The sequence below is a fragment of the Peptostreptococcus sp. genome, assembly GCF_036639115.1.
GTDB lineage: Bacteria > Bacillota > Clostridia > Peptostreptococcales > Peptostreptococcaceae > Peptostreptococcus.
The window spans coordinates 236,953-294,623 of record NZ_JAVWJH010000002.1; the positions used below are offsets into that span (position 1 = coordinate 236,953).

Sequence of the window (57,671 nt, forward strand, 5' to 3'; positions counted from 1 at the left end):
TTGACAATTTAAGCAATTAAGGGTATAATCTAATAGTTATTGAATACGAGCGTACCTCTGTTACGAAAATTGAGTTTTAAGTACGTCGACGATTTAGGAGGAAAAGATGAACGAATTAATTAGAGCAATTGAAGCAGAACAGTTAAGAAAAGATGTTCCTAATTTTGGAGCAGGAGACACAGTAAAGGTCCATGTTAAGATCGTAGAAGGTAAGAGAGAAAGAGTTCAGATCTTCGAAGGATTAGTAATCAAGAGACAAAATGGCGGATCAAGAGAAACTTTCACAGTTAGAAAGAACTCTTTTGGTGTTGGCGTTGAAAGAACTTTCCCAGTTAACTCACCAAAGATTGAAAAAATCGAAGTGACTAGACACGGTAAGGTAAGAAGAGCTAAGATTACTTACATAAGAGGTAGAGTTGGTAAGGCTGCTAAGATTAAGGAAGCTAGAAACAATAGATAATCTGGCGTAATATTGCTAAAGGAAAGGATGTCTCTTGAGACATCCTTTTTTATAATTTATAATATAGTTATATAGTAATGAGAGGAGCTACAATATGAGCTACAATGAAGAATACTTAAGAAATGATAATTTAAATATAAACTGGTATCCAGGGCATATGAAGAAAACAAGAGAACTGGTTCAGGATAATTTGAAGTTGGTAGATATAGTAATAGAACTTTTAGACGCAAGAATTCCTTATAGTAGCAAAAATCCAGATATAGATCAATTAGTAGGTGACAAACCAAGAATTGTGTTACTAAATAAGTCTGATTTATGTGAAAAGAAAGATCTTGATGGATGGATTGCATACTATGCAAATATAGGAATAAAGGCTATACCTATAAATGCAATGACTGGAGCAGGTGTAAATAAAATTGTGACAGAATGTAAAGATCTAGCTGGTGAAATAATGAAAAAATATGCTGAAAAGGGCAGAAAAGCTAGAGGTATAAGACTAATGATAGTGGGGGTTCCAAATGTTGGTAAATCTTCACTTATAAATAAACTTTCAGGAAGAAAAAGTACACAAACAGGTGACAGACCAGGTGTTACAAAAGGTAAGCAGTGGGTAAAGATAAGAGGAAATATGGAACTTTTGGATACCCCAGGTATACTTTGGCCAAAATTCGATGATCAAAAAGTTGCACTTAATTTGGCATTTACAAGAGCCATCAAGGATGAAATACTAGACGTTGAAACACTTGGACTAAGACTAATAGAAAAGCTAATAGTACTGGCTCCTGAGGACTTAAAAGCTAGATATAAGCTAGATGAGGTATATGACAATGGTGTTGATACAATGGAAGCTATTGGCAAAAAAAGAGGCTTCATATTAGGTAAAAATGAAATCGACTACACTAGAGTAGCAACAACTGTACTAAATGAATTTAGAGAAGGTAAGATAGGAAAGATAACATTAGAAAATCCTGATGAAGTAGCAGAGTAACTATTGTTTGGAGGTAAGAATATGGATGATGTATTAAGAGGGTCGGATTGGCTGGAAATAAATTTGGACAACATAGAATATAATCTTAGAGGTATAAAAAATAAATTACCAGAAGATGTAAATATATGTATGGTAATAAAAGCTAATGCATACGGTCATGGAGCTGTGGAGTTGGCTAGCTTATATCAGCAATTGGGAGTAAACTTTCTTGCTGTTGCCAGAACAAGAGAGGCAATTGAACTTAGATATAATGAAATTAATCTTCCCATATTGAATTTAGGGTATACAAATCCCGTATCCATAGAAGACAGTATAAAAAATGATATATCTATGACTATTTTTAGATATAACTTTGCTAAAGAAATTAATGAAACAGCAAAAAGATTAAAAAAGCGTGCCAAGGTCCATATTAAGCTTGACACTGGTATGTCTAGACTTGGATATGTTGTTTTGGCCGATAGAATAGATGAAATAAAGTTGGAAATACAGAAGATAAATGATCTTGAATATATAGAGATTGAAGGTATTTATACGCATTTTGCAACAGCTGATGCAGAAAATAAAGAATTTGAGAATCTTCAGATTCAAAGATTTTCTGAAATGATAGATGCTTTAGAAGAATTAGGAATAAAGCCTAAATATATACATTGTTCAAATAGTGCTGAAATTTTGGATACAGAAGAAAAGTATAACATGGTCAGAGTAGGCATCATACAGTATGGAGTTTATCCATCAGATGAGGTCTCTCATACTATAAAATTAAAACCAGCTATGAGTTTTAAAACAAAAGTATCAAACGTGAAAGTTTTAAATCCAGGAACATCAATTAGTTATGGAAGAACATACTTTACCACTGTTATTGAAAAAATCGTGAGTATTGCTGTTGGATACGCAGATGGATTCTTGAGAGGACGCAGAAATCCTTATGTATACATACATGGAGAAAAATGTCCGATAGTTGGTAAAATTTGTATGGACCAATGTATGGTAAGGGTTCCAATGAAAATGGATGTGAGAATTAATGATGATGTGTTAATTTTTGGAGAAGAATTAGTAACTGTTAGCGATGTGGCTAGAGATTGTGATACAATAGAGTATGAGGTTATGTGTAGAATCGATAGAAGAGTTCAAAGAGTTTATACAAGAAATGATGAAATAGTAAAAATTACCGACTATTTAATATAAATATACAATGAATTGGAGAAGTCAATGTTAAAAGAGTACAATATTGAAGAAACTTCAAAGCTTAAAACAAAAGAAATAAAAAAAATATCAGATGAAATATCAGATAATGAATATTTGGAGTTTGTTTCTATTTTTAGAGGTGACGAAAGAAAGTCTGTACAATCAATATGTGATAGGTTGATTAAAAAACTAGAAAAAATACGCCTTGAAGATGAAAGATTGGAAAGAATGAATAGCTATGAAGATAGTGCATACAATGAAGGGTTTATTTATGTGGGCGGTGTAGATGAGGCTGGTAGAGGTCCTTTAGCTGGACCAGTAGTAGCAGCAGTAGTAGTATTTGATAAGCACACTAAGATTTCTGGAGTGAATGACTCTAAGAAGCTTTCTGAAGCTAAAAGAAACGAACTTTATAAAGAAATCATAGAAAATGCAAAAGATTATGGAATAGGTATGGCAGATAATAAGGAAATTGATAAGTATAATATACTAAATGCTACCTATATGGCTATGAGAAGAGCCATATCTAATCTGAAAAATGCGCCGGATTGTCTTTTAAATGACGCCGTTAGAATACCAGGCGTCGATGTAAAGCAAGTATCTATAATTCAAGGTGATGCAAAATCTATTTCTATTGCCGCAGCGAGTATACTAGCCAAAGTTACAAGAGATCAGATGATGTATGAATATGATGAACTTTATCCTGGATATTCTTTTTCATCAAATAAGGGTTACGGTACAACTGACCACTATAATGGAATAAGAAATCAAGGTATAACACCGATACATAGACATAGTTTCCTTAAAAATTTTGAATATTAATAAAGCGAGGTTCTAAAATGAAGTACGAAGAAGTATTAAAAAATGCTAGAGAAAAATTTAATGGTTCATGTAGAGTTTGTAGAATTTGTGATGGAGTAGCCTGTAGAGGAGAAGTTCCAGGAATGGGTGGAAAAGGAACAGGTAATTCTTTTATAGAAAATGTTAAGGCACTTGATAGAGTCAAAATTAACATGAGAACTATACATAATGTTTCAGACCCAGATACTTCAATAGAATTATTTGGTCAAAATTTGTCTGTACCTGTAATGGCAGCTCCTATAACAGGAACTACTATAAATATGGGTGGACAGGTAACTGAAAGAGAGTACATAGAACCAGTAGTACTAGGCTGTAAAAACAAAGGCACTTATGCTATGGTTGGAGATACAGCTGTACCACAGTTTTTATTGGATAATCTAGATGTGATGAAGGAAAATAATGCACCTGGAATTGTTTTTATAAAGCCATGGGAAAATGAAAATGTAATAGGTAAAATAAAAGATGCTGAAAAAGCAGGGGCAATAGCAGTAGGTGTAGATATAGATGCATGTGGTCTTGTAACCCTAAATCTTCATGGAACACCAGTAAAGGCTAAAAGCGTTGAAGAAATCAAAGAGCTTGTAGCAAGTACAGAGCTTCCATTTATATTAAAGGGTATTATGACTCCAGATGAGGCGCAAAAGGCCATAGAAGCAGGAGTATATGCGATAGTTGTATCAAATCATGGAGGAAGAGTTCAGGATTATACACCAGGAACAGCAGATGTTTTAAGTGAAATATCAAAAGTAGTAGATGGACGTATAAAAGTATTTGTAGATGGCGGGATTAGAACAGGTGTAGATGTTTTAAAAATGTTGGCACTTGGTGCAGATGCATGTCTAATTGGTAGACCATTTGTTACAGCATCTTTTGGTGGAGAAACAGAAGGTGTTGAACTTTATATAGATAGACTAGAATCTGAACTAAAGGGTGCAATGACACTTACAGGATGTCAGGATTTAAAGTCAATAGACCCTAAAGTTTTGTATCAGAGTAAATAATAATATAAATCAATAGTGAAAATGTAAGTCGTTAATTTAATAGGAGGTAATCTATGAGATTTGAACATTTTAATTTCAATGTATTAGATTTAGAAAAAAGCTTAAAATTTTATGATGAGGCGCTAGGCCTAAAGCCAGTAAGAGAAAAAAATGCTGAGGATGATAGTTTTAAGCTTGTTTATTTGGGAGACGGAGTTACGGACTTTCAATTGGAACTTACCTGGTTAAGAGATAGAACAGAAGCCTATAATCTAGGTGAATGCGAATTTCATTTAGCTCTTAACACAGATAATTACGACGAGACTTTTAAAAAACATAGCGATATGGGTGTAGTAGCATTCGTTAATGAAAAAATGGGAATATATTTTATTACAGATCCAGATGGGTATTGGATAGAAATATTGCCAGCAAAAAGATCTTAATTAAGTCAATATTGATAAATAGCATATAGGTAGAAAAGTCAGTACAAATTTGTACTGGCTTTTTTAATAAATAAAAATAACAAACATTATGTGATTTATTTATAAAACTAATAGCAATATTTAGAGATAATACTTTGACAAGCTTAATATAATTTTAAACTATAAATTATAAAAAAATAAATAAATTGATTTCAAAAAATAAAAAAAGAAGAATAAAAAAAATATATAATAGGATGTAAAAATATTTAGTATAGCCTATATAAAAGAAATAGAATATATAAGGTACACTAAATATTATTAAGATGGTTAATTAGGAGTCATATAATGGAAAATATTCAAGAAAATTTAAAAAAATAATTAATATACAGAAAAAAATAAACTTCTGGAAACATTAGAAATAGAGGATTAAAATAAAAAATGAGTAAAAAATAACTGTAATTATAATTGTTTATATTTAGATAAACAAATAAAAGATGTTTCTGATTGTTTCTTGAGGGTATAATTGATACTAAGAACAAATATCGATAATAAAAATTAAATGATAATAAAAATATAGAAGTAAAAATTATTATTATTGAAACATAAAATCAGGAGGTAATTTATATGACAATTCTTACAGAAAATAGATACAAACTATACATCAATGGTGAGTGGAGAGAATCTTCTACTGGAGATGTAATAAAGTCAAACAATCCAGCAAATGGTGAATTTTTGGCAGAGATTGCTGATGCTTCAGAAAAAGATGTAGACGATGCAGTAGATGCTGCAAGAGAAGCCTTTAAAACTTGGAGCCAAACAACAGTATCACAAAGAGCTGATATTTTAGATAAGATAGCAGAAGTAATACTTGCAAATCAAGAATTTCTATCAAAGGTCGAAACAATGGATAACGGAAAGCCAATTCGTGAGACTAAGAATATTGATATACCTTATGCAGCAGAACATTTCAAGTATTTTGCAGGGGTTATTAGAAGTGAAGAAGGTTCAGCTAATATACTTGAAGGTAATAAGTTAAGTCTTGTACTAAGAGAACCAATAGGAGTGGTTGGGCAAATAGTTCCTTGGAATTTCCCATTCTTGATGGCATCTTGGAAGCTTGCACCAGTAATAGCTGCAGGTGACACAACTGTTTTAAAGCCTTCTAGCTCAACATCACTATCAATTTTGGAACTTATGAAATTAATAGGACACTTGCTACCAGCAGGAGTTGTAAATGTCATTACAGGAAAGGGATCAAAATCAGGAGATTACCTAGTTAAGCATGAAGGATTAGACAAGCTAGCATTTACTGGATCAACTGAAGTTGGTAGAGGAATAGGTATAGCAGCCGCAGAAAGAATAATTCCAGCAACTTTGGAACTTGGTGGAAAATCAGCTAATATATTCTTTGATGACTGTGATTTAGAACAGGCACTAGATGGTTTACAGCTAGGAATATTGTTCAATCAGGGACAGGTTTGCTGTGCAGGATCTAGAATCTTTGTTCAAGAAGGAATATATGATGAATTTATCGAAAAAGCAATTGAAAGATTTAAAAATGTAAAAGTTGGAGATCCAATGGATGAATCAACAGTTATGGGCTCACAGATAAGTGTAAGACAAGCGGAAAAGATTTTAAGCTATGTTGATATAGGTAAGAAAGAGGGAGCAAGAGTAGCTGTTGGTGGGAATAGAGCTTGTTCTGTAGGATTAAAAGAAGGAGCTTTTGTTGAACCGACATTGTTGGTTGATGTAACTAATGATATGGTAGTAGCACAAGAAGAAATATTTGGACCAGTTGGAGTTGTCATTAAGTTTAAGGATGCAGATGATGTAATAAAGATGGCGAATGACTCAGTATATGGTCTAGGTGGTGGTGTTTATACAAAAAATATTGATACAGCTCTTTATGTAGCAAGAAAAGTAAACACTGGTAGAATTTGGGTTAATACATACAATCAGATACCTGCAGGCGCACCATTTGGTGGAGTAAAGCAATCAGGTATAGGTAGAGAAACTCACAAGGTAATATTAGATCACTATACACAAGCAAAGAATATAATGATTGACCTTACTGGAAAGGGAAGTGGATTTTATTAGGATTTACTCTAAGTCCTCCTTAGATTAAAATAAATAACTGTATATAGTTTAAAGCTATATGAATAAAAAATGGAGCACAATGTGCTCCATTTTTGTTTTGCTTTTTATATTATTAATTTCTTATAAGAGAATCTATATTATAAGAGTTCTCCGTATTTCTTTATGAATTTTCTCTTGAATAAAGTTACAAGAGTCATATAGGCAATAATAGTTACTGCAAGCCATATAAAGTATATTCCGGGAAGTGGGAATAATCCTATAGACTTTCCAAATGGTGTAAAAGGAATGGCTGTAAGGACTGCAATTCCTGTAAAAGTCAGAATCATCACAGGAAGTGATGCTCTACTTTGGATAAACGGAATCTTTGGAGTACGAATCATATGTATTACAAGAGTCTGGCTCCACATTGATTCTACAAACCATCCTGCCTGGAAAATAGCTATATAAATAGCTTGTGTAGCAGGGTCGGTAATTTGACTAAACAATAATCCACCAGTCATTGCTGGGCAAATTATAAAATACATTAATAGATATGTTGTTATATCAAATATTGAGCTGGTAGGTCCAAACCACACCATAAACTTACCAATTGAACTAGCATTCCATTTTCGTGGGATCTTTAAAAACTCTTTATCTACATTGTCCCATGGGATTGCTGTACAAGAAAGGTCGTAAATAAGGTTTAAAAGTATTAAATGTATTGAAAGCATTGGCAAGAATGGTAAAAATGCACTTGCTATTAAAACAGAGAACACATTACCAAAATTGGAGCTTGCAGTCATTTTTATATACTTAATCATATTAGCATAAGTTTTACGTCCCTCGATTATACCTTCTTCAAGTACCATAAGATCTTTTTCAAGTAAGATTACATCTGCTGATTCTTTAGCAATATCCACAGCTGTATCAACTGAGATACCAACATCAGATGCCTTCATAGCTGCTGCATCATTAATTCCATCGCCCATATATCCGACACTATGACCTCTATCTCTTAGGACTGTAATAATTCTTGCCTTTTGCTGAGGAGAGAGTTTTGCAAATACACTAATTTTCTCTGCAACATCTCCTAGTTCATTGTCGGTCATTAGTTCAACTTCAGATCCAAGTAAGATTTTTTTTGATGGAATATTTACATGGCGACAAATAGATCTTGTGACCTTATCATTATCTCCTGTAAGAACTTTGACACCAACACCGTGTTCTTTAAGAGCCTTAATCGCTGAAGCAGTTGATTCTTTTGGAGGGTCTAAAAATGCTAAGTATCCCATAAGAACCATATCTTTTTCATCATCAACAGAAAACTCTCCTACAGGTGAAGGGTTAGTTTTTTGCGCGATTGCTATTACACGCATACCATCTTCATTTAATTTATCAACCTTGTTGAGTATGTAACTTCTTATTTCATCAGTTAATTCTCTTACATCACCTTCAAATTCAACATAGCTGCATATTGAAATCATTTCTTCAACAGCACCTTTAGTAATCATTTGAGTTTTTCCGTTTTCTACGACAACACTCATACGGCGACGTTCAAAATCAAAAGGAATTTCATCTATTTTATTATATTTTTCTGATAATCCTTGTAAATCAGGATGATTTTTCTTTTCTTTTTTTGTACGATCTATAATTGCGACATCCATAAGGTTTTTTAAACCTGTCTGATAATAACTGTTTAAAAATGCGTGGCGCAACACTCTATAGTCTTCCTTACCATGAACATTTAGATGATAAAGTAATACCACCTTATCCTGAGTTAGGGTACCTGTTTTATCAGTACATAATATATCCATGGAACCAAGATTTTGTATAGAGTTTAAATTTTTTATGATTGTTTTTTTCTTAGACATCGTTACAGCACCTTTTGCAAGTGAAGTAGTAACGATCATTGGCAACATCTCCGGAGTAAGCCCAACAGCTATAGAAATAGCGAATAGACCTGCTTCTAGCCAATCACCCTTTGTTATTCCGTTTATAAATAGTACGATTGGTACCATTATCAACATGAATTTAATAAGCAACCAAGATACTGAATTGACACCTTTTTCAAAGCTTGTTTGAACAGGTTCTTCACTGATACTTTTGGCCATATCGCCAAGTAGGGTATCATCTCCAGTAGCTATAATAATACCAGTTGCACTTCCACTGATAACATTAGAGCCCATAAATGCAATATTTGTTGAATCTGTCAAAGAATCGTGATTTTTAGAAGATGCTTCCGAAAATTTTTCGACAGCTACACTTTCTCCTGTTAGAGCTGATTGACTTATAAATAAGTCTTTTGATTTGAAAATTCTCATATCAGCTGGAATCATATCTCCTGCAGATAGATGTATTATATCACCTACAACAACCTCATCCATTGGTAATTCTTCTTCACCAGTAGAGGGTCTTTTGACACAAGTAGTAGTAGTAATCATTTTGAGTAAATTTTCAGCAGCATTACCACTTCTAGTTTCTTGAACAAATTTTAATATACCTGAAATCATAACCATTGTAACGATGATTATGACTGTCATTGGATCTTTTTCGCCTGGGCTAGCCCAAACAATATCTGTCATGGCAGATACAATAGCTAGAACTATTAGTATAACGGTAAATGGATTGATAAATGCCGCTACAATACGTTTGAAAAGAGAGTCACCTCTATCGTAAGTTACCTCATTTTTTCCATAGTTATCTCTTGAGCTTTCTATAAATGATTCATCAATACCATTGGAGCTACTGTTAAACTTTTCAAATAAGCTATCTATATCTCTTGAAGAAGCAAAGTTTAATCTATTTAAAACTTCTTGTCTTCTAGAGATATAAGTAGGATTTTTTCTTATATCATTTTTTTTCTTTAAGTTTTTCATTTCTGTACCTTCCTTTCAAAAAAATAATTTAATCAGAAAGTACAGCCTAAATTCACTTAGGTTATATAGTTATGGCAACGGAATGGAAACAAAATTCCTCAAAATAATTTCCAAATTTAGTTGCATTTGTAATTAGCCTACACGAATCGGGGCCGTATTTTTCTGACTTACTTCGCTCGGAATCCATTCCGTACACCTCCTTAAAATTCAAATTAGCATTATAAGTACGATAAAAATATTAAACATATAGAAGAAAAGACTTATATTTCATAAATAAAGTAATCTTAACCATAAAGTTAAATTTATCATACCTAAACTAATTTTAGTAAAGAAAAATTGTATTGTCAACCTATAAAAAAATAAGATCTATAAATTATCATGATTTTTAATTTAATTTATACGACACGAAGTAAAGTTAAATATTAAATATTTTTCAAATAAGATTAATGAAAACAATTATTACAACTAATAATAATGTTTTGTTAGTAAAATACTTAATAAAAAATTAAGGTTAATATGATTAAAATTATCAGAAAAAAATTTTTATTTATCAAATAAATTTATAAGAATAGATGCAAAAAAAGCCGATTTTTTTTAAAAATATACTTTTAAAAAGAGTTTGTAAAATAAAGATTTATAAAGAGAAACAAACAGCAAAAGAGATGTAAATAAGCTTAAAAAAAAATAATTTATATGCTTTTAAAAAGATAAAATTATAAAATTTTGTAAACTATGAATCTTTAAAAATAAAAATGCCTATAGAGTATTAAAGAGTTCAATAAAACTGAGGAGGTATTTTATGGATGATTATGAGATAGGTATGTTGGGTGAAGAAGCTGTAGCTTGCTATTTAGATAGAATAAATTGTCATATACTTGAAAGAAATTTTAGAACTAGAAGTGGAGAAATAGATATAATATTTGAAGAGTCGGGATGTATAGTGTTTGGAGAGGTTAAGACTAGAAGAAGCTTTAAATATGGTAGACCCTTAGAGTCCGTAAATCATAAAAAAAGATTGAAAATAATATCTCTTGCAAAAGAGTATATGTTTAAATATAGACTGGGAGAATCAAAGATAAGATTTGATGTTTTTGAAGTTTTTTATTATGAAAGAAAAATAAGGCACATTAGAAACGCATTTTTTAGCATTTAAAAATAAAATATGAATTAGAAAAAGAAATACTACTAATATTATAACATGAAAATAGTTTTAAAACAAAATATTAGTATTCATAAGTAAAAATAAAATTAGAATTTAAAGAGGTGATTGTAATTATAAATAAAATAAAATCAGGTATTTTAAATGGAGTGGGAGGTTATTTAATTGAAGTAGAAGTAGATATATCAAACGGCCTTCCATATTTTAGCGTTGTGGGTCTAGCGGGAACACAAGTAAAGGAATCAAAGGAAAGAGTCCGCTCTGCTATATCAAACAGTGGATATAAATTCCCATTGAGCAGAATTATTGTAAACTTATCGCCTGCAGATATGAAAAAAGATGGATCCTACCTAGACCTTGCGATATGCATGGGAATTTTAAGGGAAAAAATAAATGAAGAAGAGAACTTTTTTGATGAGACAGCTTTTTTGGGTGAACTTTCACTTGATGGTCAGATAAAATCAATGAAGGGAATTATTTCAATCGCAATTTCTTTTTCTGAAATAAATCTAAAAAATTTATTTATACCGTATGAGAATTATATGGAATGTAGTGAATTAAAAAATATAAATATAATTCCAGTAAAGTCCGTTAGAGATTGTATCAATATACTAAAAATGGATAAGTTTAAACGAAAGACTTATATAGAAGAAAGAGTCGAAGATATAAAAAAATATTATCGGAAAATTGAATTTAATGAGGGGAAAAATAGAATAGAAGATGAATTTTATGAAGAAGATTTTTACTTTATAAAGGGGAATCAAGTAGCTAAAAGATGTGCAGAAATATCTGTAGCAGGAGGACATAATATTTTAATGATAGGACCTCCTGGAACAGGAAAAACAATGATAGCAAAAGCTATGAAAAATATACTACCTAGTCCAAGTAAGGAAGAATCTTTGGATATAACTAGGATATATAGTACAGTTGGGAAGCTATATGATGGGTCAGGTCTTATAAAAGAAAGACCATTTAGAAGTCCTCATCATAGCTCAACTCTTGTGTCTATAGTGGGAGGTGGCGTTAATGCAACTTTAGGGGAAGTTACACTTGCTCACAATGGAATACTTTTTTTAGATGAATTTCCAGAATTTGGAAGACGAACAATAGATAGCCTTAGACAACCGATAGAAGATGGAAAAGTTAGCATCTCAAGACTAAATAGAAGTATTACTTATCCTGCACAATTTATTTTGTTGGCTACTATGAATGCCTGTCCATGTGGATACTTCAATAGTAGTAAAAGCTGTGTATGTAGAGCCTCTGATATAGATAGATATAGAAATAAAATATCAGGACCAATTTTAGATAGAATTGATATATTCTGTGAAATAAGTGAAATAAATTTTAATGAATTTAATGAGGACAAGAGAGTGAGATCTAGGGAAATAGGAAAACGTGTCGAATATGCGAAAGACATTCAAAACATCAGATTTAAAAATAAATGTATATCTAGTAATTCTCAAATGAGCCCAAAGGATGTATTCATCTATTGTAAATTATCAGGTCAGGCTGAAAAAATGGCAAAAGATATATATGATAAATATAAGTTGAGTAATAGAAGCTATGTGAGAATGTTAAAACTTTCAAGAACAATAGCGGATCTTGCTGGTGAAAAAAACATAAGTGAGAAGCATATTTTGGAAGCTTTTTCATACAAAAGAGCATATTATAAATATTTTAGATCTAAGGAGTAAAAACTATGTATGGAGAATTTTATATATGGGCAAATGCTGTACTTCACATGTCTGCGAGTGTAATGAATAGGGTTAGAAGCTCAATTGGAGATGAGATTAAAATTTTTGATGAAGATGTGTATAAAAATATAATAAAAAGTGATAAATTGGATAAATATGTGTTAGACAGGTTTAAAAAGCATCCTTATCTTGGTAGTTATATAGAAGAGATGAAGTTAGAATTAAAAAGTAATAATGTAGGTTATATAAGTATAGATGATGAAGATTATCCGGAATCTCTAAAAAATATATATGACCCTCCCTATATATTATATTATATGGGTAATATAAAATTAATAAATGAAAGATTCATAATAGCGGTAGTAGGATCTAGAAAGGCAACTGACTATGGTATAAATGTAAGTAAAAAAATAGTGACCGATCTATCAAATGAAGGTGTAGTAATAGTAAGTGGCATGGCGAGGGGGATAGATTCATTGGCACATAAAAGCTGTTTAGAATCAAATGGATTTACAATAGCTGTTATGGGGACCTCTATCGAAAAAACATATCCCAAAACATCTATTTCTTTAAAAAAAGAGATAATAAATAACAAAGGTTTGGTATTATCAGAATATTTTATAGGTTCTCACACAGAGCCTTCATTTTTTGCCATGAGAAATAGAATTATAAGTGGTTTGTCTAGAGGTGTACTTGTGGTGGAAGCAGAAAAAAAGAGTGGAGCATTGATTACTATGGATTGTGCTTTACAGCAAGGCAGAAACGCATATGCAGTTCCAGGAAGTATATTTTCCTCCACAAGTCAAGGCTGTAATAATATAATAAATCAAGGCGCAAAAGCAGTACAAAATTCGAGTGATATTTTGGAAGATTATTATGACTATTTAGATAATAAAAATCTAGCAAATAAAAATAATAATAAAAAAATTTGTAAAAATAGTGGAAAAATTAGTAGTAGTTGTGTTAATATAGGGTTTGACGATATTGATGGAGAGAATATTTCTAAAGAAGAATTATTTATTATTAAAATATTAATATCAAAGGGTGTATTAAATATAGATGATTTATCTGTTATTGCTGGATATGAAATTACAGATTTACTTTATATTGTGAACAAACTTCTCATGAAAAATCTCATAGTAGAGGAGGGGTTTAATAAATACGCACCCAATATATTAAGATAACTGGAGGTGTTGCCTGTGCCAAAGGCATTAGTAATAGTCGAGTCTCCTGCAAAAGCGAAAACAATTGAGAAATTTCTTGGAAAAAGTCACTATGTTGTAAAGGCTTCAGTAGGTCATATAAGAGATTTACCTAAAAGTAGGTTGGCTGTTGATATAGACAATAATTTTGAACCTGAATACATAAATATTCGAGGTAAGGGCGACATAATAAAAGATTTAAAAAAAGAAGCAAAAAAAGCCAAAAAAATATATCTTGCGACTGACCCCGACAGAGAGGGAGAGGCGATTTCGTGGCATCTTACTCATATATTAGGTATGGATGTAGACTCAGAATGTAGAATAGAGTTTAATGAGATAACTAAGGATACTATTAAAAAATCTATTAAAAATCCTAGAAAAATAAATAGAGACTTAGTTGATGCACAACAGGCTAGAAGAGTTCTTGATAGACTGTTAGGATATCAGATTAGTCCAATTTTATGGCAAAAAATTAGAAGGGGTTTAAGTGCTGGTAGAGTCCAGTCAGTAACAACTAAAATAATTTGCGATAGAGAAAAAGAAATAGAAAAGTTTATTCCAGTTGAATATTGGACTATAGATATAGTATCTAGTAAAGAAAAAGAAAAAGTTGACTTTTCTTTTTATGGAAAAAATGGCAAAAAAATTGATTTATCTGATGAAAAGCAGGTAAATGAAATTATAAAAAATCTAAAAGATCAAAGCTTGGACATAGTAAAAATAGATACAAAAACAAGAAAGAGATCTGCTGTGAAACCATTTACAACATCAGTTTTGCAACAGGAAGCTGTTAATAAATTAGGTTTTACTACTAAGAAAACAATGAAGATAGCTCAGGAACTGTATGAAGGTGTGGACATATCAGGTGAAGGTGCGGTCGGTCTTATATCTTACATAAGAACCGATTCTCAAAGAATTTCTGATGAGGCTAAAAACGCTGTGGATGAATTTATTACAGATTCATATGGAGATCAGTACTTGTTTAAGGGAAAAAAGAAAAAAACAAAATCAAATAAAAATTCTCAGGATGCTCATGAGGCAATTAGACCAACATCAGTATCTAGAATACCAGATAAAATAAAAGAATCACTTTCGAAAGATCAGTATAAGCTATACAATCTTATTTGGAGAAGATTTGTTGCGAGTCAAATGTCAGATTCTGTATATGAAACTTTAACTGTTGAATCAAAAGTTCAGGAATATACTTTTACTGCTACTGGATCACAACAAATATTTGATGGTTATACGAAAGTATATAATTTCACGAATAGAGAAGATAAAATATTACCAAAGATTGAAGTGGGTGATAAATTACCTATAGAAGAAATTAATCCATTACAGCATTTTACTCAGCCACCAGCAAGATACACTGAAGCAAGTTTGGTTAAAACTTTAGAAGAATTAGGTATAGGTAGACCTTCTACTTATGCTCCTACAATTGCAACTATTTTGAATAGAGAATATGTTGAAAAAGAGGGTGCATCTATAAGACCAACTGAGTTGGGTATTATAGTGACTGAAATTCTAGAAGAAAATTTTGAAATGCTTACAGACGTTGACTTTACAGCAAAGTTAGAGGATAGACTGGATGAAGTTGCCGAGGGAGATTTAGAATGGAAAAGTGTCGTAGCAGAGGCTTATAAACCTTTAGAATCTTCTATCAAAGAAGCAGTTGAAAAAATAGAAAAAATTAATATGGATATAGAAACGGATGAAATCTGTGAGGATTGTGGTGCAAATATGGTCATAAAACATGGTCGTTTTGGCAAATTTATGGCATGCAAAAACTATCCAGAATGTAAAAATACAAAACCTATCGTTGAAAAGATAGGAGTGAAATGTCCTAAGTGCAAGGACGGAGATGTAATCGTTAGAAAGACAAAAAAAGGAAGGCATTTCTATGGTTGTAGTAACTATCCGGAGTGTGATTTTATCGAGTGGAAGAAACCAACAGGTGAGTTTTGTAAGGAATGTGGTTCTTATATGATCGAGAAGGTTACCAAGAAGGAAAGTAAAGCAATCTGCTCTAATAGTGAGTGCCCAACAAATAAAAAATAAAACGGGGAGATACCTACCCGTTTTTTTTAAGGCGTTTAAAAATTAAATTTTTTAAAAAAGACCTAAAAAGGTATTTTCTTTGATATAAATTGGGTATATAGAACATATAAGTATTTTATTTCAAAATTACGAAAATTGAAAAAATTAAAAATATATATTGAAATTTTTTTTAAAGTATGATAATCTTTGTATTGTAGAATATTAATTGAAATATGTGTATATTGAAAATATTTAAAAAGTTTTTACTCATAAATCAAGAAAATCATAAACAATAAACGAACAAAGCAGGATAAATTAGGAGGAAAATTATGACAAACAAATTATTAACCAATACTAGAAGAATTAACAAGACTCTTCAGTCAACAGCAGGAACATCGGTATCTTTTGATCAACTAACAAGCGTTTTAGGTGACGTGTTAGAATCAAATGTATATGTAGTAAGAGTTAGAGGTAAGGTATTAGGATATTACTTATCTAACCCAGAAGATAGCTCAGTAGTTCTTGATGAAGAAAAGAACTTATCTATGTTCCCTGAAAAGTATACAGAAAGTTTACTTACAATTACTGAAACAAAAGAAAATATATCTGAAGAAGATACTCTTAAGATGTTTCCTTTTGAACACGATAGATTGGAAAAATATACAACAGTTGTTCCTATTTGGGGAAGTGGAGAAAGACTTGGAACATTAATACTATCTAGATACGATAGACCTTACACTGATGAAGATATTGTAGTAGCGGAATATTCAGCTACAGTAATCGGTCTTGAGATACTAAGAGCAATAAGCGAAGAGTTAGAAGAAGAAATGAGAAAGAAGGCTGTTGTACAGATGGCAATAGGAACTTTATCTTTCTCAGAATTAGAAGCAATAGAACATATTTTTAAAGAATTAGATGGAACTGAAGGTTTATTGGTTGCAAGTAAGATTGCTGATAAGGTAGGAATCACTCGTTCAGTAATAGTAAATGCATTAAGAAAGTTTGAAAGTGCAGGCGTTATAGAATCTAGATCTCTTGGTATGAAGGGAACACATATTAGAATCCTTAACGATAAATTATTAGAAGAATTAAATAAAAATAAATAATTTTAATTAAAATATATAATTTGGACTGCATAATATGCAGTCCTTGTTTTTTTGGAGGAATAACTATGCCATTAGCTGATAAATATAGACCGACAATAATTGACGATGTCGTGGGTCAGAGTCATATTGTAGGAGAAAATAAAGTAATCAATAATATGATAAAGAATAATTACTTCCCAAATATGATATTTTATGGACCACCAGGAGTAGGAAAAACTACTGTTGCAGAAATTATATCTAAAATATCAGATAAAAAATTTTTTAAAATAAATGCAACAAATTCATCTTTGGATGATATAAAGAGAATAATTAAAGAAATTGGAAGCTTTGGTACAGACAATGGAATTTTGTTATATATAGATGAGATTCAAAGTTTCAATAAAAGACAACAACAATCTATACTGGAGTTCATTGAAAGTGGAGCAATAACTTTAATAGCTAGTACTACCGAAAATCCATATCACTATGTATATAAGGCTATACTGAGTAGAAGTATAGTGATGGAATTCAAAGCTATTAAAAAAATTGATATCATAGAAGGAATTAAAAAAATTATAAGTAGATATAATATAGATAATTTGGCAAAAGTTTCAATCGACGAGGATGCAATAGATACAATAGCAAATGCATCTGGTGGTGACATGAGATCCGCTATAAATATTTTGGAACTAGGAATTAATGAGGCAGCTCTTGATAGAGATGGTAATTTAAATATTAACTCTGATACAATTGAAAGACTAAGTGTTGCAACAGCATATAACTTTGATAGTGACGGAGATATACATTATAATTTATTAAGTGCATTTCAAAAATCAATAAGAGGTAGTGATCCAGATGCAGCAGTTTATTATCTGGCAAGACTTTTAAAGGGTGGAGATTTAATAAGTATATGTAGGAGATTATTGGTGATAGCCTCAGAGGATGTCGGGATGGCCTATCCTAATGCAATAACAATAGTAAAGGCCTGTGTGGACTCAGCAATGCAGCTAGGGCTTCCTGAGGCAAGGATAGTTCTCTCGCAAGCCACTATTGTTCTTGCTAGTTCACCAAAATCTAACTCTTCTTATATGGCAATTAATAGGGCTATGGAGGATGTAGAAACTACCGTTCAAGATGATATACCAGAATTTTTGAAAGACTCCCACTATGCGGGTGCATCAAAACTTGGTAGTGGAATTGGATACAAGTATCCTCATGATTATCCAAATCACTATATAAAGCAGGAGTATCTGCCTGAAAATATGAGAACTAGAAAATATTATAAAGAACAAGATAACAAATTTGAGTCTAATATAAAAAAATATTTAGATACATTAAAGAAGTAGGAAAAATAAAATTTTAAGCTATTTTGTTAAATATTTCAAATCTGTTATATTTAATTATAAATACAACTTAAATATCAAAAAATTAAGAAAATAGTGAATATTATTGCTTATAAAATATAAATATAGATAATTATTAACATAAAGTTTATAATTTTAAATGCAAATATAAATATTTTCTAATCATCAATACTCAAGCAGTAAAAATAGTAAAGTTTCAATAATTTATTTTATCGAAAATCATATAAAATTTGTAAAAAACACACCGCCTTTATATAAAGGCAGTGTGTTTACTATATATATTGTTTATGTTGTTTTTAGTATAATTCTGCTACCTCTACATCTAAAACTCTTGCCAGCTCACCTATCAACATGGGATCAATATATTTATCTATATTATTTGAACTTATAGCTAGTTCCAAATCATAATCATCAATATTTAGTGCAGCTGCAAGAATATTGATTGTTAATTTCTTTTCTTCCATTAAAGCTTTAATTCTATTCATAAATTCACCTTTACTTTCTAATGTTCATTATATACTTTATATATTTTATATACTTTTTAAAATTTTTATAGATTCTTCTAATTCCTCAATGCTAAGAGTGGCAAATCCTAACAAAATAGAAGGATGCTTTCTTTTGGAACCATATGAATTTAATCCATATACTTTTAAACCCTTTTGGAGAGCAGAATCTACTATATTTTGCTCATCGTAACTGTTAGGGTATTCTAAAACTACATGCAAACCTGCATCCGCTCCACTTATCTTTATATCTTTTCTAGACTTCAATGATTCAACAATTGTCTGTCTTTTTTTAGAGTATATTTTTCTCATTCTATTTAAATGTTTTTCAAATTCTCCAGTTTCAATAAATTCAGTCAAAATTTTTTGAACTATTATTGGAACAGGACATACAAAGCAATTGTAGAGTTTATGGTATTTATTTAAAAGCTTTTTAGGTAAAACCATGTAACTAAGTCTAAATGCTGGGGATATAGACTTAGAAAAAGAACCTATATAAATCACCTTGTCATTGTAGTCTATGGACTTTAGAGCTGGAACAGGTCTATTTGAATACTTAAATTCACTATCATAGTCATCTTCTACAATATATTCGATAGTGGATTTATTTAATAAATCCACTCTTCTTTTCATGTTCATTATTACACCAGTTGGAAATTGATGGGCAGGTGTAATTGCACATATATTGGCTCTTGTATTGTCCAATAAATCGACCATTATTCCATGCTCATCAACAGAAATATATTCATAATCTATTTTGTTTGCATCCATTATATTATGTAGCATTGGGTAACTTGGATCTTCTATTGCATATCTTCCACCCACAAGCTTAAATATAATTTGGAATAGATACTCGGATCCACTTGAAATGACTATTTGATTGGGATCAACTGAAAAAGCTCTTGATTTTTCAAGATATTTTGATATTTCTACACGGAGAGGAAGGTAGCCCTGATAATCAACCTTGGACAAAAGATCCATATCATATATTATATTGTTGCTAATTTTTCTTATTATCTTATATGGAAATCCCTCTTTGGATACTCCACTATAGGAAAAATCATATTTAGCAGTAGCAACTTCCGCTTTGACAACGCTTTCTTTATTATCTTGTATATATAATTCTCCTACGTCTGAAACAAAATACCCACATCTCTCTTTGGAGTAAATAAAACCCTCCTCCAAAAGTTTTGAATAAGCATTTTCAACTGTGTTTATAGAAATATTATATTCATTTGCAAGTTGTCTTTTACTTGGTAGACGATATTCTGAAGGGAATATTCCTTTAATAATTTCTTCTTTAAAATAATCGTATATTTGCAAATATAATAATCCATCTTTTATTTGAAGCATTTTTATCCTCCTAATAATTCTCAGTATGTATATTATAACACTTATTTAAGGCTGCTATAGTATTCTGGTCCCATAAAATAATATCTAATTGAGCCTACTAAGAGTATCAGTTGCTCTATATACTTAGTTATAGAAGTTATAGAAAATAAATTAGGGGGTTTAGTATGAACACAGAAAAATTTTTAGGTGGAGTAATAATGGACGTCACAAGTCCAGAACAAGCAAAAATTGCGCAAGATGCAGGTGCTGTTGCTGTTATGGCACTTGAAAGGATACCCGCGGACATAAGAGCTGCAGGTGGGGTATCTAGGATGAGTGATCCAAAGATGATAAAAGAAATAATAAAAGCTGTAGATATTCCAGTGATGGCTAAAGTAAGAATAGGTCATTTTGTAGAAGCTCAGATACTTGAAGCAATCGATGTGGACTTTATAGATGAATCAGAAGTTTTATCCCCAGCTGACAATGTATATCACATTGATAAAAATAAATTCAAAACGCCATTTGTATGTGGAGCTAGAGATCTAGGTGAAGCCTTGAGAAGAGTGCAAGAAGGAGCCAACATGATAAGAACAAAGGGGGAAGCTGGAACTGGGGATGTAGTTCAGGCTGTAAAACATATGAGAACTATTCAAAATGAAATTAGATATGTAGCATCTCTTAGAGAAGATGAACTATATGATATATCAAAAGAGTATAAGGTATCATATGATTTAATAAAATATGTCCACAAGAAAAAGAAGTTGCCTGTAGCGAATTTCTCTGCTGGAGGAGTTGCAACACCAGCTGATGCAGCTTTAATGATTCAATTAGGAGCAGATGGAGTGTTTGTGGGTAGTGGCATATTTAAATCAGGAAATCCAGAGCAAAGGGCAAAGGCGATAGTAAAGGCTGTTAAAAACTATAATAATCCTAAAGTCTTATCAGAGGTAAGCGAAGATATTGGTGATGCTATGGTAGGTTTAAATGAAGATGAAGTGGATGTTATCATGAGTAATAGATAAATACTAAAGAATAAGAAATTTATTTCGTGTAGTTTAATTTATGAAATTTAAATATACACTATGATAAAAAAATAGTGATTTATAATAGTCGTTATTAATATATTACTGTATAAATGCAATAAAGAATAAAAATAATGTTATATATTGGAATTTATATTTGATAACAAAAGAAACCGGATATAAATCTAAATAAAGATAAGATAAAAAAACTACCATTAAAAGTTAGTTAATGGTCTTAATTTAGATATTTAGAAAAATACTTTAAAAAGTTTCAATTTAATCTTGACATTTCTAGTAGGATATAATAATATAAAGCTATAGTTAATTCATAGTCTTTTACTAGGAATTGATTTTAGGAGGGGTGATATAGTTGAAGCTTTCTACTAAAGGGAAATATGGACTAAAGGCAATGTTTGAGCTAGCTTTGAGCTCTAACGGTGAGCCTATATCTTTAAAGCATATAGCAAAAGAGCAAGGTATATCTGACCAATATCTTGAACAGATTTTTTCGTTACTTAAGAAGGCAGGTCTTGTAAAGAGTGTAAGAGGCGCTCAAGGAGGATACTACATTTCTAAGGATTTGAACGAAATAACGGTAGCAGATATATTAAGAGTACTAGAAGGAGACATGGCTTTTACAGAATGTCTACTTGATAAGGATGCATGTGAAAACTTTGATTCTTGTTCAACGAGATATGTTTGGGCGAAAATTAAAGAAAGTATAGAAGAGGTTACACAATCTATCTCATTACAAGATATGATAGATGATTATAAATCAAATTTCAATTATAGGGATGATGATTTAATAGGGGAAATGAAAAAAATCAAGTAGTTTCCAAATTAAGATTGTCAAAGAATGACTATAAGTTCGACATTTGTACACAAATATATTTTATCGATTAAAAAAAGAGCCTCAGGCTCTTTTTTTTATATCGAGTTATGTACTAAATTCAAAAATAATGAGTTATATATTGTTTTACCATGAAAAATAATATAAGAATTGGGAATAACTATAACGGTTGTTACTCATTGTATGAAAGTTACTAAATAAATTTGTATAAGAGAGGCTATTTTGATTGTGTTAATTTTTGAAATGTATATTAAAATCCTGTAAATATATAAAAAAAGCTTACTATAAATTGATATATGTATTATAATTGAAATAAATTTATAAAAAAGGAGAAGTTGCAATTGGAAAAGAAGAGAGTACTATTGGGCATGAGCGGTGGAGTAGATTCATCTGTTGCTGCATACCTACTAAGAGAGCAAGGATATGAAGTAGTTGGTGCTACAATGAAATTGTGGACACCTAAGAGTATAAATGGAAATTTGGCAATTACAGATGCACGTAAAATGGCCGATAAACTAGGTATTGAGCATCATGTATTGGATTTTGAAGAAAAATTTAAAAATACCGTGGTAAAACACTTTATAGATGGATACTATGAGGGAATCACGCCAAACCCATGTGTATTCTGTAATAAACATATAAAGTTTGATATCATGTTTGATAAAGCTGAAGAATTGAACTGTGAGTATATAGCTACGGGACATTATTCTCGTATTAAATATAATGAAGAAACAAAAATGTATGAACTTATAAAAGCAGTTACTGACAAAAAAGACCAATCTTATATGATGTATAATCTAAATCAAGAGAAGTTGGCAAAAATTTTATTTCCAGTCGGTGAATACGATAAAAGCGATATAAGAAAAATTGCTAAAGAAATTGGACTTGAGGTATATAATAAACCAGATAGTCAGGACATTTGCTTTATTCCAGACGGTAATTACGAAGAGTTTTTGAATGAATACTCAAACAGGGATTCAGAAGAAGGAAAGCTCGTAGATTCAGAAGGAAGCACACTTGGAGACCACAGTGGAGTAATAAATTATACGATAGGTCAAAGAAAGGGTCTGGGTATTACTTTTGGAAAGCCTATGTATGTAATAGATATAAATGGAGATAACAATACCGTTACTCTTGGAAGCAATGAAGAACTATTTAAAACAGAGCTTACTGCATCCGATGTTAATTTCTTAGAATTTGACTTTGAGGAACTAAAAGATCCATTAAAGGTTCAGGCAAAGATTCGATATTCATCAAATCCTTCAGAGGCTACAATAAGCAAAATAGGTGAAAATAGAGTAAAAGTAGAATTTGAAGATGCACAAAGAGCCATAACTAAAGGTCAAAGTGTAGTGTTTTATGATGGAAATAAGTTAGTAGGTGGCGGTGTTATTGAATAATATCGTGTAACATAAATTAATATATTGATTAATTTGATAAAGTGATGTATTATATATGATATAAGAATTTAGTATTTTAAATTTATATTTATACAACAATGACTTTGACGGAGAGTAGTAGGATATGATGGTTTTATAGAGAGAGGTTGTCGGTGGAAATACCTTAAATACAATATTTGAAGCAGTTCCTGAGTTTTTCGGTTGAAACTAAGTATTCCGAAACGTATAGCTGCGTTAAAGCAACTTGAGATATCATAATTATGATAATCAGGGTGGTACCGTGAAGATTATTCGCCCCTGTAGTATTTTATACTATAGGGGCTTTTTTATTGTTGTTTTACTTTTAAATTAGAAAACATTGGAGGCAAATTAAATGGAAAATTTAGGTTTAAATGAAATAAGAAAAAGGTTTACAGATTTTTTTGAGACAAAAGATCATTATATTGCACCATCTCATTCTTTGGTTCCTAGTAATGACAAGTCTTTATTACTTATTAACTCAGGTATGGCTCCACTAAAGAATTATTTCTCAGGTGTAGAGACTCCACCAAAAAATAGAATGTCAACTGTTCAGAAATGTATTAGAACAGGAGATATAGAAAATGTAGGTGTGACTGCAAGACATGCTACATTCTTTGAAATGATGGGTAACTTTTCTTTTGGAGACTATTTCAAAAAAGAAGCAATTGCTTGGGCTTGGGAATTTATTACTGAATGGCTAGAAATTCCAGAAGATAAAGTATGGGTAACAGTATATGAAAGCGATGATGAAGCTCATGACATATGGAGAGATATGATCGGTTTTCCTGAGGAAAGAATAGTAAGACTTGGTAAAGAAGATAACTTCTGGGAGATAGGTCTTGGACCTTGTGGACCTTGTTCAGAAATATACTTTGACAAGGGTGAAAAATACGGTTGTGGCTGTGAAGATTGCAAGCCGGGATGTGACTGTGATAGATTCCTAGAGTTTTGGAACTTGGTATTTACTCAGTTTGATAAGCAAGAAGATGGAAGCTATACAGATCTTGAACATAAAAATATAGATACTGGAATGGGTCTTGAAAGAATGGCTTGTATAATGCAGGACGTGGATACAATATTTGAAGTAGATACTATAGACAAAGTTCTTCAGAAGGTTACATCAATAGCTGGAATAAAGTACGGGGATGATCCTGTATCTGATAAATCTGTTAGAATAATTACTGACCATGTAAGATCAGTTGCTTTTATGGTAACTGATGGAATACTTCCATCAAATGAAGGAAGAGGATATGTTCTTAGAAGACTTCTAAGAAGAGCAGCTAGACATGGAAAGTTGTTAGGAATAGAAGGAGAGTTTTTAAATAGTTTACTTGATATAGTTATAGAAACATGTGCAGACGCTTATCCTGAACTTGCAGAAAAAGAAAGCTATATTAGAAAAGTTATTGGAATAGAAGAAGAAAAGTTTGCAGAGACACTTCAGCAAGGTTTGGATATATTAAAATCGTATACTGAAGAAAATATAAAGAATGGGTCAAAAGAAATCTCTGGAGAACAGGCATTTAAACTTTACGACACATATGGTTTCCCACTTGATCTTACAAAGGAAATATTAATGGATGAAGATCTCACTGTGGATGAAGAAGGCTTTACAAGAGAGATGCAGATACAAAAGGACAGAGCAAGAGCAGCGAGAGGAAATCGTGAGGGTGATGCTTGGAAGGAAGATCCACTTACATCTATTGAAGATGCAAGCTCAGAATTTGATGGATATAAAAACTTAGAGATGGGCTCAACTATAAAGGCATTAGTATCGGATAATAGTATTGTTCATGGTATAGAAGAAGGCGATGAAGCAATAATAGTATTAGATAAAACTACTTTCTATCCAAACGGTGGTGGTCAAATAGGCGATAGAGGTCAAATTGTATCTGATAGTGGTGTATTTGAAGTAGAAGATACTATAAAGGGTGCAGGATCAAGTATAAAGCATATCGGTAAGGTAACTAGTGGATCATTTAAAACTGGAGAGAGTGTGGCTACAAGCGTTGATAAATCAAAGAGAATGGATGCAGCTAGAAACCATACTGCAACACACCTTCTTCATTCAGCACTAAAAACTGTTTTAGGGGAGCATGTAAATCAGGCGGGTTCACTTGTAGAAGCAGATAGACTTAGATTTGATATCACTCACTTTGAACCTATTACAAAAGAAGAATTAGCAAAGGTAGAAAAAATAGTAAATGATTTTATATTAGAATCTAACCCAATATCAGCTACAGTAATGAATATAGCTGAAGCAAAAGAAATGGGTGCAACTGCATTATTCGGCGAAAAATATGGAGATAATGTAAGAGTTGTAAAGATGGGTGATGTTTCAACTGAATTATGTGGTGGAACTCATCTGGAGAATACTTCACAGGTAGGATTATTTAAGATAGTTTCAGAGGGTGGAGTAGCTGCAGGAGTGAGAAGAGTAGAAGCTATCACAGGAAGATCAGTTTATAATTATATTTTAGAAAAAGATAGCATAATATATAACGTTGCTGAACTTTTAAAGGCAAAAGAGGACAATTTATTAAATAAGGCAGAATTAATAGTAGAAGAAAATAAGGAACTAGAAAAAGAGCTTCATAGTATAAAATCTAAGATGACTATGCAAAATGCAGACTCAGTTTTGGAATCTAAACAAGAAATTAATGGTATAAATTTGGTGACAAATAAATATGAAGGCATGGATATGGATACTCTTAGAGAAGCAGCAGATACTTTAAGAGATAAATTAGAAAATGGTGTAGTAGTCCTTGCTAATGTAACTGATGGTAAGGTTAACTTTGTAGCTACAGCTAGTAAAGGTGCAATAGCTAATGGAGTACATGCTGGAAACCTTGTAAGAGAGGTATCAAAGGTTGCAGGCGGAAAAGGTGGAGGAAGACCTAATATGGCGCAAGCAGGTGCAAGTGACGTATCTAAGGTAGGCGAAGCTTTGACAATTGCAGTTGATGTGGTAAAATCCCAGATAAAATAATATTTAAACTTTAAATTTACTTAAGGGCTTTCTATAGCTAGAAAACACTGCTGTAGAGAGTCCTTTTATTAATTAGATTACTTGATAATTTTGATAATTTAATGTAAAATCTAATGTAAGCAATTTAAAATTGTTAAGTGAATAGGAGGTAACTATTATGGGAAACGATATGGATTACACTGTAAAGTTTGAAGGAATAAACGATGATAAAATGGATGTAGCTGAAACAATAGCCTATGTTTATGATGCATTGTTGGAAAAGGGATACAACCCAGTAAACCAGATAATAGGATATTTATTGTCAGGAGATTCTAGCTATATAACTAGTTATAATAACGCTAGAACAGCAATAAAAAGATTTGAGAGAGATGAAATATTAGAAGAGGTAATATCAAAATATTTAAATATTGAGGAGTAAGAACATGCCAAAGAGAATTATGACTTTTATAATCTCTCTAATGCTTTTATTTTCGTCATTAATACCCGTATATGCAAAGGACAAGTCTGCTGATGATCTGCAGTTTGCCACTGAGATGGAAAGAGCCCATGGTGAAAAAGATGAATCAGCAGACTCTAATACGGCAAAAAATGATGGAAAAGTAATAATAATAGATATTAACAGAACAAGTTTAGAAAACTTTGAAAATATCAAAATACTGAGAGAAAAGCTTGATAAAGAGGGATATATAGGCTTGATGAATATTCGTGGAGATAAAGGCTATGATGATAGGAGAAACTATGCTACTATGGGTTCTACTGGTAGAGCAGATATAAGAAGTGATATACCTATGAAATTTAGTCATTCCAGCAAAGATAATGCAAGTGCATACAAGTCTGCTACAGGTCTAGAACCTGGCGAAATCAACCTGGAAAATATTAACAGTATGGATTTATACAATCAAACAAAAGGAGAGTATAAGTCTAAAGTTGGGTATTTGGGAGATACGTTGATTAGCAATGATAAAAAAATTGCAGTATTGGGAAATAGTGACTATTATGACGATGAAGGCAAAGCTTTGAATAATCGAGATTTTTGTCTAAGTGTTATGGATAGTAAAGGTAGAATATATGGTGGAAATATAGATGATATAAATAAGAAAAATTCTAATTTCCCATATGGTATATCTACAGACTATAAGAAATTGGAAAAGGAAACGGATAAATATTATAAAGAATCAGATTTATTATTTGTTAATCTAGGAGACACATTTAGATTGGATGAATATAAAGAAAATCTAAATGAAAAAACATATAAGAAAATGAAGTTTTCGATATATAATGAAGTGAGCAACTACATTGAATATGTAATGAATATGGCAGGTCCTAATGACACTGTGTACATAATGAGTTCTTTTCCAAGTAAACTTGATTATGCAAATAATAGAAGATTAGCTCCAATAGTTAGATTCGATATGTCTGACAAAACAAAGGGAATTCTTCAATCGTCTACTACTAGAAGAGATGGTGTATTGGCGAACATGGATATTGGAGTAGATGTTCTGAATAGATTTGGATTAAAAAATAAAGAAATGGTTGGTAGGAAACTTATAAGTAAACCAATGGGTAACAATATTGAATTTCTGTTGAAAGATTATAAGAAGATAGTTGCTGTATCGTCTATTAGAATGGAGATTATAAATATATATGTAACATTTATATCTATTTCTTGGTTAATAGCAGCGATTGCTTTATGGCAAAAACATAGAATACCAACAAAATATAGAAAAAATACATTATCTGTACTAAAAGAATTGGTTAAATTTGGTCTGATTATGCCATTGGCATTCCTAACAGCTCCAATATTTAATCCGACTTCAGGAGTCCAAATATCGATTGTAATAGTAGCTGTATCGTTGATTTATTACTTGCTGGCAAGGAAGTTATTCAAAAACGATGATATAATGCAAATCGGATTTTTCTCCATATTGATGATATTAATTATCACGATAGATTCAGCTATATCGACACCTCTGATGCAGAGTAACATCATGAGCTATGATCCTATGATAGGAGCAAGGTATTATGGTGTAGGAAATGAATACGAAGGTGTAACAATTGGAAGTGCAATCTTAGGATTTGCAGTGTTAGTGGAAAGAAAGAAAATACCTAAATGGTTAACAGCAGTGTTGCTGGCAATAATATTGTTTATATCAGCATATCCAGGAATGGGTGCTAATGTCGGTGGAGCAATATCAGAATGTATAGCATATTTAGCGTTTGTTTTATTGATATACGATGTTAAAATTGACTTTAAAAAGGCTATAATGATTCTAGTGGTGACAGCTCTTTTAGTTATTGCATTTGCAGGTGCGGATATAATGCTTGGAATGGAATCGCATTTGGGTAACTTTGTAGAACAGATCAGAATAAATGGACCTATGGAAGTTGTGTATGTGTTTGGAAGAAAAATAGCAATGAATGTACAGCTTGCACAAACTACTATATGGGTAAATATATTATTAGTAGGTTTAGTAATTCTTGCAATTACTATATTTAGACCGAATAAAAGTTTTTCTTTAATAAAAGAAGAACATGGAACTATTTATAATGGTTTCTTGGCTACTATAGTCGGTTGTCTAGTTACTTTATTGGTAAATGATTCTGGAATAATAGCAGCAGCTACTGATTCAATTTATCTTTTAATACCTATTTTAATAATATTAATTAATAAAGGAGTAAAAGATAAAATATGCTAAAAGGCAGAATAATGGGCTTGGATATAGGCGATAGAACTATAGGAGTTGCCGTGAGCGACCTTATGGGACTTACAGCCCAAGGTATTACTACAATAAGACGTGAAAGTAAGAAAAAGGATTTAGCGCAATTGAAAGAGATAATCAAGGAAAAAGAGGTTGACTATATAGTATCTGGTCTTCCTAAAAATATGAATGGTACTATAGGTCCACAGTCTGAAAAAGTAATGAAGTTTTGTGAGTTTCTAGAAAAAGAAACTGGGATGAGAATAGAGTATTGGGATGAGAGATTGACTACCGTATCAGCAGAAAAAATGCTAATAGATGGTGATGTGAGCAGAAAAAATAGAAAAAAAGTAATTGATAAGCTTGCAGCAGTTTTAATTTTACAAAACTATCTAGACTTTAAAAAATTCTAAAATAATAAAGACAGAAGACTTTTCTTCTGTCTTTTATTTTAAAAAACATTTGTAACAAAAAGATATCGACTATTGACATAGAATGAAATTTAGTCTATATTAATATTATGTATTATCAATTGAAAAAGGGTGGTTTTGATATGGAAAACACAATGGCAGTTCTAAAAGAAAAATTAAAAGCTACTGGGTTCAAGATTACTCCTCAGAGAAGGGCGATTATTGAAGTATTAATTGAGAATGAAAACTCTCATTTAAGTAGTGAAGAAATTTATGATAAGGTTCGTATCAATTGTCCAGAAATAGGTTTGGCAACTGTGTATAGAACTATGCAGTTACTAGATGAGATTAATGGAATCTCAAAATTAAACCTAGATGACGGCTGTATAAGATATGAATTGAATCTTGAAGGTGAGGATACTCATCACCATCACCATTTGATTTGTAAGGAATGCGGAACTATCATAGAAGTAAAAGAAGATTTATTAGATGAAATTGAAACAAAAGTAGAAAGTATGTATAACTTTAAAATAAAAGATCACGATCTTAAATTCTACGGTATTTGTGGAGATTGCTCTAGCAAATCTGAATAATTTTGATTATTATTAATGGAGGCACACAGTCGTTATTCGAATGTGTGCCTTTTGAGTTTTTGATATAAAATTATAAAATTAGACATAAGCTGTATTAAGCAAAAGTTTGCCATCTGAATATAAATATTGAACTCTGTCAATTAATGTGAAAAATCTATGCAAAGTGAAATAAAATTGCTAAAAACAATAAAAAAATCACTAAAATTTCAACAAAATTGCACATAAAATATCCGACTCTTAAATTTCCAAGGCTAAAATACTTTTTTGAAAAGGGATAAAACAATGGGATACCTCTCTTCGTGATAATATCACACATTAAATGAGTAGAGTATGCAAAAGTACCTATAATAGCTAAATCATTTACATTCAGTGTTCTTTCAATATAACTTAACAATAAATATATAAGTAAAATGATTAAAAGCGAATGAGTAAAAGATCTGTGGCTCATAATTGGAAAACTGGCTATTAAAAAAGTCAGTACAACCACTCCAATGTTAACTTTATAAAATAACATTATAAGAGCTATTAGTCCGATTAAACCGCTTAAAACAAGAGATCGAACTTTATTTGCGGTGACCTTTTTCTCAATAATTGTAATAAAGAGAAAGGAAATGATTATGCCGATGTATATATTACTGGATGTTTTCATATATAAATAAAAACAAAAAATCAAAAGGGAATATATTAAAAATGAATGTATTCTCTTGGTAGCCTTTTTGCTGATGAGCATGTTTAATACATTAGAATTTGCTTCGTCTATATCTGGAGCAACAGAAAGAAATGCTGCAACAGAAACTGTAATAGGTGTTAAACTTAATCCCATAGCAAGAGAAAGCTCTACTGCTGAGAGGGTACCTATTATAAGGTGTGATTTACTTTTCATAGCAACTCCTTTTAATAACTTTAATTAAATTTAATAATACCACCAGCTAAGACGCAATGTCAATCTATAAAAAAGCAGTGAGAAGAAGTAGTTGATTAGAAAAATATATATAGTATATAAAAATAAGATGAAAAATAGATTTTTAAAATTTTAGAATTAAAATAAAATATAAAATAATAGCAAATTTTATGATAAAAAACCATGAAATCGTTTACGATTTTAATAAATTATCTTAAGGAAAAGAATCAATTTAAAATGCAAGTATAAGAATAAAAATTAACTTAATGCATTTGATAATTAAAATTATATTTATAAAAAAAGATATTTATTTTTTATGAATATGTGGTATTATAGTACTAACGGTATTTTGTGTTCGTGATTAAATTAAGTAGGAAAGAAGAGGAGTAACAAATTTGGCAAAAAATAACAACGATAAAATAAAGATTATACCACTAGGCGGAATGAACGAAATCGGGAAAAATATGACTGTCATAGAGTATAAAGACGAGATAATAGTGATCGATGCGGGTCTTAGTTTCCCAGAGGATGAGCTCTTGGGAATAGACATCGTAATACCAGACATTACTTATCTAGTTAAGAATATTGATAAGGTGAAGGCTATATTCATAACTCATGGTCACGAGGACCATATAGGAGCTATACCTTACATACTTAAAAAGATTAATGTTCCAGTATACGGATCAGCACTTAGCATAGAATTAATTAGAGTGAAGCTAAAGGAGCATAGAATTACAAATGCTAAACTAAATATAGTTGAACCTAAGCAACATATAAAATTAAAAAATATGAGTATAGAGTTTATAAAAGTAAATCATAGTATACCCGATGCATATTCAATAGCAGTTCATACTAATCAAGGTGTAATTTATCATACAGGTGACTTTAAAATTGACTTGACACCTATAGACGGAGAGATGATGGATATACATAGAATATGCGAAATAAGTGATAAAGAAGGCATATTGTTGATGATGGCAGACAGTACCAATGCAGATAAGCCAGGCATGACGATGTCAGAGAAAAGCGTCGGAGAAGGACTAGAAGATTTATTCAAAAAAGCTCAAAATAGTAGAATAATAGTAGCTACTTTTGCTTCAAATATACATAGACTTCAGCAGATTGCTGATGTTGCAAAGATGTATAATAGAAAGGTAGCAGTTTCAGGAAGATCAATGGTAAATATAGTTGGTGTTGCAAAAGAATTAGGATACTTAAACACTGATGAAGATATTATAGATCTAAATGATATACACAAATATAAAGATAGTGAATTGGTAATAATCACTACTGGTTCACAGGGAGAGCCTATGTCAGCTTTGGCAAGAATGGCTAATTCCGAACACAAAAAGGTTGAAATTAAAAAGGGTGACTTGGTTATAATTTCAGCACATCCAATACCAGGCAATGAAAAAACTGTATCAAAAGTAATAAACTTTTTACTTGAAAAGGGAGCAGATGTAGTTTCTAGTGATATAGCAGATATACATGTATCTGGACATGCTAGAAGAGATGAATTAAAGCTAATGCAGGCATTTGCTAAACCTAAGTTTTTCTTACCAGTTCACGGTGAGTACAAAATGTTAAAGAGACATTCTGAACTAGCTAGTGAGGTAGGAACTGATCCAAATAACATATTTATCATGTCTAATGGAGATGTGTTAGAAGTAGATAAAAAATCTGCTAGAAAGGCAGGTAGAGTTCCTTCAGGAAGAATACTTGTCGATGGATTAGGTGTCGGTGATGTTGGAAATATCGTTCTTAGAGATAGAAAGCATCTATCTGAAGATGGTCTAATGACTATTGTAATAACACTTTCAAAAGAAGATGGTAGAATCCTTGCTGGACCAGACATTATATCAAGAGGATTTGTATATGTAAGAGAATCTGAAGGCTTAATGGAAGGTGCAAAAGAAATTGTTTTAAAAATATTTGAAACATGTGATAGTAAGAAAATAAAGGAATGGGCATATATTAAAAATACCATAAAAGATGAACTAAAAGAGTATCTTTATGTTAAAACAAAGAGAAATCCAATGATTTTACCGATATTGATGGAAGTATAATTAAGTGGTTATAAATTTTAAAAGGGGGATTTTCCCCCTTTTATTTTTATTAAAATTAAAAATATATGTATTTGTTAAGGAATAATTAATATATTATAATTAGAATAGTATATATAAAAATTAAAGCAATATACTATTCAAATACAAAATTAAATAATAGGCGGAGGTAACAATTTGAGTTTTGAATTTTTAAATAGTGTTTCGGATTTTTTGATAACACTGTTAGCGATTTTATTTGCAATATCAGTCCATGAGTTTGGTCATGCATTCGTGGCCCATTTAAATGGTGATGATACTGCAAAGGATGCTGGAAGAATGACTATTAACCCAATCAATCATATAGATCCATTTGGTATGTTGATGATGTTTCTAGTACATTTCGGATGGGCAAAGCCTGTTCCAGTGAATCCATACAACTATAAAAATGAAAAGATAGGAAATATTACAGTTTCATTAGCTGGTATAACATTTAATTTACTGTCAGCAATAGTATTTGCATTAATTAATAAATATGTAGGTGTAGCATCAATCAAGGCAGTAACGTATGCTTTGGTAATGTATAATATAGGTTTTGCTGCATTTAATATCCTTCCAATACCACCTTTGGATGGATGGAACCTTGTAGCTACATTCTTGCCAAGAGACGTAGTGTATAAGGTATATGAATATTCTAGGTATACAACTATAATATTTATTATTTTAATTATGACAAATGCATTTTCATATATTTTAAATCCTATATACATGTTTTTCTATAAAATAGTAATGTTGTTTCTGTAAAATGGGGTGAAGTAATGGATTATAGTATTCAAACAAAAAAGTATGAAGGACCTATGGAACTTCTTATGGACCTTATTCATAGAAATAAAATAGATATCACAGATATATCTATAGTTGAAATTACTGAACAATATGTAAACTATATAGATAATATGGGAGAGTTTGATCTTGATCTTGCTAGCGATTTTATAGATATGGCATCAAAGTTATTGGAAATAAAGTCTAGATATATACTTTATTTGAAGTACAATTTGGAAGAAGACGAAGATCCTCGTAAAGAATTGGTGCAACAAATTGAAGAATATCAAAAAATAAGAGAAATAACTGATGAATTAAGAGAAGAGATCAAAGAATATGAAGATAAGTTTTACAGAGAAAAAGAAGAATATATAGAGGATGAAGAATTAGATTTATCTGATATAACAATTGAAAGTGTAAAAAAACTGATAACAAAGTTGTTTAAAGAAATAGACAGTGAAGAAACTGAAGAATTATTAAATAAAAACGAAAAACTAAAGGATATTGTAAAAAATAAAAATATTAGTGTCGAATCAAGAATTGATTCTATTAGGCAGAATATGATTAGTAGAAAAAAAATAAAATTTAGTGAAGTTATAAAATCAGGAAGTAAGAAAGAAATTATAGCAAACTTCCTGGCAGTTTTGGAGCTAATAAAATTAAAAGAGATTGTTATCAAACAAGAAAGTATTTATGATGAAATAGTCATAGAAAAAAAAGAAAATGATAAAGAAATAGTCATAGAAGAAAGTATAACTGACAAAGAATATGAAAAAATAGAAAAAAAAGCAAATAGAAGATTTGCAAAGAAACAAAAAAAGATGTTAGATAATAATGTAAAACTAAACGATAATTAAGATAAAAATTAAAATAATACTCAAAATAATTTTTAATCGAGTATTTATAGTGTTTATTTAAGAAATATTATTCAAAAAAGATAATAATCTTTAAAAGATGATTATAGGTACGAAAGTGGTGTAATGAATGGAAAAAAAGGAAATTAAAAGAAGTGAAATAAAAAGCATAATTGAAGCAATTATGTTTTCATATGGAGAACCTGTGAGTATTAAAGATTTGAACCTAGCAATAAATGAAGAACTTGCTCCAAAAGAGATAGAAATTATGCTAGATATACTTATTGAAGAATACAAAGAAAATAATCGAGGTATTCATATAATTAAGTTGGGAGATAAATATCAGATGTGTTCTAACCCAGAATATGCTGATTTTATAAAAAAAATAATTGAACCAAGCAGAAAGAAAACCCTGAGTCAAGCTACATTAGAGACTTTGATAATAGTAGCATATAAGCAGCCTATAACAAAAACTGAGATAGAAAGTATCAGAGGAGTAAAGTGTGATCGAGTAATATCCACACTCTTGGATCAAAGCCTTATATATGAATCGGGTAGACTAAACAAGATTGGTAAACCAATACTGTTTAAAACTACAGATGAATTTTTGAAACTTTTAGATATTGAATCTTTAAATGAGTTGCCAAATAAAGATTTGGTTTCACAAAACTAAAATTATTTATAATACAATGAATTTATTGTATTGTATATATGAAAAAATTATGTAATTTTATTTAAAAATTTACTTTTTTTAAAAAAATATGATATAATATTATATAGTATACAAAATATTTACTATTAATTTATTTTTAAGTCAAAACAGAATAAATATAATAATCTGCTTTAATAAGAGAGTAGGAGGATAGTTATGGAAGATAAGGAATTAGCACTACTTTTGCTTGAAAACTTCAACATATTTGATAATATGATAAAAAATGTCACTGGCTCTGGCATGAAGAAAATACAAAAATTTACTACAAAACAATTTTTTACTTTAGAGCAAATGAAAAAGTACGACAAGATTGAGCTTAAGAATTTAAGCAAGGATTTATATGTATCTACATCAAGTCTTTGTATATTACTAAACAAAATGGTAGACAGCGACTATGTATTTAGAGAAGAAGATCCTAAAGACAGAAGAAATACCTTTTATGGTATGACTGAAAAGGGAAGAGAAGTATTGGCTGAAGAAGAAGATAGAATAGCTTCAGTTTTGGTTCAGAATATGAACGGTTTTGATGATAAGTTTAAAAAGAACTTAGAAAAAAGTTTAATGGTTCTTATAAAGGCAGCAGAAAAACTATATTAATATTGATTATATTTAGATGTTTTAATCTGAAAATCAGCATGTTTGTTTCAACAAACATGCTGATTTTTTTATTAAGAAATTTTTAGATATCATTTATAGTCTTATCTAAAACAGATCCTATAGAATCATTTATTATTAAGTTTGCATCTTTATCCATCATTGTGGAGCTTTTATTTATTAATACTAGATACTTACCACTGAAGTAGCTCAAAAATCCAGCTGCTGGATAGACTACTAGAGAAGTTCCTCCAACTATCAGCATATCAGCTTTTGAAATGGCGTTAATAGAATTTACAATTGTATCTTCATTTAAAGATTCACCGTATAACACAACATCAGGCTTTACCCTCGCTCCACATTCACTGCAGTGAGGAACAAGTCCAGGTAGCTTTAAAAACTCATCTAAATTATATTGTGCACTACATTGTTCACACGTATTTGAATTAACCGTGCCGTGAAGCTCGTATACAGTCTTGCTACCTGCCTTTTGATGTAAACCATCTATGTTTTGTGTTATGACAGCCTTGAGCTTTCCTTGGGCTTCTAATCTTGCAAGAGCTAAATGAGCTTTGTTGGGCTTTGCATTAGGATAAATCATATTTTCTTTATAAAATTTAAAAAAATCTTCTGGATAACGTTTATAAAAAGTATGTGATACCAACTCTTCAGGTGAAAAGTGTTGATTTAATTGCCTACTGAATAGCCCGTCAGAGCTACGAAAATCGGGTATATTTGATTCAGTAGACACACCAGCTCCACCAAAAAACACGATATTTTTTGATTCATCTATAAAGCTTTTTAGTTGTTCTATTTTTTTATCATTCATAATGTTACCTCCCTTTGTCTTAATTATATCACATAGAAGATTAATAATAAAATTGATAGAAATTATTAATTTCTTGTTGTAACTATAAATTACAGCATAATAAAAATCATCCACTACAATTCGCAGTCATTCAAAAACTGTAATAATTGTAATAGATGATTTAATTAAAATTTATTATGCAGTTGCGTCAATTTTTTTGAAAAAAGAAGTTTTTTGACTAATTCTTTTAAATATTACAACACCGATAATTGTGACTACAAGCTGACCTATCAATATACTAGTTCCAGTAATTAATAGAGGAGCATGTACAACAAAATATAATTCACTAGCTACAAAAATACCACATAGTATAGAATAAATTACTGCATTGCTATATGGATTTTTGACAAAATAGCTAATTGTATAGGAAATCATACATATACCTACTCCGACTAGTACGTCAACTATACCTAGTTGACTAAATAGGTTTGCAAGTAAAACTCCTATAGTGACTCCGGGAATGTACTTTCTATCAAAGAAAGGAAGTACAGCCATTATTTCGCTGAATCTAAACTGAACAGCCCCATAGCTAAGTGGGTTAATCAGGGTCAACACCACATAAATTGCACAAACAAGTGCATTTCCAACCAAATCTCTTACATTAAAATTTTTCATAAAAAAATCCTCCTAGTTTTATTTATTGACAGGATGGTTTCGAACTGTCATATATTTGCAATAAACTATAAAAATATGTTTATTGTCAAACTACATATAATATTATACATCAAAGTTGTAAAAAATAAAGAGTCATATTTAAATTGAAAAAAATTTCCAAAAAAACAAGAAAACATATTGACACTTGATAAAAAGAGTATTAATATGTAAAGAATTGCGTTGAAAAGATTATGATTATAGTAGAAATAAGAATATAATGCTGAAAAAATAAATTAGGATTTTAACTATATGTAACTTATTTGTAACTTTTGGCATTTATTATTTACAAAGTTGTAATTATTTGCTATAATGAATTTATTAATTTTTAGGAATAGGAGTGATATTTTTGAAAACAAAATTAGTTCTATCTACGTTAGCTATGCTTCCAATATTGGGTGTAGTTGCGTCTGCAGATAGTATGGGAATAGTAAATTATGAATTTGTTAATATAAGAGTAAATCCAAGTATAAATGATAGTGTAAAGTTTGTATTAAAAAAGGGCGACAAAGTTCAAATAGTATCAGAAAAAGATGGTTGGGTAAATATAAAATCCAATAATAAAGATGGTTGGGTTCAAAGTAGTGCAATATCTAAAACAAATGAAACAAACAATATAAAGAGTTCACCTAAGTCAAGCAATATGGTTGTAAATAATGATTCTTTAAACCTTAGAACAGCACCTAGCACAAATGGTAAGGTAATAGCTGTGTTAAAGAAAGGTGACAAAGTTAAGGTATTAGAAGAAACCGTTGGTTGGTCAAAGGTTGATTGCAATGGAAAGCAAGGATATGTATCGACTAAATTTTTAGTTCCTGATGGTAGTGTAAACAAGTCAAAATCAATGACAGTTACATCAAATAACCTTAATGCTAGAAAGACTACAAGTGTATCAAGCGAAAAGGTTTTTACTTTGAAAAAAGGGGATACAGTAGAATTTGTTTCTGAAAGCAATGGATGGTCTCAGGTCAAGTTTAATGGTAAGGCAGGGTATGTTTCATCATATTACCTAGAAGAAGGTATTGACGATGTAGATGATAATACAGGAAATAATGGAAACACTGAAAATCCTCCAGATGTAGAAGACAATAACAATCCAGATAAGACTTCACCAGATGGCACAGTAAATTATGTGAATATGGGAATGAGTTTGTCTAAATTTGTGGATCTTGAGATGTCAACTACTTTAAATGTTAACTCTGCAGGTGGTTGGAAGCCAGCTACAAAAGATGAATTGATGCATTATATGAATCCCAAAAACTTTACTGATGAGGCTGGGATGATGCAGTTTGCAGAATTAAACAGATACACTGATGATTTGACAGTAGATCAGTTAAACCAGTATTTAAATAAAGTATGTCCGTCTGGCAATGTATTTCATAATCAGGGAGCAGCATTTATAAATGCGGCAAAGAAGAATAATGTAAATGTATTATATCTTGTTGCTCACTCAATGTTAGAAACAGGACATGGAACATCAACTCTTGCAAAGGGAGTAATGTATAATGGAAAGAAAGTATATAACTTCTTTGGAATAGGCGCAGTAGATGGAAATGCAGTAAATGGTGGAGCAGCAACAGCATATAAGAATGGTTGGACAACAGTTGTAGCAGGTTTAGACGGTGCTGCAAACTGGATATCAACAAAATACATTCACAATGATCAGTATAGACAATATACTCTTTATTCAATGAAGTGGTCAAAAGATGTCATGTGGCATCAGTATGCAACTGATATAGCTTGGCCTAGCAAAATAGGAAAGAAAATGCATGATATATCAAAGTATTCTACAAATCTGCATGCCATAAATTATTTAGTTCCACAGTATCAATAATAATTTTATTGTGTAGTTCTAATAAGTTATTTAATATTTAAAACTAACCTATCTAGATAAAATTTAGAAGTACCCCAGCTGTAGATATTAAATAAACTAAGTAAATAATAGTATATAATAAATGATATTTAGAGAGTTGGTTGTTCTTACAGGTTGCCAACTCTTTTTTTATATAAGGGTTTAATTTAACCTTTATATTGTTGACAAGGATAGAGTAGACGTTTATAATTTAATGTACACTATTTTTAAAATGAATTATTGTTGTTTATAAAATAAATAATGAGAAGAGGTAATAAGATGAGTGATAATATCGAGCTTGAATCAAAAGCTATAGATACAGAAAGTACAGAAGAATTAATTGAAGAAGATCATACTTTTGAAGATTCTAAAAAAATAATAAATGAAATAATAGTAGAACTATTTAATAATATTATGATGATTGAAGAAAAAGCAGTTAGAATGAGAGGCATCTCAGACCTATCAATGAGCGAAATACATGCTATAGATGCAATAGGTATAGGAGAAGAGGGGAAGATGATGTCAGAAGTCGCAGAAGAGCTCCACATTACTATGGGAACACTAACAGCTACTATGACAAAACTAGAAAAAAAAGGATACGCAAAAAGAGAAAAAGACCCTACAGATAGGCGTGTTGTACTTGCATCTCTAACAAGAAAGGGAGAACTTGCCAATAAAATACATAAAAATTTCCATGATGAGATGATTGATAGGGTTATGATTGACTTAGATCTTCATGAAGATAAAATATTAATTAGATCTCTAAGAAATATTAATGAATTTTTCATAAAAGAATATTTAGCAGATTAATATATAATAAAAATGGACACTTATAAATTTATAAGTGTCCATTTTTATTATATATTTGTTGAATCAGACTTCTAAAATTCTTTATAAACTATATTTATTATGGTATAATGATAAAATGTAAATAATTATGTAATAATTAATATAAAATATATAAATATAGGAGGTATTAGGGAATTTCCCGAATAAATTATGAGCAAAGAATTAGCTGAATTATTATTCCCAAATATTGATAAAACAATAGAATATTATGAAGAATTATATCCTGAAAGAGAATTAGGAAAAAAGGCAAAGGTAACTAGACTAGGACCAAGTCCTACAGGATTTATACATCTTGGAAACCTTTATGGTGCACTTGTCGATGAAAGAATGGCACATTTAAGTGAAGGTCCAATGTTACTTAGAATAGAAGACACTGACCATAAAAGAAAGGTTGAAGGATCAGAAGAATTAATAATAAACTCTTTGAAATTCTTTGGAATAGAGTTTGATGAAGGTGTTACTCTAGATGGTGAGGATGGAATATATGGACCATATAGACAGAGTGATAGAAAAGAAATCTATCAAACAGCTGCCAAATATCTTACAGAAAAGGGATATACATATCCATCTTTTATAACTGAAGAAGAAATGGCTAGCTTAAGAGAAGAGCAAGAAAAAGAAGGCGTAAATACTGGTTATTATGGTAAGTGGGCAACAGATAGAGATCTTACGTTTGATCAGATAAAGGAAAAAATAGAAGCAGGAGAAGCTTGGACTTTAAGATTAAAGTCAGGTGGAGATCCTGAAGTAGCTATGAAATTTAAGGACGGTATACGTGGTGAAATAACAGTTAGACAAAATAATCTAGATGTTGTTTTACTTAAAAATAATGGTATTCCTACATATCATTTTGCTCATGTAGTAGATGATCATTTTATGAGAATAACAGATGTCGTAAGAGGAGAAGAGTGGCTTTCAACTTTACCAATACATCTAGAATTATTTTTTGTTATGGATTGGAGAAGACCAAACTATAACCATACAGCACACTTAATGAAGATAGAAGATGGTGGAAAGAAAAGAAAGCTTTCTAAGAGAAAGGATCCTGAACTTTCACTAGAATATTATATGAGAGATGGATATTTCCCAGAGGCTGTAACAGAGTATTTAATGACTCTTATGAACTCAAACTATGAAGAGTGGAGAATGAAAAATCCAGATAAGTCTTATAAAGAGTTCAACTTTAAAACAAAACATATGAGTTCTTCAGGGGCTTTATTTGATTTAAATAAACTAAATGATATCTCAAAAGATGTTCTTGTAAAGATGTCAGAAGAAGAGATCATGAACTTTATGATGGAATGGTCATCTAGATTCAATAAAGAAGCTCATACTCTACTTACAAAGTATCATGATGACATAGTAAAGCTTCTTTCAATCGGAAGAGGTGGCAAAAAGCCTAGAAAAGACTTGATGAATTGTACGCAGATAATGGACTTTATTGGATATTATTTTGATGAAGGATTTAAGCATGAAGATTCTCTTCCAGAAAGAGTATCTAAGGATGATGCAAAGAAGATAATTTCTCAGTATGTAGATATGTACAATCAAGAAGATACAAATGAAGAATGGTTTGAAAAGGTAAAAGAAATTACTGATAGTAATGGATTCACTTCTAATAATAAAGAGTTTAAGAAAAATCCAGAAGCTTACAAGGGAAATATAACAGACGTGTCAACTGCAATTAGACTAGCTGTAGTAGGCAGAACCCAATCACCAGATCTTTGGAGCATTCAACAGATAATGGGAGAAGATAGAGCAAAGACTAGAATTAATATGTTTTTAGAAACTCTATAAAAATTTTAGCGTCAATATCATTTGGTATTGGCGCTTTTTTAGCTAGATTTTTATCCTCTTAAAGATAAAAACATTAAAACGAACGAAAACAAAGAAAAACGTAAGTATTTTTCGTAAAAGTATCTATTAAAATACCGACAGCTCTCTAAAATACGAACATTAACTCGGATGATACAGCTATAAAATTCGTAATAAAGGCGTTTTTAAGCAAAAAAAAGAAAAATAAATAAATAAAATACGAATTTACCCTTGCAAAAAATCTCTAATACGAATAAAATAGAGATATGAAGTTAAAACATACGATTTTATCGTTTATAATATTTATAATAGGGAGCTGATGATATGAAGAAATTTGAACAATTATACGAAGGTAAGGCTAAAAAAGTTTTTAAGACAGATGTAGAGGATTATTTAATAGTTTCATACAAGGATGATGCCACTGCTTTTAATGGATTAAAAAAAGGGACTATCTCAGGTAAAGGCGAAATTAATAATTTAATGTCTAATCAATTATTCCAATATTTAGAAAAAAATGGAATATCCACTCATTTTGTAGAAACTATAGATGAGAGGGATACAGTAGTTAAGTCAGTTGAAATAGTACCACTTGAAGTAATTGTTAGAAATGTTGCAGCAGGAAGTTTTTCCAAGAGACTAGGAGTTGAAGAAGGCTTAGAGTTTGATCAACCTACAGTAGAGTTTTCATATAAAAATGATGATTTGGGAGATCCTCTAATCAATGATTCATTTGCAATAGCACTTAAGCTTGCTAGCCAAGATGAAATAGATAAGATAAAGGACATGGCCCTTAAGATAAATGATTTACTAAAAGCATATTTTATAGAAAGAAATATAAAGTTAATAGATTTTAAATTGGAGTTCGGAAGATTCCACGGAGACATAATATTAGCTGATGAAATATCACCAGATACATGTCGTCTTTGGGACAAAGATACTAACCAAAAATTGGATAAGGATAGATTCAGAAGAGATATGGGAAATGTAGAAGACGCATACTCAGAAGTAAGAAATCGTCTTGGATTCTAGGAGTAGATTATGAGAGAAGAAATTATGACAGGTCTAGGTGAAGAGTGTGGAGTATTTGGTGCATATGACTTTGATGGAGAAGATGTAGCATCTTATATTTATTATGGCTTATTTGCCCTACAACATAGAGGACAAGAAAGCGCTGGCATATCTGTAACCAATACCTCAGAAAATTGTAAAAATGTAATGTTTCATAAAGATCAAGGCTTAGTAGATGAAGTATTTACCAAAAAAACACTAAGATCTTTAAAAGGAAATCTAGGCGTAGGTCATGTGAGATACTCTACTGCAGGTGGTGGAGGTATAGAATGTGCCCAGCCATTTGTTATTCACTATATAAAGGGTATACTTTCTATGGCACATAATGGTAATCTGACAAATGGAGTAGAATTAAAGCAAGAACTTGCAACTACGGGAGCTATATTCCAAACAACTACAGATTCAGAAGTTATAGCCTATCTTATAGCAAGAGAAAGATTACATACATTGTGTATAGAAGATGCAGTAAAAAGTGCAACACAAAAGTTACAGGGAGCATTCTCTTTAGTGGTATCAAGTCCTGCTAAGTTAATTGGTGCAAGAGATAGATTTGGATTTAGACCACTATGTATAGGAAAGAAAGACAATACATATTTTTTAAGTTCAGAAACAGCGGCTCTAGATACAATTGGGGCTGAATTTGTGAGAGATGTAGAGCCAGGAGAAATAGTTACCATAACTGAAGGTGTTATAAAATCAGAAAAATTTGCTGAATCTACAAAAACAGCTAGATGTATATTTGAATATATATATTTTGCAAGAACAGATAGCTATATTGATGGTCAGAGTGTTTATTCATCTAGAGTAACTGCAGGTAAGCTTCTTGCGGATAAATTTCCAGTGGAGGCAGATTTGGTAGTTGGTGTTCCAGAATCAGGTCTAGCAGCAGCAGTAGGTTATTCACAGGCATCAAAAATACCTTATGGAATGGCTTTTTATAAAAATAGCTACGTTGGTAGAACCTTTATTAAACCAAGTCAGAATGAAAGAACATCTGGCGTACAGGTTAAACTAAATGTTATAAGAGAAGTAGTGAAGGGAAAAAGAATAGTAATGGTGGACGACTCTGTTGTTAGAGGGACTACTATTAGAAATATAGTTAAAATGTTAAAGGATGCTGGTGCACTAGAGGTTCACGTTAGAGTGAGCTCACCACCATTTAGGCACCCTTGCTACTATGGAACAGATGTACCTAGTAGGGACAACCTTGTGGCAGTTAATCATACCGTTGAAGAGATAAGAGATAGCATTAATGCAGATTCATTGGGTTATCTACCAATTGAAGACTTAGATCAATTATGTCCAGGCCTAGAATTTTGTGATGCTTGCTTTACAGGAAATTTTGTTGGAGGAGTTGCATCTGAAGAAGAAGAGAATGGATGTTGCCTTACAAAATTAGTTTAAGATAAATTTAAATATTTAAAAGCGGTCATATTAATATGACCGCTTTTGTATATAACTTATTATTTGCTCTAAATTATTTAGCAGTTATACTGAAAATTATTTTATTAGGTATTGATATTTCTCCACCAATAACATTTATTGATTCCATATTATTTTCTTTATACCAGTTGTTGACTTCAAAGTTGTTACTTTCTTCAACCAGTACAAGTGGTGTATTTGTTTTTGAAATAATAGATCCACTAACTAGAGCATCAACTCCAGTTTTTCCATTTGCTATATGAATAGATTTTGCATTTGGATACGCCTTTTTTGCTATTAGAGTTGAAGTTTCATATCTATTATTACCAGCAATTCTATCAATTTTATAATTTCTTAATGAACTTTCTACATTTTTATTAATTGATTTATCACCACCTATAATATGAATATTTTTAATCTTATAATCTTTTAAAAATGCCTTTGTTTCACTTGGAAGCATATTAGGCCTTGTTAGAAGTACGGGTTTGTTTAACTTAGTTGATAAATTGGCAACTGAAAGTCCATCAGATATATTTGTTCCATCAATCAAAAATACGTCATCGCATATTTTTTCTTCACCAAGGAGTTGTTTTGCTAATTCTGTAGATGTTTCATATCTATTATTACCAGCAATTCTATCAATTTTCACATTAATATTCTCAAGGTCTTTTTTTATTGAATTGCTTAAAGTATTTTCTCCACCTACTATAGTTACATTACTTGCACCCAGCCTTTCAATTTCTTTTATTACACTTTTATCAATATTATTTCTATTAGAAAGAAGTATTGGTGCATTTAACTTATTTGCAATCATAGATGATGTAAGTGCATCTGTAAACGCTGTAGAAGATACAATTACAGCATGATCACTTTTATTAAAGTATTTCTTTGAAATATTTGCAGATGTAGCGATTCTATTTTCACCAAATATTCTAGTGTATTTTTCATGCTTTGAAATATTTGAAGAAGATCCAGAAGAGGTATCTTTTCTTAATTCAATAGTATGGTACTTACTAGAATTAAAGATTTCCATATGTTTTGGGTTGTTAGTGTACAATTTTACAACTGCCTCTTTTTTATCATCATTAAGATTGTCATTAAATGCTTTATCATCTAAAAATTTTAGGCTGTTTGGTAAAGTTACTTCTTTTAAAAGACAACCCTTAAAAGCATTTGCTTTTATAGATTCTACTCCTTCTCCTAATATAATTTCTTTTGTATGTCTAAATTTTTTGTTTTCCTCAAATCCAAATTCAGCAATATTCTTTACATTTCCAGGAATTCTAATTTTTTCACATCTTTGGGCTGAAAAGGCTTTTCTTTCTATGTCAGTAACAGTAGAAGGAATATTTATTTCAGTAAGTGGTGCGCCAACAAATGCTGATTGTCCTATAACTTTTACCCCTTCTGGAATTTCAATATTTGTTAATTGAATATTTCTAGAAAATATTCCATCTGGAACTTTATCCATAGATTTAGAAAGCTTTGCTTTTTTAGTGGGGTTTAATGAAAAAACACCAGTTCCCATTGAATTTACTGAATCGGGTATCAGGATTTCCTGCAACTGATTTCCGTTAAAAGCTAATGTCCCAATATGATTTAAATCTTTAGGGAAATTAATATTTCTTAAAGAATTATATTTAAAGGCTAAATCACCAATGCTAGTAACTGTTTCAGGTATTATAACACTAGTGAGACCTTCTGGAGACTCTATAGTATCAGTTGATAGTATTATTCCATCAGTAACTTCAAAGGCTTTATTTCCTATTGCGGTCACTTTCTCACCTGAAGGAGTAGTATTTGGAATGATTAATTCTTTGTTCACTTTGAATTTATTTTTTCCACTTTCAGAGTATCCCGTTATTGTACTTCCTTCATAGGAAAAGTCACTTGTAGTCCATTTCATATGTTCTGCTATTTCTAAATTTTTACATAGATCAGTTAATTTTTCTAATGATTTATCTATATCATCTTGCGTTACATTAGCTTTGTCAACAATAGTTTTTGAATTATTTATCTGATCTATCAGGTTAGACCAGCTTTCCTTTGTATACAATTCTTCTTTTAATTTTTCTAATTCTAATATTTTACTTATTAATATTTTTTTATTTATATCGATTGATTCCAAATTATTCATTGACTCTGATAACTTAGATAATTCATCATTGATATCTTCTTGCTGAGCATCTTCATTCTTAAATGTTATTTTTGCTTGTTTTAATATTTCTATAAAGTTGTTCCAAGAAACTTTCTTATAATCATCAGACTGTAAGGAATTAGCAAGTTCTATTTTTTCATATAAATCTTTTCTAACTACATTTTTACCTTTCAAGATGAATTTTTGATATTTACTTCCATATATATATGTGTCATTAGTTAAATGGCTAGGATTTCTAGTATATAAATGTACAACTCCATAATTTTTATCCTGAGTGTTATCTTCAGTATTTACTATTTTTTCCATACCAGGGTTATTTGCAAATACGTATTCTTTAATCTTAAAGATACTATAGGGTAAATGTACGCTTTTTAAATTATTGTTTTTAAAACTGAAATTATCAATCTGTATAAGTTTAACGTCATCAGAGAACTCAAGATTATCAATTTTATTGTTACAGAAGGATTCATTTCCTATTTTTACTACACTAGAGGGAATGTATAACTCTTTAATATTGTTATTTTTAAAAGCATAAGAATCAATTGATTTAACTCCATTTGGAATATCGATATCAGTAATATTATTATTGGCAAAAGAGTTGATATCTATTATAAAATTATTATACCCATCATTTATTTTTGGCAATTCTAAATTATTTATACCTAGACCATCAAAAGAATTTTGACCTATTCCTCTTATCTTTTTAGTTACTTTTTTACCGTTTTCCAAGACTTCAATACTATTAGGAAGTACGAGATTTTTATTTGTTTTAATTTTTGTTTTTCCACTATCTGAAAGTCCAGTTATAGCAAAGTACTCTCCGCCTTGAAGAATAGTAGAAGGGCAGTTGCCATATATGAAATCATTTTGATTCCATTTTTCCGATTCTACGTTAGAAGAATCTTTTACTATTTTCACGTCAAGATTTACATCAATTTTTTTTAAAAGATCATTATTTATATCATTATCCATAAGATCATTTTTATTTATGAGAGAGTTATTTATAGGTGTAAAAAATCCTTTTATATTTGTTGTAGAGATAGTCGAAGTGTCTAAGTCATCAATATTCCATTCTAATTCAGATTCGTAAACCTTATCTGCATTAGATGTATTTTTGTTTACAGATCTAAAACCAGACTTCAAAGCAATCTTTGATAACTCATTTTTTACATCATTTTTACTAGTGTTTTGTTTGATTTCAAGGCTACCCAAATCAATTAACATATCAGCACCCTTTTGGAAAGAATTTGGAAGTACTGTTATGTTTCTATATTTAGGTAATTTTAGAGTTATATAGTTGTTTGGAATAGAATTTTCAACAAAAAATAATGAAGAACCTTCTTCAGCTACTTTTAAATCTATTTTATTATCAATCTTTTGAAAAGCATTTGTTTCAAAGGTAGATAAATTCTTTCCAAGATAAATTTCTCCCGAAAGGCTTGTACACTGAGAAAATGCAAGTTTATTTATTACTTTTAAAGAGTCAGGTAACTGAACTGTTTGTAGATTTTTATTGGCAAAAAAGGCAATATTATCGATTACTTCTATGCCTTCTGGTATGATTAAATTCTCTATTCCACATTTTGAAAAAGAAGCTTCTCCAATTATTTTTATAGTTGAACTAAAATCAACCTCTTTTAGGGTTGTATTTCCCATGAAGGCTTGCTTTTCTATTGACTCAAGTCCTTCACTAAATGATATTTTTTCTAGATTTTTACTAGCAAAAGCTTTTGGACCTATTTTTTTCACACTGATACCATTAATTTTTTCTGGAATTACAATTTCTTTAGAGTTTCCATTATAATTTGTAATAGTATTATTTTTCTCATCAAACTCATACTCATTATTTATGACTGGGTTTGACTGCAATATTTCTTTAGAGAGATCGTTTTCTTGCGCGAAAGACATGCTGGGCATCGCTGATACAGAGAGTAGCAGCGAAAGTGTTATTGCTGAAATTTTTTTAAACATTATTATCCTCCTATGAATAATTATTAGATATATTCTGTAAAGCCTATAAATAAGTTGAGATATTTGACTGTGTCAAGTTTTTTAAAATAATAATCATTTTATTTATCTATAGTTTACTATATTAAATTATATATAATATTATTCTTTTAAACTAGTAAATATTGCCTATAAACTAGTAATATCGAAAAGTTTAATTTCAATATTACTACAAATAGATTAAATCTATTTCAAAGATCTCCTTTATTTATAAAAAATATAAAAAAAATCAACAAAAATCCTAAAATAAAGGTATAATATGTATTGATAAAAATATTTTTTAGGAGAGTGCTATGAAAAGGATAATTTTAGCCGGTGGTGGACATGGACATATTAATATCTTAAAAGAGTTAATAAATAACCCTACAGTAGATTATGAAATACACTTAATCACCGACTTCAATAAACAATATTATTCAGGTATGTTACCTGGATTTGTCGAAGGTATATATAAGGAAGAAGAGATTTCTTTTGATGTAAAAAATCTTTGTGAAAAAGCGGGCGTAAATTATATAAATGAGAAGATAATAAAAATTGATTCAGATGAAAAATCAGTCAGTACTATTTTGATGGATGATTATATTGAAATCAAAGAAAAGCCGAGCAGTTATAAAGAAAAATGGTATTTGGAAAATAAATCAAAAATAAATACATATGAATTTGATTTTATATCGATGAATTTGGGTTCCTATTCTAAAAAATATTTTCCAATAGACTCAAGAAATTCTAGATATGTAAAACCAATATGTGAAATAGTAGACTTTAAAAATTTATTGGATACTAAAGAACATTTTATTGATAAATTGACATTTAAAGAAATGATTATTATAGGGAGTGGAGCATCGGCTATTGAGCTTGCCATTTCGATAAACATTAAGTATCCAAATATAAATGTAAAGATAATATCTTCTAGTAAAGAACTTGCTTGTAGGTTTAATAAGGGTTCTAAAGGTAAGCTGAGAGAAATTTTAAAGGCAGAAGACATATCTTTCCAATTAAATGAGGACTTGATAGATGTAGATAGAAAAAATAAAAGAATTAAAACAGATAAAGGATCTTATAGCTATGATTATCTCATAATATCTAGTGGTATAGAAGCATGTGATATTGAGTATAAAGGATATGAAACAACAGAAGATAACTATATATTAGTTGATGATAAATTATGTGCAAATAATTTTTCTGTATGCATGGGAGATATGATTTGTTTAAAGTCAAATCCTAATATTCCCAAGGTAGGTGTTTTTGCTCTTAGGCAAGCTCCTATTCTTTTTAAGAATTTAATAAACATGCTAAATAATAAAGAGCCTCAGTACAAATATACCCCACAGAAAAAGTATCTACAAATTTTAAATTGTGGATCTCAAAAAGCAATTATTAATTATGGAAATCTATCTATCTATGGGCGTTTGGCTTGGATGCTAAAAGATCATATAGATAAAAAATATATGAATGTATAGTTATGTAATAAAAACACAAGGTAAATAAATAGCAAAGGTTTATAACTGATGAAGTGTATAAACCTTTTTGCAATAAAATAATTGTATTAATTCATCAATATATCGATACAATTGAGCCTCATAATTTATCTGTTTGATATTTTTCATAAAATTGACTATACCATTATAAATAGGTTATAATTAAGGTTAGTTTAATTTTAGACTACGGATAGTAAAGAGAGGTAAGATAATGATTTTAATATTAGCAGAAAAACCTTCTGTAGCTAAGACAATAGCATCTTTTTTAAGTGCAAAAACAAGAAAAGATGGATATTTTGAAGGAAATGGTTACATTGTCACTTATGCTGTAGGACATTTGATATCACTTTGTGATATGAAAGAATATGATAAAGAAAAATATTCTGGTTCTTGGAAAATGGAGAATTATCCATTTATTCCTACAGAAAAATTTAAATTTAAAGTAGACAAAACAAAAAATAAGCAATTCAAAACAATAAAAAGTTTGATAGCAAGAGATGATATCGAATACATAATAAATGCAACTGATAATGATAGAGAAGGAGAGCTAATCTCCTTTTTAATCTTTATGAAGGCTAAAAATAAAAAGCCAGTTAAGCGTATACTTGTCAACGAATGGACTCCAGAAGACATTACAAGAGGAATGAATTCATTAAAAGAAAATGAGGATATGAGAAATATGCAGGCAGCTGGATATACAAGGCTTTTAACTGACTGGTTGATTGGTATTAATTTTACTTGCATAGCAACACTTAAGTACGGAAACGGCAAAATGTTGAATATTGGAAGGGTAATACTTCCAACAGTAAAGCTGATATATGATAGAGAAATGGAAATTAAAAACTTTATTCCTAAAATATATTATGAAATTGAGGGAAGTTTTAAAGCAAAAGATGGTGAGTATATAGGTAAGTATCAAAAAAAGAAAGAAAGTAAATTTGATACTTTAGAAGATGCAAAGGCAATTGTGGAGAGTATTCAAAAGGATACAGCTTTGATAAAGAGCAAAAAGGTAACTAACTCTAAGGAGTACTCTCCAAAATTATTTTCTTTGACATCTTTGCAAGGTTATATAACATCTAAATACTCCTCTTTTACATCAGATAAGGTCTTGAACGTTTGTCAAAGCCTATATGAGGGAAAAGGTAAGGGAGGCTTTATAACATACCCTAGAACTGATTCAATGTATCTCGAAGAAAGTCTTGCAAGTAAGGTTGAAAAGAGTTTAAATATTATAAAGGATGGTCATAGGTGTGAAGAGTCAATTAAGTTTTCCAAGAGTAAAAGAGTTTTTGATTCAGCAAAAGTAGAAAGCCATAGTGCTATCATACCTACCTATATAATTCCGTCTGGATTAAGTGGAGATGAAAAAATAGTTTATGAAGCTATTAGAGATAGATTCCTAACAAATTTTATGCCTCCAGCAGAATACGAAAATACTGAAATAATAACAGATGTAGAGGGGCATGAATTTATATCTAAGGGGAAAGTACTTATTAAAAAAGGATTTTTGGAACTATATCAGAGGGAAAATAAGGCCAATTTGCTTCCTTTAGTAGAAAAAAATGAAGAAGTTGATATTTTAGACATCTTGCCAATAGAAAAAACTACGACACCACCAAAGTCATATACGGAAGATACCTTATTAAAAGCTATGAAAAACTGTGGAAAAAATGTATCAGAGGATGATACAACAGTCTTGTCAGGTTATTCTATAGGAACTTCAGCGACTAGAGCAGATGTATTAAAGAAGATACGTCAAGTAGGTTATGTCAAAAAAAATGGTAAAAGTTATGCTATTACAGAGTTAGGTAGTAATTTAGTTGAAATATTTCCAGTTAAAAATTTATTTGATGTTGATTTTACTGGTAAACTTGAAAAGAATCTTCTGGATATACAAAAGGGTGAGTATAATAGAAAAGAATATCTAAATATGATTTGTAAATTTGTATATGAAAATGTGAACCAAATAAAAATGGGACCTAACGCCGACATAAACACTGACAAAATGGTTTATAATCCAAAAACTAAAAAGTTCGTAAAAGAAAGTAGCTTTACTTTAGCTAAAAAAAATACCAAGGGGTATAATAAAAATATAAAAGATTCAAATAAGTCTGAGGCTAAAGAAAAAACTAATACAAAAAAGAAAAACAATAAAAATATAGATGAAAACACAGGGCTAGAGATTATAGCTGAGTGTCCTGAGTGTGGAAAAAATATTTTAGAATCAAAAAAGGCATTTGCATGTGAAAATTATAAAAATTGTGGATTTACAGTATGGAAAAATGATCCATTACTTTCTTCATTCAGCAAGAAACCAAATAAAACCTTTATTAGAGGACTTGCAAATAAAAAAACGGCCTCTTTAAAATCTTTATTAGATGCGAATGGCAATAAATTTGATTCAAAATTTACATATATAATAGATGAAAACAATAAATTAAAACTACGTATTTTGACCGAATAATTTTATTATGATATAATTGTTCTGAAAAATTATTAGGAGGAAAAATGGCAGAAAATAAATTAGCTGGAACAGGTTGTCAAGCACCTATTCCAGATGAAGATAAAAAAACTTTAAAAGAAATTGAAAAAAGTATTACAAAAAGATATAGAAAGAAAATTTGGTCAAAGTTTATAAAGGCCATTAAAACATACAATCTTGTACAAGAAGGCGATAAGGTTGCGGTAGCAATTTCAGGTGGAAAAGATAGTATTTTGATGGCGAAGATGTTTCAAGAATTAAAAAGACATTCTCCTGTGAATTTTGATGTAGTGTATATAGCGATGGATCCTGGCTATCATACGAGCATACGTCAACTTTTAGAAGAAAATTGTGAATATCTTGAAATTCCTATAGTTACTTTCGAGTCACAGATTTTTGAAGTAGCAGATCGAATTGCCAGTGATTATCCTTGCTATATGTGTGCTAAGATGAGAAGAGGAGCTTTGTACAATAAAGCCCAAGAGTTAGGATGCAACAAGCTAGCTCTAGGACATCACTATGATGATGTAATAGAAACTACAATGTTAAATATACTTTGCTCTGGAAACTTTAAAACAATGCTTCCAAGATTAAAATCAACAAATTTTGATGGATTAGAGCTAATAAGACCACTATATTACATAAGAGAAGAGGATATAATAAAGTGGATTAAATATACTGGTATATGGCCACTTAATTGTGCATGTATGGTAGCTGCTAAAAAAACTGGAAATAAAAGATTTGAGATAAAAGATTTAATAAAAAATCTATCCAAAGATTTTGTAAATGTAGAAAAATCTATATTTAGAGCAGCTGAAAATGTAAATGTCGATTCAATTTTAGGATGGCAAATGAACGATGAAAAACATAGTTTTATGGAAAGATTTGACGATGACATCCCTTTTGAAGAAGCTGTTCGAATAAAAAATGAATCTAGAAAAGAAAAAAGCAATAGAGAATAAATAATATAGAAAATAAATAATATAGAAAATAAATAATATACAATAATGTGGATACAAACCTTAGAGTTTTAGAGGTTTGAATTTAAAGATCTTTTAGATATGGAGGTGTATTTTATGATGAGTCTATATAAAAAGGAATACATAGTTGTCGATCTTGAAACTACAGGACTTAGCCCAAACAATGGCGATGAAATAATAGAAATTGGAGTTACGGAGATAAAAGACGATAAAATAAAATTAAACTATTCAAGATTAATAAAACCAAGAGGATTTATATCCTCTACAATAACTAATATAACAAGTATAACAAATGAAATGGTATCAGATGCTGCTTCAATTGAAGACGTATTGCCTAAATTTAGAGAATACATAGGTGAAAGAACCTTAATAGCGCACAATGCTAAATTTGATGTTAAATTCTTGAATCATTATTTAGACAAAATGGATTTAGAACCAATAACGGACTATATATGTACTATGGAAATGTTAAAGAAAAATAAAAATTATAATGGAAAAAATAAAAAACTTGCAACTGCTTGTGATTATTATGGAATCATAAATGAACAAGCACATAGAGCAGATTCTGATACTTTGGCTACTGCAAAGCTATTTTTGGCTATAAGAGATGAAATATAAAAATATAATATACTAGATTGATTTGTTGAGATAGGATATAATGTTTTTAAGATGATAATTTATATACAAAATAATTTATTGGAGGTAGTATGTCAGATAATAAAGATAAAAATAAAATAAGACGAAGAGCTATTTCCTCGGGTGATTCTAAAGTTCCTTCAGATAATTTGGAATCTGAAAAAAGAAGAAGTAAATCCAATGAAAATTTGAAAAAAAATAAATATCCAAATAGATATGATATTGATGGGGATTCAAATTATAGAGAGTTTGATGATTTTGATAGAAATAATGACATTAAGATGTATAATCCAAGAAGATCAACTCAAGAATCACGAAAAAAGATAATAAGAGAATCTTCTTACAAAAATAGTGATGATGATTTAAAAATGTACAATCCCAAAAGAGCAAGAACATCTCAATCTAGCTCTAAAGAGAAAGTAGAAGAATCAAGTGTTAATAAAAAAAGTAAAATAAGAATAAAAAAACAGGTCAGCAGTGGTTCTGAATCTGGATCTAGGGAAGCTGTGCAGTATAAATCAAAAAAACCTAAAAAATTTGATAAGGATAGCATTCAAAAAGCTAAGAAAAAAAGCGATAATATTATACAGTTTAAATCAAATCATGATGGTAGAAGACAACACTATTCTCATGATGAAGAATATGAAGAATATGATGATTATGATGAATCAAATGCTAGCGAAAGATCTTCTTTATTTAGAAGAATAGTAAAAAAGCTTTTGATTGTGCTTTTAGTAATATTTTTGATTGGAGGTTCTGCTAGCTTTTTATATGTTAGAAGTGTAGTAAGTGACATGCCAGTTTTAACTAAAAAAATGGTTCATGAAAGCTATATAAATAAGGACCCTGTTCCTCTTTCGAAAATTCCTAAAACCCTCCGAAATGCTGTTATTTCAATAGAAGATCAGAGGTTTTATAAGCATGGTGGAGTTGATAATAGATCTTTAATTAGGTCATTTGTAAATAATTTGACGAGTGATTCTACTCAAGGTGGAAGTACAATAGACATGCAGTTATCTAAGAATCTTTTGACCAATAATGAAAGAACAATGAAAAGAAAGATTCAGGATATGTATAATGCAAAAATGTTAAATAAAATTATGACTAAGGATGAGATATTAGAGGCATATCTAAATAATATATATTTGGGTAAATCTGCATATGGAGTTCAGGCAGGATCTCAACTATATTTTGGAAAAGATGTTTCAAATCTTACATTTGGACAGAGCACTATGTTAGCTGGTATAACAAATAATCCTGGAGTATATCAGGATTATGAACAGGCAAAGAAAAGACAGGCGGTAGTTCTTTACAAAATGTATGAACTAGGGTACATAAAAGAACATGTATATAAAGCTCAGTTATATAGAGATACGCCATTTAAATCAGAAATTGATAGATAAAAAAAAGTCTACTAAAATTTTAGTAGACTTTTTTTATGTGGAAAAAATTGATTGAATTATGTAAAATATTACTATTAAAGATTATAACTCTAGCTTATAATCACTATCCTTAATTAGTCCCTTTTTCTTCATTAATCTAGCTACGAATAAAGAAATAATGGCAGGAAGTAAAAAATGAAGTAAAATAATTTCAACAATTAAAACTGTATGATTTGTATTAGTAGACATAGTCTGCCAAGTCATCAACTGTCCTACCAGCCCTGAAGTTCCCATTCCACCCCCAGCGGCATTATTTTCCATTTTACATATAACAGTTGCAACTGGACCTAAGATTGCACTAGCAACTATAGGAGGGATCCATATGGTTGGCTTTCTCATAATATTTGGTACCTGTAACATGGAGGTACCTATCCCTTGGGCGAACAAACCGTTCCATCCATTTTCCTTAAAACTTATAACTGCAAATCCGATCATTTGAGCACTACAACCTACAGTAGCTGCACCAGAAGCTATACCTCCCAGCCCAAGAATTATTGAAAGAGCGGCTGAACTGATGGGTAGAGTAAGAACCATACCCATTACTACAGATACTATAATTCCCATTAGAAATGGTTGTAGTTCTGTTGATACCTGAATAAAATTACCCAATGCCTGCATACCTTTAAATAGGTATGGTCCTATAAAGTATGATACCAAAGCTCCCACTATAATTGTTACAAAAGGTGTAACAAGTATATCGATTTTTGTTTTACCAGATACCAATCTACCTATCTCTGCAGCAATTACTACTGCTATAAAAGCTCCTAAAGGATCTCCTGGTCCAGACACTATTAATTGACCTGTGTCAGAAACAATCTTTCCACTAGCAAAAGCTGAACCAAATGCACCGATAAATCCAGTCACTCCAGATGCCAAAATAACTAATCTTGGAGAATCTAGAGCATGAGCCACTCCTATTCCTATCACTGGTCCAGTAAGTGAAGTTGCTACGCTTGCAGATGCTATTAAAAATATAGATATTGGTCCTGATAAACTCATTCCTATTTGTTTAATAATAAGTCCTATAATAAGTGTACAGAATAGCCCTAGAGCCATACCATTTAATCCTACTATAAAATATCTATGGAAAAATTTCCAGGCTAAATTATTGCGTTTTTCAGACATAATTGCCTCCTAGTTTATATTTGAATATACCTGTGTCATGACATATATATTATATCTTAATTTTATTATATATTCAATAAAATTAAGATAAAGTATTAATATTTACTATAAAATATAATAAAAATTTGATAAAAATCATGATTTGATATATAATTTATTTGAATTTAATTAAATATATGTGGAGGAAAAAATGAATTTTAATGATATAGAGTATGAGAGAGTCAATTATGAATATATAAGAAAACAATATATGAAAATATTACATAAAATAGAAAACAGTACTGATTTTTCAAGGGTAAAAAGCCTCATTAGAAAGTTAAATGTTTATAGAAAAACAGTGCTTACGATGAACACAGTAGCAAGTATCAGATTTTCTATAAATACAAATGATGAATTTTATAAAGCTGAAAAAAAATATTGGGATGAGTATTCACCCTTATTTTCTGATTTAGATATTGATTTTTATAGAGTACTTTTAAATAGCAATTTTGAAGAAGAACTTAAAAATGAATTTGGTGAACAGTTTTATAGATACATAAAAACGCTTTTAGATTCATTTTCAAAAGAAATTATAGTGGATCTTCAAGAAGAAAACCTGTTGATGTCCGAATACACTTCACTTTTAGCATCTGCTAAAATAGATTTCGACAATAGAGTATGCAACCTTTCAGACATGTCTATATATACAAGTTC

Annotated in this window: 46 protein-coding genes and 1 other annotated feature (1 of these 47 running past the window's edge); of the genes, 37 read left to right on the forward strand and 9 right to left on the reverse strand. The window is 30.4% G+C overall.

Annotated features, from left to right (window positions below; all coding sequences use genetic code 11):
• Positions 1-106 precede the first annotated feature (106 nt).
• The 7 genes from rplS to RR561_RS03375 all read left to right on the forward strand — a co-directional run bounded on the left by rplS (position 107) and on the right by RR561_RS03375 (position 6,996).
• Positions 107-460, forward strand: a complete 354-nt coding sequence (gene rplS / locus RR561_RS03345) for a 50S ribosomal protein L19 (protein WP_332506015.1) — start codon at positions 107-109, stop codon at positions 458-460.
• A 94-nt stretch (positions 461-554) separates the two neighbouring features.
• Entirely contained in the window at positions 555-1,448 is an 894-nt protein-coding gene (gene ylqF / locus RR561_RS03350; RefSeq protein WP_332506016.1) for a ribosome biogenesis GTPase YlqF, read from the forward strand.
• Positions 1,449-1,469: 21 nt separating this feature from the next.
• Positions 1,470-2,633 carry an alanine racemase gene (gene alr, locus RR561_RS03355; RefSeq protein WP_332506017.1) on the forward strand — a complete coding sequence of 388 codons (1,164 nt, stop codon included), beginning with the start codon at positions 1,470-1,472 and terminating at the stop codon, positions 2,631-2,633.
• Positions 2,634-2,657: 24 nt separating this feature from the next.
• Entirely contained in the window at positions 2,658-3,455 is a 798-nt protein-coding gene (locus RR561_RS03360; RefSeq protein ID WP_332506018.1) for a ribonuclease HII, read from the forward strand.
• Positions 3,456-3,472: 17 nt separating this feature from the next.
• Positions 3,473-4,495 (forward strand): alpha-hydroxy-acid oxidizing protein, encoded by a 1,023-nt coding sequence (locus tag RR561_RS03365; RefSeq protein ID WP_332506019.1) that lies wholly within the window; start codon positions 3,473-3,475, stop codon positions 4,493-4,495.
• 53 nt (positions 4,496-4,548) lie between these two features.
• Positions 4,549-4,917, forward strand: coding sequence for a VOC family protein (locus tag RR561_RS03370; protein ID WP_332506020.1), 369 nt, complete (start codon positions 4,549-4,551; stop codon positions 4,915-4,917).
• Between the two features lie 603 nt (positions 4,918-5,520).
• Positions 5,521-6,996: an aldehyde dehydrogenase family protein gene (locus RR561_RS03375; RefSeq protein WP_332506021.1), complete on the forward strand. Its 1,476-nt coding sequence runs from the start codon at positions 5,521-5,523 to the stop codon at positions 6,994-6,996.
• Between the two features lie 137 nt (positions 6,997-7,133).
• Here the strand turns inward: RR561_RS03375 and mgtA are convergent, their stop codons facing one another.
• Complete coding sequence (gene mgtA, locus RR561_RS03380) at positions 7,134-9,851, reverse strand: magnesium-translocating P-type ATPase (protein ID WP_332506022.1); 2,718 nt, start codon at positions 9,849-9,851, stop codon at positions 7,134-7,136.
• 61 nt (positions 9,852-9,912) lie between these two features.
• On the reverse strand, positions 9,913-10,038 hold the full coding sequence (locus tag RR561_RS03385) for a hypothetical protein (protein WP_332506023.1): 126 nt from the start codon (positions 10,036-10,038) through the stop codon (positions 9,913-9,915).
• A 612-nt stretch (positions 10,039-10,650) separates the two neighbouring features.
• Between RR561_RS03385 and RR561_RS03390 the strand changes: the two genes are divergently transcribed.
• The 6 genes from RR561_RS03390 to RR561_RS03415 all read left to right on the forward strand — a co-directional run bounded on the left by RR561_RS03390 (position 10,651) and on the right by RR561_RS03415 (position 18,377).
• Complete coding sequence (locus RR561_RS03390; RefSeq protein WP_332506024.1) at positions 10,651-11,004, forward strand: YraN family protein; 354 nt, start codon at positions 10,651-10,653, stop codon at positions 11,002-11,004.
• A gap of 110 nt (positions 11,005-11,114) precedes the next feature.
• Positions 11,115-12,707: a YifB family Mg chelatase-like AAA ATPase gene (locus RR561_RS03395; RefSeq protein ID WP_332506025.1), complete on the forward strand. Its 1,593-nt coding sequence runs from the start codon at positions 11,115-11,117 to the stop codon at positions 12,705-12,707.
• Between the two features lie 5 nt (positions 12,708-12,712).
• On the forward strand, positions 12,713-13,891 hold the full coding sequence (gene dprA / locus RR561_RS03400) for a DNA-processing protein DprA (RefSeq protein ID WP_332506026.1): 1,179 nt from the start codon (positions 12,713-12,715) through the stop codon (positions 13,889-13,891).
• A gap of 15 nt (positions 13,892-13,906) precedes the next feature.
• Positions 13,907-15,967: a type I DNA topoisomerase gene (gene topA / locus RR561_RS03405; protein WP_332506027.1), complete on the forward strand. Its 2,061-nt coding sequence runs from the start codon at positions 13,907-13,909 to the stop codon at positions 15,965-15,967.
• Between the two features lie 308 nt (positions 15,968-16,275).
• Positions 16,276-17,052, forward strand: coding sequence for a GTP-sensing pleiotropic transcriptional regulator CodY (codY, locus tag RR561_RS03410; RefSeq protein ID WP_332506028.1), 777 nt, complete (start codon positions 16,276-16,278; stop codon positions 17,050-17,052).
• Between the two features lie 65 nt (positions 17,053-17,117).
• Positions 17,118-18,377: a replication-associated recombination protein A gene (locus tag RR561_RS03415; protein WP_332506029.1), complete on the forward strand. Its 1,260-nt coding sequence runs from the start codon at positions 17,118-17,120 to the stop codon at positions 18,375-18,377.
• 314 nt (positions 18,378-18,691) lie between these two features.
• Here the strand turns inward: RR561_RS03415 and RR561_RS03420 are convergent, their stop codons facing one another.
• Together RR561_RS03420 and pdxR are read right to left on the reverse strand one after the other, a co-directional pair.
• Complete coding sequence (locus RR561_RS03420; protein ID WP_332506030.1) at positions 18,692-18,880, reverse strand: hypothetical protein; 189 nt, start codon at positions 18,878-18,880, stop codon at positions 18,692-18,694.
• 45 nt (positions 18,881-18,925) lie between these two features.
• Positions 18,926-20,251: a MocR-like pyridoxine biosynthesis transcription factor PdxR gene (gene pdxR / locus RR561_RS03425; RefSeq protein WP_332506031.1), complete on the reverse strand. Its 1,326-nt coding sequence runs from the start codon at positions 20,249-20,251 to the stop codon at positions 18,926-18,928.
• Between the two features lie 164 nt (positions 20,252-20,415).
• Here pdxR and pdxS point away from each other — a divergent pair, with 164 nt between their 5' ends.
• From pdxS to RR561_RS03465, 8 genes are all read left to right on the forward strand, one after another.
• Entirely contained in the window at positions 20,416-21,255 is an 840-nt protein-coding gene (gene pdxS / locus RR561_RS03430) for a pyridoxal 5'-phosphate synthase lyase subunit PdxS (protein ID WP_332506032.1), read from the forward strand.
• Positions 21,256-21,625: 370 nt separating this feature from the next.
• Positions 21,626-22,087 (forward strand): RrF2 family transcriptional regulator, encoded by a 462-nt coding sequence (locus RR561_RS03435; RefSeq protein WP_332506033.1) that lies wholly within the window; start codon positions 21,626-21,628, stop codon positions 22,085-22,087.
• A gap of 338 nt (positions 22,088-22,425) precedes the next feature.
• Complete coding sequence (mnmA, locus tag RR561_RS03440; protein ID WP_332506273.1) at positions 22,426-23,505, forward strand: tRNA 2-thiouridine(34) synthase MnmA; 1,080 nt, start codon at positions 22,426-22,428, stop codon at positions 23,503-23,505.
• Positions 23,506-23,600: 95 nt separating this feature from the next.
• Positions 23,601-23,807 (forward strand) — a binding site (T-box leader).
• 71 nt (positions 23,808-23,878) lie between these two features.
• Entirely contained in the window at positions 23,879-26,515 is a 2,637-nt protein-coding gene (alaS, locus tag RR561_RS03445) for an alanine--tRNA ligase (protein WP_332506034.1), read from the forward strand.
• A 157-nt stretch (positions 26,516-26,672) separates the two neighbouring features.
• On the forward strand, positions 26,673-26,933 hold the full coding sequence (locus RR561_RS03450) for an IreB family regulatory phosphoprotein (RefSeq protein ID WP_106776489.1): 261 nt from the start codon (positions 26,673-26,675) through the stop codon (positions 26,931-26,933).
• A gap of 4 nt (positions 26,934-26,937) precedes the next feature.
• Positions 26,938-29,211 (forward strand): hypothetical protein, encoded by a 2,274-nt coding sequence (locus tag RR561_RS03455; RefSeq protein ID WP_332506035.1) that lies wholly within the window; start codon positions 26,938-26,940, stop codon positions 29,209-29,211.
• On the forward strand, positions 29,205-29,627 hold the full coding sequence (ruvX, locus tag RR561_RS03460) for a Holliday junction resolvase RuvX (RefSeq protein ID WP_332506036.1): 423 nt from the start codon (positions 29,205-29,207) through the stop codon (positions 29,625-29,627). Before RR561_RS03455 ends, ruvX begins: the two co-directional genes overlap by 7 nt.
• A gap of 140 nt (positions 29,628-29,767) precedes the next feature.
• Complete coding sequence (locus RR561_RS03465) at positions 29,768-30,217, forward strand: Fur family transcriptional regulator (RefSeq protein ID WP_332506037.1); 450 nt, start codon at positions 29,768-29,770, stop codon at positions 30,215-30,217.
• Between the two features lie 154 nt (positions 30,218-30,371).
• Here the strand turns inward: RR561_RS03465 and RR561_RS03470 are convergent, their stop codons facing one another.
• Entirely contained in the window at positions 30,372-31,100 is a 729-nt protein-coding gene (locus RR561_RS03470) for a metal-dependent hydrolase (RefSeq protein ID WP_332506038.1), read from the reverse strand.
• 413 nt (positions 31,101-31,513) lie between these two features.
• Between RR561_RS03470 and RR561_RS03475 the strand changes: the two genes are divergently transcribed.
• The 5 genes from RR561_RS03475 to RR561_RS03495 all read left to right on the forward strand — a co-directional run bounded on the left by RR561_RS03475 (position 31,514) and on the right by RR561_RS03495 (position 36,145).
• Positions 31,514-33,184, forward strand: a complete 1,671-nt coding sequence (locus RR561_RS03475; RefSeq protein ID WP_332506039.1) for a ribonuclease J — start codon at positions 31,514-31,516, stop codon at positions 33,182-33,184.
• A gap of 174 nt (positions 33,185-33,358) precedes the next feature.
• Complete coding sequence (locus RR561_RS03480) at positions 33,359-33,964, forward strand: site-2 protease family protein (protein ID WP_332506040.1); 606 nt, start codon at positions 33,359-33,361, stop codon at positions 33,962-33,964.
• A 14-nt stretch (positions 33,965-33,978) separates the two neighbouring features.
• Positions 33,979-34,839, forward strand: coding sequence for a segregation and condensation protein A (locus RR561_RS03485; RefSeq protein ID WP_332506041.1), 861 nt, complete (start codon positions 33,979-33,981; stop codon positions 34,837-34,839).
• Between the two features lie 142 nt (positions 34,840-34,981).
• On the forward strand, positions 34,982-35,509 hold the full coding sequence (gene scpB, locus RR561_RS03490; RefSeq protein WP_334309587.1) for an SMC-Scp complex subunit ScpB: 528 nt from the start codon (positions 34,982-34,984) through the stop codon (positions 35,507-35,509).
• Between the two features lie 195 nt (positions 35,510-35,704).
• A complete protein-coding gene (locus tag RR561_RS03495) occupies positions 35,705-36,145 on the forward strand; it encodes a MarR family winged helix-turn-helix transcriptional regulator (protein ID WP_332506043.1) in 441 nt (146 codons plus the stop codon).
• 82 nt (positions 36,146-36,227) lie between these two features.
• Here the strand turns inward: RR561_RS03495 and RR561_RS03500 are convergent, their stop codons facing one another.
• Together RR561_RS03500 and RR561_RS03505 are read right to left on the reverse strand one after the other, a co-directional pair.
• The gene (locus RR561_RS03500) at positions 36,228-36,971 is read right to left on the reverse strand and encodes an NAD-dependent protein deacylase (protein WP_332506044.1); all 744 of its coding nucleotides are present in this window, start codon (positions 36,969-36,971) and stop codon (positions 36,228-36,230) included.
• A 174-nt stretch (positions 36,972-37,145) separates the two neighbouring features.
• Positions 37,146-37,625: a QueT transporter family protein gene (locus RR561_RS03505; RefSeq protein ID WP_332506045.1), complete on the reverse strand. Its 480-nt coding sequence runs from the start codon at positions 37,623-37,625 to the stop codon at positions 37,146-37,148.
• A 376-nt stretch (positions 37,626-38,001) separates the two neighbouring features.
• On the opposite strand from RR561_RS03505, the gene RR561_RS03510 reads away from it, so the two are divergent.
• The 5 genes from RR561_RS03510 (at position 38,002) to purF (ending at position 44,649) form a co-directional block, all read left to right on the forward strand.
• Positions 38,002-39,495: an SH3 domain-containing protein gene (locus RR561_RS03510; RefSeq protein WP_334309580.1), complete on the forward strand. Its 1,494-nt coding sequence runs from the start codon at positions 38,002-38,004 to the stop codon at positions 39,493-39,495.
• A 297-nt stretch (positions 39,496-39,792) separates the two neighbouring features.
• On the forward strand, positions 39,793-40,323 hold the full coding sequence (locus tag RR561_RS03515; RefSeq protein ID WP_332506047.1) for a MarR family winged helix-turn-helix transcriptional regulator: 531 nt from the start codon (positions 39,793-39,795) through the stop codon (positions 40,321-40,323).
• Positions 40,324-40,512: 189 nt separating this feature from the next.
• On the forward strand, positions 40,513-42,159 hold the full coding sequence (gene gltX / locus RR561_RS03520; protein WP_332506048.1) for a glutamate--tRNA ligase: 1,647 nt from the start codon (positions 40,513-40,515) through the stop codon (positions 42,157-42,159).
• A 342-nt stretch (positions 42,160-42,501) separates the two neighbouring features.
• Positions 42,502-43,206 (forward strand): phosphoribosylaminoimidazolesuccinocarboxamide synthase, encoded by a 705-nt coding sequence (gene purC / locus RR561_RS03525; protein WP_332506049.1) that lies wholly within the window; start codon positions 42,502-42,504, stop codon positions 43,204-43,206.
• Positions 43,207-43,215: 9 nt separating this feature from the next.
• Positions 43,216-44,649: an amidophosphoribosyltransferase gene (gene purF, locus RR561_RS03530; protein WP_332506050.1), complete on the forward strand. Its 1,434-nt coding sequence runs from the start codon at positions 43,216-43,218 to the stop codon at positions 44,647-44,649.
• 73 nt (positions 44,650-44,722) lie between these two features.
• Here purF and RR561_RS03535 read toward each other — a convergent pair whose 3' ends face one another.
• Complete coding sequence (locus RR561_RS03535) at positions 44,723-48,796, reverse strand: leucine-rich repeat protein (protein WP_332506051.1); 4,074 nt, start codon at positions 48,794-48,796, stop codon at positions 44,723-44,725.
• Between the two features lie 329 nt (positions 48,797-49,125).
• On the opposite strand from RR561_RS03535, the gene RR561_RS03540 reads away from it, so the two are divergent.
• The 5 genes from RR561_RS03540 (at position 49,126) to RR561_RS03560 (ending at position 55,814) form a co-directional block, all read left to right on the forward strand.
• On the forward strand, positions 49,126-50,292 hold the full coding sequence (locus tag RR561_RS03540) for an NAD(P)/FAD-dependent oxidoreductase (protein WP_332506052.1): 1,167 nt from the start codon (positions 49,126-49,128) through the stop codon (positions 50,290-50,292).
• Positions 50,293-50,521: 229 nt separating this feature from the next.
• Positions 50,522-52,777: a type IA DNA topoisomerase gene (locus RR561_RS03545; RefSeq protein WP_332506053.1), complete on the forward strand. Its 2,256-nt coding sequence runs from the start codon at positions 50,522-50,524 to the stop codon at positions 52,775-52,777.
• Between the two features lie 44 nt (positions 52,778-52,821).
• A complete protein-coding gene (locus tag RR561_RS03550; protein WP_332506054.1) occupies positions 52,822-53,757 on the forward strand; it encodes a tRNA 2-thiocytidine biosynthesis TtcA family protein in 936 nt (311 codons plus the stop codon).
• Between the two features lie 114 nt (positions 53,758-53,871).
• Positions 53,872-54,393: a 3'-5' exonuclease gene (locus tag RR561_RS03555; RefSeq protein WP_332506055.1), complete on the forward strand. Its 522-nt coding sequence runs from the start codon at positions 53,872-53,874 to the stop codon at positions 54,391-54,393.
• Between the two features lie 89 nt (positions 54,394-54,482).
• Positions 54,483-55,814: a biosynthetic peptidoglycan transglycosylase gene (locus RR561_RS03560; protein WP_332506056.1), complete on the forward strand. Its 1,332-nt coding sequence runs from the start codon at positions 54,483-54,485 to the stop codon at positions 55,812-55,814.
• 81 nt (positions 55,815-55,895) lie between these two features.
• Here RR561_RS03560 and RR561_RS03565 read toward each other — a convergent pair whose 3' ends face one another.
• The gene (locus RR561_RS03565; protein ID WP_332506057.1) at positions 55,896-56,978 is read right to left on the reverse strand and encodes a PTS transporter subunit IIC; all 1,083 of its coding nucleotides are present in this window, start codon (positions 56,976-56,978) and stop codon (positions 55,896-55,898) included.
• 190 nt (positions 56,979-57,168) lie between these two features.
• On the opposite strand from RR561_RS03565, the gene RR561_RS03570 reads away from it, so the two are divergent.
• Positions 57,169-57,671, forward strand: partial view of a M3 family oligoendopeptidase gene (locus RR561_RS03570; protein ID WP_332506058.1) — the start only. 1,123 nt of this gene lie beyond the right edge of the window; 503 of the gene's 1,626 nt are visible here — the first part of the coding sequence; its start codon is at positions 57,169-57,171; its stop codon lies off the right edge, out of view.

What these genes read in the sequence shown, in the direction of transcription:
- RR561_RS03515 (WP_332506047.1), top strand. Translation starts at nt 39,793, where the DNA reads ATGAGTGATAATATCGAGCTTGAATCAAAAGCTATAGATACAGAAAGT.
- purF (WP_332506050.1), top strand. Translation starts at nt 43,216, where the DNA reads ATGAGAGAAGAAATTATGACAGGTCTAGGTGAAGAGTGTGGAGTATTT.
- RR561_RS03375 (WP_332506021.1), top strand. Translation starts at nt 5,521, where the DNA reads ATGACAATTCTTACAGAAAATAGATACAAACTATACATCAATGGTGAG.
- RR561_RS03385 (WP_332506023.1), bottom strand. Translation starts at nt 10,038, where the DNA reads ATGGATTCCGAGCGAAGTAAGTCAGAAAAATACGGCCCCGATTCGTGT.
- alr (WP_332506017.1), top strand. Translation starts at nt 1,470, where the DNA reads ATGGATGATGTATTAAGAGGGTCGGATTGGCTGGAAATAAATTTGGAC.
- ylqF (WP_332506016.1), top strand. Translation starts at nt 555, where the DNA reads ATGAGCTACAATGAAGAATACTTAAGAAATGATAATTTAAATATAAAC.
- RR561_RS03560 (WP_332506056.1), top strand. Translation starts at nt 54,483, where the DNA reads ATGTCAGATAATAAAGATAAAAATAAAATAAGACGAAGAGCTATTTCC.
- RR561_RS03550 (WP_332506054.1), top strand. Translation starts at nt 52,822, where the DNA reads ATGGCAGAAAATAAATTAGCTGGAACAGGTTGTCAAGCACCTATTCCA.
- RR561_RS03360 (WP_332506018.1), top strand. Translation starts at nt 2,658, where the DNA reads ATGTTAAAAGAGTACAATATTGAAGAAACTTCAAAGCTTAAAACAAAA.
- RR561_RS03500 (WP_332506044.1), bottom strand. Translation starts at nt 36,971, where the DNA reads ATGAATGATAAAAAAATAGAACAACTAAAAAGCTTTATAGATGAATCA.
- dprA (WP_332506026.1), top strand. Translation starts at nt 12,713, where the DNA reads ATGTATGGAGAATTTTATATATGGGCAAATGCTGTACTTCACATGTCT.
- RR561_RS03415 (WP_332506029.1), top strand. Translation starts at nt 17,118, where the DNA reads ATGCCATTAGCTGATAAATATAGACCGACAATAATTGACGATGTCGTG.
- RR561_RS03390 (WP_332506024.1), top strand. Translation starts at nt 10,651, where the DNA reads ATGGATGATTATGAGATAGGTATGTTGGGTGAAGAAGCTGTAGCTTGC.
- RR561_RS03470 (WP_332506038.1), bottom strand. Translation starts at nt 31,100, where the DNA reads ATGAAAAGTAAATCACACCTTATAATAGGTACCCTCTCAGCAGTAGAG.
- RR561_RS03365 (WP_332506019.1), top strand. Translation starts at nt 3,473, where the DNA reads ATGAAGTACGAAGAAGTATTAAAAAATGCTAGAGAAAAATTTAATGGT.
- RR561_RS03370 (WP_332506020.1), top strand. Translation starts at nt 4,549, where the DNA reads ATGAGATTTGAACATTTTAATTTCAATGTATTAGATTTAGAAAAAAGC.
- RR561_RS03540 (WP_332506052.1), top strand. Translation starts at nt 49,126, where the DNA reads ATGAAAAGGATAATTTTAGCCGGTGGTGGACATGGACATATTAATATC.
- RR561_RS03535 (WP_332506051.1), bottom strand. Translation starts at nt 48,796, where the DNA reads ATGTTTAAAAAAATTTCAGCAATAACACTTTCGCTGCTACTCTCTGTA.
- RR561_RS03565 (WP_332506057.1), bottom strand. Translation starts at nt 56,978, where the DNA reads ATGTCTGAAAAACGCAATAATTTAGCCTGGAAATTTTTCCATAGATAT.
- RR561_RS03420 (WP_332506030.1), bottom strand. Translation starts at nt 18,880, where the DNA reads ATGAATAGAATTAAAGCTTTAATGGAAGAAAAGAAATTAACAATCAAT.
- RR561_RS03545 (WP_332506053.1), top strand. Translation starts at nt 50,522, where the DNA reads ATGATTTTAATATTAGCAGAAAAACCTTCTGTAGCTAAGACAATAGCA.
- pdxR (WP_332506031.1), bottom strand. Translation starts at nt 20,251, where the DNA reads ATGCTTCAAATAAAAGATGGATTATTATATTTGCAAATATACGATTAT.
- rplS (WP_332506015.1), top strand. Translation starts at nt 107, where the DNA reads ATGAACGAATTAATTAGAGCAATTGAAGCAGAACAGTTAAGAAAAGAT.
- RR561_RS03485 (WP_332506041.1), top strand. Translation starts at nt 33,979, where the DNA reads ATGGATTATAGTATTCAAACAAAAAAGTATGAAGGACCTATGGAACTT.
- RR561_RS03455 (WP_332506035.1), top strand. Translation starts at nt 26,938, where the DNA reads ATGCCAAAGAGAATTATGACTTTTATAATCTCTCTAATGCTTTTATTT.
- gltX (WP_332506048.1), top strand. Translation starts at nt 40,513, where the DNA reads ATGAGCAAAGAATTAGCTGAATTATTATTCCCAAATATTGATAAAACA.
- codY (WP_332506028.1), top strand. Translation starts at nt 16,276, where the DNA reads ATGACAAACAAATTATTAACCAATACTAGAAGAATTAACAAGACTCTT.
- pdxS (WP_332506032.1), top strand. Translation starts at nt 20,416, where the DNA reads ATGAACACAGAAAAATTTTTAGGTGGAGTAATAATGGACGTCACAAGT.
- purC (WP_332506049.1), top strand. Translation starts at nt 42,502, where the DNA reads ATGAAGAAATTTGAACAATTATACGAAGGTAAGGCTAAAAAAGTTTTT.
- RR561_RS03495 (WP_332506043.1), top strand. Translation starts at nt 35,705, where the DNA reads ATGGAAGATAAGGAATTAGCACTACTTTTGCTTGAAAACTTCAACATA.
- mgtA (WP_332506022.1), bottom strand. Translation starts at nt 9,851, where the DNA reads ATGAAAAACTTAAAGAAAAAAAATGATATAAGAAAAAATCCTACTTAT.
- RR561_RS03505 (WP_332506045.1), bottom strand. Translation starts at nt 37,625, where the DNA reads ATGAAAAATTTTAATGTAAGAGATTTGGTTGGAAATGCACTTGTTTGT.
- ruvX (WP_332506036.1), top strand. Translation starts at nt 29,205, where the DNA reads ATGCTAAAAGGCAGAATAATGGGCTTGGATATAGGCGATAGAACTATA.
- RR561_RS03450 (WP_106776489.1), top strand. Translation starts at nt 26,673, where the DNA reads ATGGGAAACGATATGGATTACACTGTAAAGTTTGAAGGAATAAACGAT.
- alaS (WP_332506034.1), top strand. Translation starts at nt 23,879, where the DNA reads ATGGAAAATTTAGGTTTAAATGAAATAAGAAAAAGGTTTACAGATTTT.
- RR561_RS03555 (WP_332506055.1), top strand. Translation starts at nt 53,872, where the DNA reads ATGATGAGTCTATATAAAAAGGAATACATAGTTGTCGATCTTGAAACT.
- RR561_RS03465 (WP_332506037.1), top strand. Translation starts at nt 29,768, where the DNA reads ATGGAAAACACAATGGCAGTTCTAAAAGAAAAATTAAAAGCTACTGGG.